This is a genomic window from Enterobacter genomosp. O (assembly GCF_001022965.1).
GTDB lineage: Bacteria > Pseudomonadota > Gammaproteobacteria > Enterobacterales > Enterobacteriaceae > Enterobacter > Enterobacter cloacae_L.
In genome coordinates, this window is the sequence record NZ_LECZ01000026.1 from 57399 (window position 1) to 113140 (window position 55742).

Below are 55742 nucleotides of genomic sequence, written 5' to 3' on the forward strand. Positions count from 1 at the left end.
TGCAGCCGGATCTCTCCCACGCGGGCGGCATCACCGAATGCTACAAAATTGCCGGGATGGCCGAAGCTTACGATGTGGCGCTGGCACCGCACTGTCCGCTCGGACCGATCGCGTTGGCTGCCTGTCTGCACGTCGACTTTGTTTCCCGCAACGCCGTGTTCCAGGAGCAAAGCATGGGCATTCACTATAACAAGGGCGCGGAACTGCTCGATTTTGTGAAAAACAAAGAAGACTTCAGCATGGAAGGCGGTTTCTTTAAACCGTTAACGAAGCCGGGCCTGGGCGTAGAAATTGACGAAGCCAAAGTCATTGAGCTCAGTAAAAACGCGCCGGACTGGCGTAACCCGCTGTGGCGTCATGAGGACGGCAGCGTAGCGGAATGGTAAATGCGCGTCATACTTCGCGCTGGTGATGCGTTGGCTGCGTTTTCTTACCCCGGTCACATACTTTTGTATGCTCCCGGGGATGCGAAAACTTGCCGCCTTCCCCCAGCACGAATTATTTAGCGCATTCCGTTTACGTTTTTAATTAAAAAAACCAAATACACCCTCTGTAAATTACAGGGCATGGTGAGCGGCTTCGCTATGCCCAAAATCTGGAGACAGATTGCGATGGATATTCCAGTTACTGCTGCAAAAACCGGGCGTCGCCGCTACCTGACGCTAATCATGATCTTTATTACCGTGGTCATTTGCTATGTCGACCGCGCCAACCTTGCCGTGGCATCGGCCCATATTCAGGAAGAGTTTGGCATCACCAAAGCGGAAATGGGTTACGTCTTCTCGGCGTTTGCCTGGCTTTATACGCTCTGTCAGATCCCCGGCGGCTGGTTCCTTGACCGCGTGGGGTCACGTCTGACTTACTTCATCGCCATTTTCGGCTGGTCCGTGGCGACCCTGTTCCAGGGCTTTGCGACCGGGCTGATGTCGCTGATTGGCCTACGCGCCATCACCGGTATTTTTGAAGCGCCGGCATTCCCCACCAACAACCGTATGGTGACCAGCTGGTTCCCGGAACACGAGCGTGCGTCTGCCGTCGGCTTTTACACCTCCGGGCAGTTCGTTGGCCTGGCGTTCCTGACGCCGCTGCTGATCTGGATCCAGGAGCTGCTGAGCTGGCACTGGGTGTTCATCGTCACCGGCGGGATTGGCATTATCTGGTCGCTGATCTGGTTCAAGGTTTACCAGCCGCCGCGTCTGACCAAAAGCATCACCAAAGCCGAGCTGGACTACATCCGCGACGGCGGTGGCCTGGTGGATGGCGATGCGCCGGTGAAAAAAGAGGCGCGTCAGCCGCTGAGCAAAGCGGACTGGAAGCTGGTCTTCCACCGTAAGCTGGTGGGCGTGTATCTGGGCCAGTTTGCGGTCACCTCGACGCTGTGGTTCTTCCTGACCTGGTTCCCGAACTACCTGACGCAGGAAAAGGGGATCACCGCGCTGAAGGCGGGCTTTATGACCACCGTACCGTTCCTGGCGGCCTTCTTCGGGGTACTGCTCTCCGGCTGGCTGGCCGATAAGCTGGTGAAAAAAGGCTACTCGCTGGGCGTGGCGCGTAAAACGCCGATTATCTGCGGGCTGCTGATTTCGACCTGCATTATGGGCGCCAACTACACTAACGATCCGGTGTGGATTATGACCCTGATGGCGGTGGCGTTCTTCGGGAATGGTTTCGCCTCGATCACCTGGTCGCTGGTGTCGTCTCTGGCACCGATGCGGCTGATTGGCCTGACCGGCGGCGTGTTCAACTTTGTCGGCGGGCTGGGCGGCATCACCGTGCCGCTGGTTATCGGCTACCTGGCGCAGGACTATGGCTTTGGTCCGGCGCTGGTCTATATCTCGGCGGTTGCGCTGATCGGTGCGCTCTCCTACATTCTGCTGGTGGGCGACGTTAAACGAGTAGGCTAAATCCCGCTGATGTTTTACCCTGATGCGAAAACCGCGCATCAGGGTATCCTCATGAAACAAATCACCTTCGCTTCCCGTAACCACCAGCTCACCAATATCAATACCTGGACGCCGGACGGCCAGTGGCTGGTCTACGACGTGCGCCCGTCAGGCGCGTCTTTTACCGGTGAAACCATTGAGCGGGTTAACGTTCATTCGGGCGAGGTAGAGGTGGTTTATCGCGCCACTGACGGCGCGCACGTCGGCGTGGTGACCGTTCATCCTGCCCAGGAGAAATACGTCTTTATCCATGGCCCGAAAAACCCGGATGCAGACTGGCACTATGATTTTCATCATCGCCAGGGGGTGGTTGCGCATCACGGCCAGGTGAGCAATCTGGATGCGATGGATATCACCGCGCCTTACACCGCAGGCGCGCTGCGCGGCGGCAGCCACGTCCACGTCTACAGCCCGAACGGGCAGTTCGTCAGCTTTACCTATAACGACCATGTCCTGCACGCGCGCGACCCTAAGCTTGATTTACGCAACGTCGGCGTGGCTGCGCCTTACGGCCCGGTGAACCCGCAGGGGAACCATCCCCGTGAGTATCCTGGCTCGTTCTGGAGCGTGCTGGTCAGCCGCACGACGCCTAACCCACAGCCGGGCAGCGATGAAATCAACCGTGCCTATGAAGAGGGCTGGGTGGGCAACGACAGGCTGGCGTTTATCGGCGATACCCTTTCTGCGCAGGGCGAAAAAGTGCCTGAACTGTTTATCGTCGACCTACCGGAAGACGAGCAGGGCTGGAAGCGTGCGGGCGATGCGCCGCTGCAGGGCACGGCAGAAACTCTGCCTGCGCCGCCCGCGGGGGTGATGCAGCGCCGGTTAACCTTTACTCACCAGAACCGCTATCCGGGTCTGATGAACGTGCCGCGCCACTGGGTTCGCAGCAACCCGCAGGGGACACAGATCGCGTTTCTGATGCGTGATGATAACGGCATTGTGCAGCTGTGGCTGATCTCTCCTGAGGGCGGTGAGCCACACCCGTTAACCCATACTGAGAGCGGCATCCAGTCTGCATTTAACTGGCATCCTTCCGGCAACGCTTTGGGGTTTGTGCTCGAAAATCGGATCGCCAGCTGCGACGCGCGGACCGGAGAGGTGACGTTTTTGACGTCAAGTCACGGCAATCCGCCGTCTGCAGATGCGGTAGTGTTTTCCCCGGACGGGCGCTTTATTGCGTGGATGGAGGAGACAGGCGGTTTCCGTCAGCTGTGGTTAACGGAAACCGCGCAGAACTAGCGTGGAGGCATTTCAGCGGGCGGGATGACGGCGTTTGTCGCCAGATTCTCTTGCTCGCTTTTTTCTACCCGTGAGCGCACGGAGTTGTCCTTACGAAATATATCCCACGGCAGCAGAAGCGTATCCGCCACAGCCGTAAACGGCATATCCAGGATAACCAGGGATTTGGTGCCCCAGTTTGTATCGTCATCGGAGATCATTTCCGCGCTGGCACGGGTCCCCGGATATGTTCCTTCTTTACCGCCGGTGTGAGACATCACGCTCGAACACCCGCAAAGTAAAACTACCCCGCTGAACGTCGTCAGCTTTATCAGAACATTTTTCATCATCACTCAGTCATCGTTAATGGCACTGCATAGACCTGCAACTCAGGGTTATAGCGAGCCTTATCCAAAATGGATAGCCCGACAACCCCGCACTGTGGCAGCCATCGCAATTTAACCCTTTGTGCTGTTGTCCCAGTCTATGCGAGATGTACAAAAGTGCAAAAAAAAGTGCAGCCCTGGCGCTTGAAAAGCCCGGTTGCAGACCCATTTTAAGAATGTGGCCCGATAACGAACACGCCTGATGGGTGTTCGGGGGCGCAAAGGCCTGTCCATGGTGGAAGGCTACATTTTCTCGCTGATTTCAGGAGTTTTATTTATGCGTAACTTCGATCTTTCTCCGCTATACCGTTCTGCAATTGGTTTTGACCGCCTGTTTAACCATTTAGAAAATAACCAAAGCCAGAGCAACGGCTACCCTCCATACAATGTTGAGCTGGTTGACGAAAACCACTACCGCATCGCCATTGCCGTCGCCGGTTTTGCAGAAAACGAACTGGAGATCACCGCGCAGGACAACCTGCTGGTGGTGAAAGGTTCCCATACGGCCGAGCAGAAAGAACGTACCTACCTTTATCAGGGCATCGCCGAGCGCAACTTTGAACGCAAGTTCCAGTTAGCCGAGAACATTCACGTGAAAGGCGCAAACCTGGTCAACGGCCTGCTGTTTATCGAACTGGAACGTGTGATTCCGGAAGAGAAAAAACCGCGCCGTATCGAAATTAACTAATTATGCGGGTCGCGCGAGCGGCCCACCCAGACTTGCTTGCCGTAATGGGAGCATATGCGAATCCTTCAGGATTCGCAGGAACAACTGCGCACAAAATTAAACTGTGCCGAACTCGCTTCTCAGAAGGAGATTTAGTATGCGTAACTATGATTTATCCCCCTTACTGCGTCAGTGGATTGGTTTTGACAAACTGGCTAACGCCCTGCAAAGCAGCAATGAACAACAGACGTTTCCGCCGTACAACATCGAAAAAAGTGACGATAACCACTATCGCATCACCCTGGCCCTGGCCGGTTTCCGCCAGGATGACCTGGATATCCAGCTTGAAGGCACCCTTCTGACCGTGAAAGGGACGCCGGAAAAACAAGAGACCGAAACCAAATGGCTGCATCAGGGGCTGGTTAATCAGCCGTTTAGCCTGAGCTTTACCCTGGCAGACCATATGGAAGTGTCCGGCGCAACGTTTACCAACGGGCTGCTGCATATCGACCTGCTCCGCAACGTGCCGGAAGCCATCGCGCCGCAGCGTATCGCCATTAGCGAGCGTCCGGCGTTGAATAGTTAATACCGTGCGGGCTAATGCCCTCACCCCGGCCCTCTCCCACGGGGAGAGGGTGAAAAGATAAAGCCCTGCTCCGGCAGGGCTTTTTTGTGCGCCATCGCCCATACAACCGCCTGCGGCTCTGAGAGAATCCTTATCATAACTAAGGTTATGCAAGGAAGTGGATCATGAGTGATATCGCGTTAACCGTCAGCGTGTTGGCCCTGGTCGCTGTTGTTGGATTATGGATCGGTAATATCAAAATCCGCGGCGTCGGGTTTGGGATCGGCGGGGTGCTGTTTGGCGGCATTTTTGTCGGGCACTTCGCCGACAAGCTCGGGCTGGTCCTCAGCGCCGATATGCTCCACTTTACTCAGGAGTTCGGCCTGATCCTGTTCGTCTATACCATTGGTATTCAGGTTGGGCCGGGCTTTTTCGCCTCACTTCGGGTCTCCGGACTACGACTCAACCTGTTTGCCCTCGGTATTGTGGTGATGGGCGGGCTGGTCACCGCGATCCTGCACAAAATCTTTGCTATCCCGCTGCCCGTGGTGTTGGGCATTTTCTCCGGGGCGGTCACCAACACGCCTGCGCTCGGTGCGGGGCAGCAAATCCTGCGCGATCTGGGTATCGAACCCGGCATTGTCGATCAGATGGGGATGAGCTACGCCATGGCCTATCCGTTTGGGATTTGCGGCATCCTGCTCACCATGTGGCTGGTACGCGTCCTGTTTCGCATTAACGTCGACAAAGAGGCGAAGGACCACGAAACGACGCTTACCAACGGCCATATGCCGATCAAAACCATCAACGTTCGCGTCGATAACCCCAACCTGAACAACATGGCGATTCAGGACGTACCGATCCTGAACAGTGCCAATATTATCTGCTCGCGCCTCAAGCGCGACGAGATGCTGATGGTGCCCGCGCCGGGCACCGTTATCCAGCAAGGCGATCTGCTGCACCTGGTCGGCCAGCCCGGCGATTTAAACAACGCGCGGCTGGTGATTGGGCAGGAAGTAGACACCTCGCTTTCCACCCGCGGCACCGATATGCGCGTGGAGCGCGTTGTGGTGACTAACGAACAGGTTCTGGGCAAGAAAATCCGCGATTTGCAGGTTAAAGAGCGCTATGACGTGGTCATCTCCCGGCTTAACCGCGCGGGCGTCGAGCTGGTTGCCAGCCCGGAGGCCAGCCTGCAGTTCGGGGATATTCTCAACCTGGTCGGGCGGCCGTCGTCCATTGACGCCGTCGCGGATATGGTGGGCAACGCCCAGCAAAAACTGCAGCAGGTGCAGATGCTGCCTGTGTTTATCGGCATCGGGCTTGGCGTGCTGCTGGGCTCCATTCCGGTTTACGTGCCGGGCTTCCCGGTCGCGCTCAAGCTGGGCCTGGCGGGCGGGCCGCTGATTATGGCGCTGATCCTCGGGCGTATTGGCTGTATCGGTAAGCTCTACTGGTTTATGCCGCCGAGCGCTAACCTCGCGCTGCGCGAGCTGGGCATTGTGCTGTTCCTGGCGGTGGTCGGGCTGAAGTCGGGTGGGGATTTTGTCGATACCCTGGTCAGAGGGGAAGGGATGAGCTGGGTCGGCTACGGCATATTCATCACGGCGATCCCGCTGCTGACGGTAGGCATAGTGGCGCGTATGTTCGCTAAGATGAACTACCTGACGCTGTGCGGCATGCTTGCCGGCTCGATGACGGACCCGCCCGCGCTGGCCTTTGCCAATAACCTGCACGCCACCAGCGGCGCGGCGGCGCTGTCCTATGCCACCGTCTACCCGCTGGTGATGTTCCTGCGCATTATCACCCCACAGCTACTGGCGGTGCTGTTCTGGGGGATGGGCTAGTAAATCTTCAGGGTGGATGCGCCGCAGATGGTAGTCCACCTGGTAATCGCTGGTATTTCGGAACATGACGGAATAGTTGAGGAACTCGCCGCTGTCGCTGTAGGAGAGAGAGGTAATGCGCAGCAGCGGCGTTTGTTCCGGTAGATTCATATAACCGGCCAGCTGTTTATCCGCCAGCACCGGCGTCAGGCTCTCGTAGTTGCCGCTGATGGTGATCCCGCACTCCTTCTCGATGTAATCAAACTTTGACCCTTCAAGATGCGCCAGAGAGAGGTTGCGGAACAGCTTCACCGGCATAAAGCTGTCCTCCAGCATCAGCGGTTTTCCGTCCACGTAGCGCACCCGTCGGGAAAAGTAGATCCGCTCATCCACCTGAATCCGCAGCTGGCTGGCGATGGCGGGCGGCGCGGGCATCACTTCAAACTGCAGCACCTTGCTCTGCACCTCTTTCCCCTGCTGGCGCAGCACCTCCACCAGCCCGGTCAGGTTGGTGGTTTCGTGGTGAACGTCCTTACGTGAGACAAACGTGCCGCTGCCGTGCCGCCGCTCAACCAGACCCCAGCTCACCAGCAGATCCAGCGCCTTGCGGATGGTCATTCGCGCCACGCCAAACTCCTGCGCCAGCGCTTTTTCACCCGGCAACGGGCTGCCGATGTTGTAGTCCGACGAATTCAGCCGCAGCCGCAATCTGTCGGCGATTGATTTGTAGATCACCAGTAGACCTCTCTGCCCTTATCAGGGCGTGGATAGCGTCCTGACATGTCCATATTTACAGCAAAAAGTAGACCTGATTGGTCAAAATAAAACCATGAATGCGATCACGAATCGCAGCGGCACGCCATGTTCGCGCATGAGTAAGTTCTTATGCTCACCTCAGGCCAGCAAAAAAACATAAAGGCCTCTACCCCCTACAGGTTGTTACGTGAGGATTTAAAAATGCTCAGTCAAATACAACGTTTTGGCGGTGCCATGTTTACCCCGGTGTTGCTGTTTCCGTTTGCCGGGATCGTGGTGGGAATCGCCATTATGCTTCGCAACCCGCTGTTTGTCGGCGAAGCCTTAACGGCCCCCGATCATCTTTTCGCGCAGATAGTTCACATCATTGAAGAGGGCGGCTGGGCGGTGTTTCGCAATATGCCGCTGATTTTTGCGGTCGGCCTGCCGATTGGCCTGGCGAAGCAGGCGCAGGGCCGCGCCTGTCTGGCGGTGCTGATTAGCTTCCTGACCTGGAACTACTTCATCAACGCGATGGGTATGACCTGGGGCCATTTCTTTGGCGTCGACTTCTCCGCCGAACCGACGGCGGGCAGCGGGCTGGCGATGATTGCCGGGATCAAAACGCTTGATACCAGCATCATTGGGGCCATCGTGATTTCAGGCATCGTTACCGCCATCCACAACCGCTATTTTGACAAGCCGCTGCCGGTCTTTCTGGGGATTTTCCAGGGCAGCTCGTTTGTCGTTATCCTCGCCTTCTTCGTCATGATCCCCTGCGCCTGGCTGACGCTGCTGGGCTGGCCGAAAGTGCAGATGGGCATTGAGTCCCTGCAGGCCTTCCTGCGTTCTGCCGGTGCGCTGGGCGTGTGGGTGTACACCTTCCTGGAGCGCATTCTGATCCCAACCGGGCTGCACCACTTCGTCTACGGTCCGTTCATCTTCGGTCCGGCGGCGGTGGAAGGGGGGATTCAGGTCTACTGGGCGCAGCACCTGCAGGAATTCAGCCAGAGCACCCTGCCGCTGAAAACCCTCTTCCCGGAAGGCGGGTTCGCGCTGCACGGCAATTCAAAAGTGTTTGGCTCGGTCGGAATTGCTTTCGCCATCTGGTACACCGCGTCGGCGGAAAACCGGGTCAAGGTGGCGGGGCTGCTGATCCCGGCCACGCTCACCGCCGTGCTGGTGGGCATTACTGAACCGCTGGAATTCACCTTCCTGTTTATCTCGCCGCTGCTGTTTGCCGTGCACGCCGTGCTGGCGGCCACCATGGCGACGGTGATGTACATCTTCGGCGTCGTCGGAAACATGGGCGGCGGCCTGCTGGACCAGTTCCTGCCGCAAAACTGGATCCCGATGTTCCACAACCACGCTGCAACGGTATTCACCCAGATCGGCATTGGCGTCTGCTTCACCGGGATCTACTTCGTGGTCTTCAAAACGCTGATTGAGCGTCTGAACCTGAAAACGCCTGGCCGGGAAGAGAGCGAAATCAAACTCTACAGCAAGGCCGACTATAAGGCGGCGCGCGGGCAAACCACCGCCCCGGCGGCGGCCAGCCAGCAGGTTGGGCAGGCCGCCGGATTCCTGCAGGCGCTCGGCGGTGCGGCCAACGTCGCAAGCATCAACAACTGCGCCACCCGCCTGCGCATTGCGCTGGTCGATATGGCGAAAACGCAAAGCGATGACGTCTTCAAAGCCCTCGGCGCCCACGGCGTGGTGCGGCGAGGCAACGGCATTCAGGTGATTGTCGGTCTGCACGTTCCTCAGGTGCGCGACCAGCTGGAGTCGCTGATGAAAACCCCTTTAACGAATGAACAAACCACCCTGACAGAGGCTATATCATGAAAAAATTCTCAGTTGTTATTGCAGGCGGCGGCAGCACCTTTACGCCTGGTATCGTCCTGATGCTGTTAGCCAACCGTGACCGTTTCCCGCTGCGCGCCCTGAAGTTTTATGACAACGACGGCGCGCGTCAGGAGACCATTGCCGAAGCGTGCAAAATCATCCTCAGGGAGCAGGCGCCGGAGATTGAATTCAGCTACACCACCGATCCGAAATCGGCGTTTACCGATGTGGACTTCGTGATGGCGCATATCCGCGTGGGCAAATACCCGATGCGTGAAAAAGATGAAAAAATCCCGCTGCGCCACGGCGTGCTGGGCCAGGAAACCTGCGGCCCTGGCGGGATCGCCTACGGCATGCGCTCTATCGGCGGCGTGCTGGAGCTGGTGGATTATATGGAGCAGTACTCTCCGAACGCGTGGATGCTGAACTACTCCAACCCGGCGGCGATTGTCGCGGAAGCCACGCGCCGCCTGCGTCCGAACGCTAAAATCCTCAACATCTGCGATATGCCGATCGGCATTGAAGGACGCATGGCGCAGATTGTCGGCCTGAAAGACCGCAAACAGATGCGCGTGCGCTACTACGGCCTGAACCACTTCGGCTGGTGGACGTCGATTGAAGATCTTAACGGCAACGATCTGCTGCCGAAACTGCGCGAATACGTCGCTAAAAACGGCTATGTTCCGCCTTCTGAAGACGCGCACACCGAGGCGAGCTGGAACGATACTTTCGCCAAAGCAAAAGACGTGCAGGCGCTGGACCCGGACACCATGCCGAACACCTATCTGAAATATTACCTGTTCCCGGACTACGTGGTGGCGCACGCCAACCCGGAACGTACCCGCGCCAATGAGGTGATGGATCACCGTGAGAAGCACGTGTTCAGCGCCTGCCGGGCGATTATCGAAGCCGGGAAATCCTCCGCCGGTGAGCTGGAAATCGACGAACATGCGTCGTACATCGTCGATCTGGCGACGGCCATTGCCTTCAACACCCAGGAGCGGATGCTGCTGATTGTGCCAAACAACGGGGCCATCCATAACTTTGACGCCGACGCGATGGTGGAAATTCCGTGCCTGGTCGGCCATAACGGTCCGGAGCCGCTCACGGTAGGGGATATTCCGCACTTCCAGAAAGGGCTTATGAGCCAGCAGGTGGCGGTGGAAAAACTGGTGGTCGATGCCTGGGAGCAGCGCTCGTACCAGAAACTCTGGCAGGCGATCACCCTGTCGAAAACCGTGCCGAGCGCGTCCGTTGCGAAAGCGATTCTGGATGATCTGCTCGAAGCCAATAAAGCGTACTGGCCAGAGCTGCATTAACCTTCCTGACCGGCATCGCCCGATGCCGGTCTCCTTGTCCTGGTCGATTTACGCTATGCTGAAGCCTGCCTGTAGCACGACAAGGAACCTTCATGAAAATTTCCCGCCTCGGCGAAGCGCCGGACTACCGCTTCTCTCTGGCTAATGAACGCACGTTCTTAGCGTGGATCCGCACGGCGCTCGGTTTTCTGGCGGCAGGCGTCGGCCTCGACCAGCTCGCGCCTGATTTCGCCACGCCGCTGATTCGCGAAGTGCTGGCGTTGCTGCTGTGCCTGTTTGCGGGCGTGCTGGCGATTTACGGCTACCTGCGCTGGCTGCGCAATGAGAAGGCGATGCGTCTGAAGCAGGATCTGCCCTATACGCGCGGGTTACTCATCATCAGCGCAATCCTGCTGGCGGTGGCGGGCGTGGTGATGGTGCTGGTGTTCTATGGCGGATAGCCGCAAAGCGCGACGCGAAGCGGACCCCGGCCTGCAGCCGGAGCGGACGTCGCTCGCGTGGCTGCGCACGCTGCTGGGGTATGGCGCGCTGATTGCCCTGGCGATTAAGCACAACTGGCACCGCACAGGGGGGCCATTCTGGATTTCCGTTGTTGTGCTGGCGCTGGTGGCCATCATCTTGTGGCGCTATACCCGTAGCCGTAACCTGATGGACGTGGCGCAGGACGATTTTGTGCAGCCGAAGGCGGTGCGGGATAAGTTCCTCATCGCCCTGGCCGTGCTGTCGCTGTCACTGCTGTTTGCGGTTACCCACATTCAACAAATTTTGCACCTGTAGGCCGGGTAAGGCGCAGCCGCCACCCGGCATAATTACTTCCCTTTAGCCAGATACTTCGCCATCTCGTCTTCCGGCACCATGCCGCCGCCGGTTGCCCACACCAGGTGGGTAACGTTCTCATCGGCATCGACGCGCACCGGCCCGGCCATGCCCGCCAGCGCCGACGGCTCGAGGCGAATCCCTTCCTCCTGCGCTAGCCAGCCGAGCATGTCGTACATGCTCTGGTCGGAAAGGGTGTAGAACCCGTCAAGCAGGCGCTCCATCGCGCGGCCCACGAAGCCGGACGCACGCCCTACCGCCAGCCCGTCCGCTGCCGTGACGTTATCAATGCCCAGATCCTGCACAGCAATTTCATCGTGCAGGCCGGTGTAAACGCCCAGCAGCATGCACGGAGAGTGCGTGGGCTCCGCGAAGAAGCAGTGGACGTTGTCGCCAAAGGCCAGCTTCAGGCCAAACGCCACGCCGCCGGGGCCGCCGCCGACGCCGCACGGCAGATAGACATACAGCGGATGCTCCGCATCCACCACGCGGCCCTGTTCGGCAAACTGTGCCTTCAGGCGCTCGCCCGCAACGGCGTAGCCCAGGAACAGGGTGCGGGAGTTTTCATCGTCGATAAAGAAGCAGTTCGGATCGCTTTCCGCCGCTTTGCGGCCCTGCTCCACCGCCACGCCGTAGTCCTGCTCGTATTCCACAACGATGACGCCGTGGCTGCGCAGTTTGGCCTTTTTCCACTCGCGGGCGTCGGCGGACATATGCACCGTCACCTTAAAGCCAATGCGTGCGCTCATGATGCCGATGGACATCCCCAGGTTGCCGGTTGAGCCCACGGCGATGCTGTACTGGCTGAAGAAGTCCTTAAAGCGCGGCTCCAGCAGGACGCTGTAGTCGTCTTCAGTGCTCAGCAACCCGGCTTCCAGCGCCAGTTTCTCCGCATGGGTTAGCACTTCATAGATGCCGCCGCGCGCTTTAATCGAGCCGGAGATCGGCAGATGGCTGTCTTTTTTCAGCAGCAGCGTGCCGGGAATGGATTTGCCAGACTCTTTCCCCAGCCGCGCCTGCATTGCCGGAATGGCGACCAGTTCGGATTCAATAATACCGCCCGTTGCCGCCGTTTCCGGGAAGGCTTTCGCCAGGTACGGCGCGAAGCGGTTGAGGCGCGCATGCGCGTCGTCCACGTCGGCTTTGGTCAGCCCGACATACGGCAACCCTTCTGCAAGCGTGGTGGCGTTCGGGTTGAGCCAGGTGGTTTCTTTCAGGGCAATCAGATCCTCAACCAGAGGAAATTGTGCGGTTAAAGTAGTGATAGTAGCGTTTTCCATAATACGTCTCTTCGCGCTCAGATAATGAAGGAAAGCAGGAATGTGCCGGCAAGTGCAAGCACCGAGGCGATAAACGTCGCCGTCGTATAGTATTTGAAGGTCTCATTCAGGGTCGCGCCGCAGTATTGCTTCACCAGCCAGAAGAGAGAATCGGTGACGATCGTGCAGCCAATAGCGCCGGAACCGATGGCAATGGTGATGATCTCCGGGCTTACGTTCGGGTAGAGCGGCAGCATCGGCGCGACGATCGCCGTCGCCCCCATCATCGCCACCGTGGCGGAACCGACGGCGGCATGCAGCACCAGCGCCACCAGCCAGGCGAGCAGGATAGGATGCATATGCAGGTTCGAGAGAATATGCGCCAGTGAGTCCGCCAGCCCGCTGGTTTTAAGAATGGCGTTGAACGCACCGCCCGCGCCGATAATCAGCAAAATGTTCGCGATAGAGCCAAAGCCGTGCTCCGTATGGGTCAGCATTGCGCCCATGCCCATGTGCTGGCGGATCCCCAGCAGGTAGTAGGCGACAAACACGGCGATAAACATGGCGGTGATCGGGTTGCCGATAAACTCCAGCAGGGTATACAGCGTGCCTTCTTTCGCCATATTCAGCTCGGCGATGGTCTTCACCAGCATCAGGGCAATCGGCAGCAGCACGGTGAACAGCGTGGCACCGAGCGATGGCAGGGTGTGCTCTTCACGCACCTTCAGGTCTGAAAATTCCGCCGGAACCGGCTTATACGGCAGACGGTTGCCGAGCAGTTTCAGGAACAGCGGACCACCGACCAGAGACGCCATCAGGCCCACCATCAGACCGTAGACAATCACCGTTCCGACGTCCGCCCCTAATTTGTTAGTGACAAACAGCGCAGCCGGATGCGGAGGCACCACGCAGTGCACCGCCATCAGTGCGGTACAGAGCGGAATGGCCAGCTTGAGCAGCGACGTGTTGGTCTTTTTGGCGATGGAGAACGCCAGCGGGATCAGCAGTACCACACCCACTTCCACGAACAGGGTAATGCCGCAGATAAGGCCCACCAGCACCATAATCACGTCTGCTGACAGCCAGCGGCAGCGCTGCAGCGTAATCCCGATGCGCTCTGCCGCGCCGGAGACTTCCATCATTTTGCCGAGAATAGTGCCAAGGCCGATAACCGCCGCCAGGAAGCCCAGCGTACCGCCAATGCCGCTCTCAATGGCGTTCACCATATCCAGCGGGCTCATCCCCATCATTGCGCCGACGAAAAAGCTCGCCAGCAGCAGCGCGAGGAACGGGTGAAACTTCAGTTTTACGATGGTTAAAACAATCAACACGATGCTGACAAGCAGCGTTGCCACAACCCAGACCTGAGATCCCATATCTCACCTCACCCTTTTGTTATCTGGGGGTATTGGACGAAAAAACGACGGGAGCTGACAAACGATATAAATTGGCGTTCAGGTGAGCCAGATTGGATCAAATGAGTGACTGAACTCTAAAAAGCGCACTTATTTTGCCGTTGGTTCACATAAATTCATGCTTGAGCGGTATGCTGAGCGCGGAAATAACGTGTGAGAATTGTGATGACCGATGCGAATGAAGCCAGAAACCGGCTGTTAAACGGCTGGCAGCTGTCGAAAATGTACACCTTTGAAGTGGCCGCGCGGCATGAGTCCTTCGCCCTGGCGGCGGAGGAGCTGTCGCTCAGCCCCAGCGCGGTGAGCCACCGCATCAACCTGCTGGAAGAAGAGCTGGGCATTCAGCTGTTTGTCCGCTCGCACCGTAAAGTCGAGCTGACGCAGGAGGGAAAGCGCGTTTACTGGACGCTGAAATCGTCCCTCGACACCCTGAATCAGGAGATCCTGGATATCAAAAACCAGGCGCTGTCCGGTACGCTAACGGTGTACTCTCGGCCGTCGATCGCCCAGTGCTGGCTGGTGCCGATGCTGGGGGATTTTACCCGTCGCTACCCGTCGATTTCACTCACCATTCTGACCGGCAATGATTACGTCAACATGCAGCGAACCGGCGTCGATCTGGCGCTCTATTTCGACGATACGCCGCCAAACCACCTTTCTCATCACTTTTTGATGGACGAGGAGATTTTGCCCGTCTGCTCGCCGGCGTATGCCCGGGAGCATGAGCTGCTGAAAAACCCCCATAACCTCAGCCACTGCACGCTGCTGCACGACCGTCAGGCCTGGAGCAATGATTCCGGCACGGACGAGTGGCTGAGCTGGGCGCAGCATTTTGCGGTGAATATGCCGCCATCCTCGGGCATCGGCTTCGATCGTTCAGACCTGGCCATTATCGCGGCCATCAATGATGTGGGGGTCGCGATGGGGCGTAAGCGGCTGGTGCAAAAACGTCTCGAGCGCGGCGAGCTGATCGCACCGTTTGGCGACAAAACCCTCAAGTGCCATCAGCATTATTACATCTCAACCCTTCCCGGCCGTCAGTGGCCGAAAATTGATGCCTTTATCGGCTGGCTAAGAGAACTGGCAAGGTGAAGAATTATTACGCTTTGACGCTACACCAAATGTGAAAAAGCGTGCTAAATACAGGTAATGCTTTTGATTTATCCAGGGTAAACCGTGTTAAAGCCTTTTATTGCCTCTGCGTTACTGATCTCTTCCGGCTGGGCGATTGCCGCTGAGCCGCCGCTGACGGCTGCCCATTATGCGCAGCAGCTGGGCGTCGGAATGGATGTGGACTGGGCGCGCACCGAGCGCGGTATTCGCGAGTTCGACCCGCTGGTGGTTCGCGATTTTCGTGCAAAAGGCATTACCCACGTGCGCATCCGCGTGGCCGATGAACCGACGGAAGCGCGGCTGATTCACCTGCGCAAGCTGGTGGAAGCCTGCGAGCAGTATGGCGTGATCCCGATAGTCGCTTATCAGGCCGATGAATATAAAAACGACCCGAAAGCCGATAACGAGAAAGAGACGATCAACTGGTGGATTGCCGTGGCGCACTATTTCGGCCAGAGCTACCCGCTGCTGGGTTTTGATCTCATCTATGAGCCAACCGACAAGCTCAACCACAACCTGGCGTCGTTAAACCGCGTCTATGAAAAAAGCATTAAAGCGATCCACGACATCAGCCCGCAGCGCATGATCTTCATCGCACCGCGCCTGCGCGCCGCGCCGGAGGATTTAACCAGCCTGAAGCTGCCCGCGCATAGCCAGAACTACCTGCTGGCGGAGTGGCATATTTTCCCGTGGGGGCCGCTGAAAAACAGCGGTAAATACCCGTGGACGTCCGGTACGGCGGCGGAGAAAGCGGCTATCCATAACCGCATCAATACCGCGCTGCGCTGGCAGCAAAAAACCGGTCACGTTAGCTGGGTCGGGGGCTGGGGCGTGGGGGAATCAAGCCGCTTAACGCCTACCGCCTCGCAGCTGGCGTTTGCCACGCTTATGGCCTGCGAGCTGCAAAAGGCGAAAATTCCGTATGCGCTTAACGCGGACTTCCAGTTTTACGACGGAGAAGAGGGCGCCTGGCGGCCTGCGCCAGAGCCGTTATTACAGGCGATGATTGCGCCCGTCTGTGAAAAGCCCGGCGAGAAGCCGGGCCATCATGCGGTTAAACCGGCTGCTCGTGATGCGGGACACGCGACGCCAGCGGCAGCCAGCACAGTAAAATCAGCAGCCCCATCAGCGTCATCAGCAAACCCAGACTAGCCTGCCCGGTCTGCGGCATCATCGCGGAGAGCCAGGCCAGCGCGCCGGAACCGATGTTCTGCAAACCGCCCACAAGCGCCCCCGCCGTGCCTGCAAGGAACGGGAACGGCTCCATCGCGCCGCTGGTGGCGAGCGGGAACAGCATGCCCGCGCCAAAGAAGAACAGCGCCGCCGGGATCAGCAGCGTCCAGACGGTCATTACGCCGAACAGCCCCGGGATCCACATCATTACGCCAGCCAGCAGGCAGCTGATCACCGACTGCCACATCAGGGTTGAGAAACGCTTGTTCTGACGTCCGGCAAACCACGCGCCGAAGAACGCCGCCGGGATCGGCAGAATAAACAGAATACTCACCACCATGCTGCTCAGGCCAAGACCTGCGCCCAGCAGCACGCCGGAGCAGGCTTCGAACACCGCAATGCCCGCCAGACCGCCGATCAGCATCAGCAGATAACAGGTAAACGACCCGTTACCGAACAGCGTTTTATAGCTGGCGATGAGCTTCGTGCGCGGCGCGTCCTGGGGACGGGTTTCCGGCATCCAGCGCGCCATGCTGAAGGTGACAATCACGCACAGCACCAGCAGGAAGGCGTAGCAGGCGCGCCAGGACCACATCGTGTCCAGCAGGCCGCCAATCAGCGGGGCCAGCAGCGGGCTGACCAGAATACCCATATTCAACAGGCTGTTGGCGTGACGCAGCTGGGTGCCCTGATACATATCGCGCGGTAAGGTTCGCGCCATCACCCCGCCGACGCCGGTCCCGACGCCCTGTAGGGCGCTGGCGGCAATCAGAACGGTCAGGCTGTGCGTGGTAATGGCAATCACCGTCGCCACCATGAAAATGCTCATGCCCACCAGGATCACCGGGCGGCGCCCGACGCGGTCAGACAGCGGGCCATAGAACAGCTGCGAAACGCCATAGGTCAGCAGGTAGGCTGCCATCACGCTCTGTACTGCGCCCTCGCGGACGTTAAGTTCCTTTGCCATGTCGGCAATCGCCGGAATGTAGATGGTTTGCGCCATCTGACCGACGGCCACCAGTAACACCAGCATCAACAATAAGTTAACGTTCCTTTGTTTTTTCATGTCGCTGAATACTTTTGCCAAAAGAGAAAAATGAAGAATAAGTGACTACGCATTCCCATAAATGCGCGAGGAATCTACCACAGTGAGATGACAAATTAAGCATTGCAGTGATGAATGAAGAAACCGGACAAGGCAGGATTTATAAACAAGATCGGCAACTAATGTTGCCAGTGATTTACGCCAGGCGCAGCAGAATCGCTCCGCCTGCAATACCCAGCGCCGCAGCAATACGCAGGCCCGCAACCCGCTCTTTTAAAAGCACAAATGCGATAAGCGCCCCAAAGAGAATGGAGGTTTCGCGCAGCGCCGCGACCACCGCCAGCGGTGCCTGCGTCATTGCCCAGAGCGCCAGGCCATAAGAGCCCATGGTTCCCACGCCGCCGAGCAGCCCCTTTTTCCAGTGCAGACGGAGATAGCTGGACGCTTCGCGCCGACGCGCCACCATCGCCCAGCTCAGCAGGCAGAAGCCGTTCATAAAGAAGGTCCACAGCGTGTAGCCCAGCGCGGTGTCCGAGAGCCGCACGCCGGTGCCGTCTACCAGCGTATAGCCCGCGATAAAACAGGCATTCAGCAGCGCCAGCCGGATCCCTTTTCGGGACTGCATGCGTCCGTTCATCGCCATGGCCAGTATCGACAGGCAAATCACCCCGATACCGGACCAGGCGAGCCACGAGAGGCTATCGCCGAGCGCCAGCACGCTTACCAGCGCCACCAGCAGCGGCGCGGTGCCGCGCATCAGCGGGTAGGTCTGGCTCATATCGGAGACCTGATAGGTCTTCGCGACCAAAACCGTATACACCACCTGTAACGCGCAGGAGACAATCAAAAACGGCCAGCTTGCGGCAGAAGGCTGCGGAGAGAAAGGCAGTAAAACCAGGGCAATCAGCGTGGCGGAGCCGCTGACGCTGATTGCAGAATAGAGCTTGTCCGTTCCGGCTTTGACGATGGCGTTCCAGCTGGCATGCAGCAGCGCGGCGAAGAGTAAAATGCAGAAAACGGTGATGGTCATGGCGCGTCGGGTGGTGAGTTGTCACTTAACTGTAACATTCACAACCCGATGCTGCCAGCCGCTCAGATTGCGCAAAACAGACGGTGCGTCACCCGCGGTTCGTCAGATACCAGCGTAAAACCCGCCTGGCGATAGAAGCCGTACGCGGCGTCCGGCGCATGGGTATTGAGAAAATCAAACCAGATGCTGGCATCGGCCATTACCACGGTCAAAAGCTGTTTGCCAATGCCCAACCCGCGGCACTTCTCGCTGACGTAGAGATGGCGAATGCGCCCGGCGCGCGGCTGCTGGCTGAAAGGATCGCGGTTGAGGCCGCACACGCCCACCAGCCTGCCGTTGAGAAACGCACCCAGCAGCTTTTCGCCCGGCGCGTTAAAGCGGTTTTCGCCCCGCAGCCAGTTTTCCTCCAGCCTGTGCAGCATGTTGAAATTCAATGCGATACTTTCCGCCTTCAGGGCGATATACCCGGGCTCTTCTGGGGTAACAGGCTCAATTAACAGACGCGACATAGCATTCCCTCGTTATTAAAGAGGGGCGGTTGCCCGCCCCTCTCAGGTGCGACTTGAACCTGAATCAGCGAATGAATTTCAGGACAGCATCAAGCAGTTGCAGTACAGCAACAATGAGTTTGAGGATAAGTATCACCATATCCACTACGCTCATACGCGTCTCCTTTTGGTTAAAAGGAGCACGATGCTGGCGTACCTTTCCGCCGCCTGTTGCCAGCACCTGGATTGACGTAACACAGTGTGCTCACTTCAGGGGTTAAGGCACTGACGGCACCACCCGTTTCAGCCAGGACTTCGTTGCGCCGGAAAACTGCGGCCCCCTCGCTCACTGCGAACACCCTCAGTATAGATAAATACTGTATGCATGAACAGTATTTTTTGGACAAAAACCGAAACCCCATCCATACTCAAAAACGTCAAAATCCGTGCCTGAATTGCGCGTTCGTCTTCGATCGCGTATACTTTTTTGCGTTGACGTAACACAGTGTGTTCTGCGGCGACCAACCGCAAAACCCTGATAAAAACCTCGCTCCGGCGGGGTTTTTTGTTTTCTGGTCTGCTCAAAAAAGATGTCTGTTGACTTATTGGCAATGGACGCGGCTGACATGCGTTTTACTATGAATATATATTTTGTAAATCCAAATGATATATTATATATATTGATCATGATTATAAGTTAACACGAATAATTGTGTGGATTAATATAATTACTAATGTCCTGTGGGAAATTAAATTGTCTCGCATATAATTGACATAAATATAAGTTGGATAAATTATTTCTCACGTAAATATTTATGTGGGTTAATCTTTCTAGTTTGAAATCCAGAATTTTTCAATGTATGTTTTTCTAGCCAAAAATATCGTATGGATACTTATGCAAGCATCTGATTATTTAAAGATGAAGTTCCTGAGTGACAGGCAGTTAGCTCTTTATGGACAGCAAGGCGTTACAGGTACGTGGAAAGCATTAAAGGGGATCGGTTCTGATATTTACTCAGGAATGGAGCGAGTAAGTTGGTACTCTTCATGCTTAATCCCCAGCTATCACGATGTGTGTGATGAGCTTCTCTCAGAAGAAAAGAGAATGTACCTCTCAATTCTCTCGCTTTATCGTTATCGCGATGTAATAGCACACATGCTATTCCTTTATTTTGAAAGTGTTATTACAGATTCTGAAAATGGAAATGAACAAAATCGCGTTCGTAAGATGGATTCAAAAGTAACGGGGCTTGTTAACAACATACCGACAAGCAAGGCCGCGCGTTTGGCGATAGCATGGGGGCTGGCCAAATTCCTTTCCGAATCTGGCATACTCTCTGAAATCGTCGTCGAACGGCTTGCACGCCGCGTACCTAACGTTGTCATGGCGCTTCAACTGATTGGAACGGAACAGAAGTGCGCTCTTGCTGCTCGTCGCCTGAAAACATTGGACCCTAAATATTACGCCACCCTCTATGCCGCACAACTGGAGATGCTTTACTACTTTTTTGAGCCTTTCCTGTCTGAACTCATTAAGAAGGTGCAGATGGGATTTTATAAGGATTTCGATGCAATTTATAACGACTTAAAGGGTAAGGGGAATGTTTAAGAGCTTACTATCAATTCTATTCACGGATATTTTATTTCCCATATATATTTTTGCGTGCGCCTCTTTGTTCCTGTGGTTGGTGCCTGACCACTGGGTATTACTCACCTTCATTGCTATCGTAGTATTTATTATTGTCCATCCGATAATTTTCGGTCGCTTTGATAAGTACAATTGAATTTTATAAAAAGGAGTTTTTATGTCAAACCCGGCTTATTTATTTCTGACAGATGAGAATGGCTCTCCCATGGTTGGTCCCTGCCTTGTGTCAGGGCGTGAAGGTGCAATTGAACTCAAATCGTTTACTCATAATGTCAACATTCCTGTCGACGGGAACACCGGGAAATTGACGGGCACACGCATACATATGCCCATCATGTTCCAGAAGGAATTTGATCGTGTAACCCCGTTTTTATTTCGGGCGTTGAGTACGGGGAGAACGCTCCAGTCAGCCATCATAAAAATGTATCAGATTAATGAGGCTGGTTTAGAGAAGGAGTATTTTAATATCATTCTGGAGGAGGTGAAAATAACTTCAATCACACCAGATATGTATCCAGGCGCAAACACTGGAACACACCTTGAAACGGTTCTCATACGCTACGAGAAAATCACCTGGAAGTATTGTGACGGAAATGTCATCTATAGTGATTCCTGGAATGAGCGAGCTACGTACTGAAACGTGATCCCTGACGCATTTTTGCGCAGATGAAAATATTTCCATTGTCACGCCGAAAAACCTGTGTTTGTATAAATTCAATCAATGATTCCAAACACAGGTCCCCAATGACTTCATCCATGAACACCGCGACCCTACTAAAAACTGCGCAACCAGCCGCAGTGGTCGTCGTGCGTGTGGTGGTGGTCGTCGGCAATGCGCCGTAGGGACTGGATCAACACACGAATCCAAAACCCCGCCGGCGCAAACCGGGCGGGGTTTTTAGTTTAAACGCCTCCCGGAAAGTCGGCCCATAAAAGGACTGGAGCATGGCAATTTCGGGCACAACATCCACCAAGACGCGTTTCACCGGCGCGCAGCTGATTGTTCATTTACTGGAACGGCAGGGTATCACCACCGTTGCGGGCATCCCTGGCGGCACGGTGCTGCCGCTGTACGATGCGTTAAGCCAAAGCACGCAGATCCGCCACGTGCTGGCGCGCCACGAGCAGGGGGCAGGCTTTATCGCTCAGGGCATGGCGCGTACACAGGGCAAACCGGCGGTCTGCATGGCCTGCAGCGGTCCCGGGGCGACCAACCTGGTGACTGCCATCGCCGACGCGCGCCTCGACTCCATTCCGCTGATCTGCATTACCGGCCAGGTGCCGTCTTCGATGATCGGTACCGATGCGTTCCAGGAAGTGGATACCTACGGCATCTCTATCCCCATCACCAAGCATAACTATTTAGTTCGCGACATCGCCGAGCTTCCTCAGGTTATCAGCGATGCGTTCCGCATCGCGCAGTCCGGCCGCCCGGGCCCGGTGTGGATAGACATTCCTAAGGATGTCCAGACCGCAGAAATTGAGATCGACGTCCTGCCGGAGCCGGGTGACCGTGCGCCCGCGCCCGAATTCAGCGCTGAGAGCGTGCGCGATGCCGCCGCCATGATTAACGCTGCCAAACGCCCGGTGCTCTATCTGGGCGGCGGGGCAATTAACGCCGCGGATGAAATCCGTCAGTTCGCTGAAAAAGCCAACCTGCCGACCACCATGACCCTGATGGCGCTCGGCATGCTGCCCAAAGCGCACCCGCTCTCACTCGGTATGCTGGGCATGCACGGCGCGCGCAGCACCAACTACATTCTGCAAGAGGCTGATTTGCTGATCGTTATGGGCGCGCGTTTTGATGACCGGGCGATTGGTAAAACCGAGCAGTTTTGTCCGAATGCCAAAATCATTCACGTGGATATCGACCGCGCGGAGCTGGGCAAAATCAAGCAGCCTCACGTGGCCATTCAGGGGGACGTGGCGGAAGTGCTGGCGCAGCTGATCCCGCAGACGGACGCAGCCGACCGCGCCGACTGGCGTCAGCTGGTGGCCGATCTGCAGCGCGAGTTCCCGGGCGCCATCCCAACCGAAGGCGACCCGCTGAGCCACTACGGGCTGATTAACGCCGTTGCCGCCTGCGTGGACGACAGCGCGATTATCACCACCGACGTTGGCCAGCACCAGATGTGGACCGCGCAGGCGTACCCGCTGAACCGTCCGCGCCAGTGGCTGACCTCCGGCGGCCTGGGAACCATGGGCTTTGGCCTGCCCGCCGCCGTGGGTGCGGCGCTGGCGAATCCAGACCGTAAGGTGATCTGCTTCTCCGGCGACGGTAGCCTGATGATGAACATTCAGGAAATGGCGACCGCGGCCGAAAACCAGCTGGACGTAAAAATCATCCTGATGAACAACGAAGCGCTGGGGCTGGTGCACCAGCAGCAAAGTCTGTTCTACAAGCAGGGCGTATTTGCGGCGACCTATCCGGGGATGATTAACTTTATGCAGATTGCCGCCGGTTTTGGCCTGCACACCTGCGATCTGAACGCGGAAGAGGATGCCCACGCGGCGCTGCAGGAGGCGATCTCACGTCCTGGCCCGGCGCTGATCCACGTGCGTATCGACCCTGAACAAAAAGTGTATCCGATGGTGCCGCCGGGTGCGGCAAATACTGAGATGGTGGGGGAATAAGCCATGCAGAAACAACACGAAAACGTCATTCTGGAACTCACCGTCCGCAACCACCCTGGCGTCATGACTCACGTCTGCGGGCTGTTTGCCCGCCGCGCGTTTAACGTGGAAGGCATTCTCTGTCTGCCGATTCAGGGCAGCGAGCACAGCCGCATCTGGCTGCTGGTCAACGATGACCAGCGTCTCGAGCAGATGATGGCGCAGATCGACAAGCTGGAAGACGTCACTAAAGTGGCGCGCAACCAGTCCGATCCCACCATGTTTAACAAAATTGCGGTGTTTTTCGAATAGATCGCTTAAGGTAAGCGTCTTTCGCTCTTGTAGGCCGGATAAGCGCAGCGCCATCCGGCGTTTTCAGACCGCAGGAAGACACATGACCACCATCGCTCTTATCGACGACCACCTTATCGTCCGCTCCGGCTTTGCCCAGCTTCTGAACCTCGAACCGGATTTTCAGGTCGTGGCCGAGTTTGGCTCCGGTCGCGAGGCGCTGGCGGGCCTGCCGGGGCGCGGGGTGCAGGTCTGTATCTGCGACATCTCGATGCCGGATCTCTCCGGGCTGGAGCTGTTAAGCCAGCTGCCGAAAGGGATGGCGACCATCATGCTCTCGGTTCACGACAGCCCGGCGCTGGTGGAGCAGGCGCTCAACGCGGGTGCGCGCGGGTTTTTGTCCAAACGCTGTAGCCCCGACGAACTGATCGCCGCGGTGCGCACCGTCTCCACCGGCGGCTGCTATCTGACGCCGGATATCGCCATCAAGCTGGCGGCCGGACGCCAGGATCCGCTTACCCGGCGCGAGCGTCAGGTGGCAGAGAAGCTTGCCCAGGGCATGTCGGTAAAAGAGATTGCCGCGGAGCTGGATTTGTCACCGAAAACCGTGCACGTTCATCGCGCCAACCTGATGGAAAAACTCAACGTCAGCAACGACGTTGAGCTGGCGCGCCGCATGTTTGACAGCTGGCAATGAGTCCCGTCTTTTCGCGGCTGATCGCCGTCGCCGCCAGCTTCTTTATCTTCTCCGCCGCCTGGTTCTGCCTGTGGAGCATCAGCCTGCACCTGGTGGAGCGCCCGGAGCTGGCGGTGCTGTTGTTCCCCTTCGGCCTGCGCCTGGGGCTGATGCTGCAATGCCCGCGCGGCTACTGGCCCGTTTTGCTCGGTGCTGAATGGCTGATGCTGGTCTGGCTGTCGCAGGAAGTTGCCCTCGCGCATCTGCCCTTATTGATGACCGGAAGCGTGCTCACGCTCCTCCCGGTTGCGTTGATTTCCCGCTATCGTCACCAGCGCGACTGGCGCACCCTGCTGCGCCAGGGGGCGGCGCTGATTGCCGCCGCGCTGCTGCAGTCCCTGCCGTGGGCGGGCGATAAGGAGATGCTTAACGCGCTGCTGCTGACCCTGACCGGTGGCCTGACCCTGGCCCCGACCTGCCTCGTCATCTGGCATTACCTCACCAGCACCGTCTGGCAGCCGCTTGGCCCGGCGCTGGTTTCGCAGCCGGTGAACTGGCGCGCCCGGCACCTCATCTGGTATCTGTTGCTGTTTGTGGTGAGCCTGTGGCTGCAGCTTGGCCTGCCCGCCGAGCTTTCGCGCTTTACGCCGTTTTGCCTGGCGCTGCCGATCATCGCCCTGGCCTGGCACTACGGCTGGCAGGGGGCGCTGATTGCGACGCTGATGAACGCCATCGCGCTGATTGCCAGCCAGACCTGGCACGATCACCCGGTGGATTTACTGCTCTCCCTGCTGGCCCAGAGCCTGACCGGGCTGCTGCTCGGCGCGGGCATTCAGCGCCTGCGCGAGCTGAACCAGTCCCTGCAGACCGAGCTGGCGCGCAACCGGCGTCTGGCGGAGCGCCTGCTGGAGACCGAAGAGAGCGTGCGGCAGGAGGTCGCCCGCGAGCTGCACGACGATATCGGACAGACCATCACCGCCATTCGCACCCAGGCGGGTATCGTCCAGCGTCTGGCGGCAGAAAATGCGGGCGTGAAGCAGGGCGGGGCGCATATCGAACAGCTTTCACTGGGGGTCTATGACTCCGTTCGCCGCCTGCTGGGACGGCTGCGTCCGCGCCAGCTTGATGACCTGACGCTGGAGCAGGCGGTGCGTTCCCTGATGCGCGAGATGGAGCTGGAAAGCCGCGGGATAGTCAGCCATCTCGACTGGCGCATCAATGAAGCCACCCTGAGCGAAGGCCAGCGCGTGACGCTGTTCCGCGTCTGTCAGGAGGGGCTGAACAATATCGTCAAGCACGCTAGCGCCAGCGCGGTCACGATCCAGGGCTGGCAGCAGGATGAAAGCCTCAAGCTGGTGATTGAAGACGACGGCTGCGGCCTGCCGCCGGGCTCCGGGCAGCAGGGCTTTGGCCTGGCGGGCATGCGCGAGCGCGTGAAGGCGCTGGGCGGCACGCTGAACATCTCCTGCACCCACGGGACGCGCGTCAGCGTCAGTCTGCCGCTAAGGAGCCACCATGTTTAAAACTCCCGCGAACGCCGCGCCGATAGGCAACAAAGCGGAAATCGACGCCCGCTACCGCTACTGGCGTCGCCATATCCTGATTACCATCTGGCTCGGCTACGCGCTGTTCTACTTTACCCGCAAAAGCTTCAACGCCGCCGCGCCGGAGATCCTCGCCAGCGGCGTGATGACCCGCACCGATATCGGCCTGCTGGCGACCCTGTTTTACATCACCTACGGCCTGTCGAAGTTCTTCTCCGGCATCGTCAGCGACCGCTCCAACGCCCGCTACTTCATGGGCGTTGGGCTGATTGCGACCGGGGTAGTGAATATCTTGTTTGGCTTTTCCACCTCGCTATGGGCCTTTGCCCTGCTGTGGGCGCTGAACGCCTTTTTCCAGGGCTGGGGCGCGCCGGTCTGCGCCCGCCTGCTCACGGCGTGGTACTCGCGCAACGAGCGCGGCGGCTGGTGGGCCGTCTGGAACACCGCGCATAACGTCGGCGGAGCGCTGATCCCGATGGTGGTCGGCGCGGCGGCGCTGCACTACGGCTGGCGCGCGGGGATGATGATTGCCGGCGGGCTTGCCATTCTCGCCGGGCTGTTCCTCTGCTGGCGCCTGCGCGACAGGCCGCAAACCGTGGGCCTGCCCGCGGTGGGCGACTGGCGGCACGACGAGATGGAAATGGCGCAACAGCAGGAGGGGGCGGGGCTGACGCGCAAAGAGATCCTCACCAAATACGTGCTGTTAAACCCCTATATCTGGCTTCTCTCGCTCTGCTACGTGCTGGTTTACGTGGTGCGTGCGGCCATCAACGACTGGGGCAATCTGTACATGTCCGAGACGCTCGGCGTAGACCTGGTGACCGCCAACTCGGCGGTGACGATGTTCGAGCTGGGCGGGTTTATCGGCGCGCTGGTGGCGGGCTGGGGCTCGGATAAGCTGTTCAACGGCAACCGCGGCCCGATGAACCTGATCTTCGCCGCCGGGATTTTGCTCTCCGTCGGCTCGCTGTGGCTGATGCCGTTCGCCAGCTACGTGATGCAGGCGGCGTGCTTCTTCACCACCGGCTTCTTCGTGTTCGGCCCGCAGATGCTGATCGGCATGGCGGCGGCGGAGTGTTCGCACAAAGAGGCGGCCGGCGCGGCGACGGGCTTTGTCGGCCTATTTGCCTACCTCGGCGCATCGCTCTCCGGCTGGCCGCTGGCGCGGGTGATCGACATCTGGCACTGGAGCGGTTTCTTCGCGGTGATCGCCATCGCGGCGGGGATTTCCGCGCTGTTGCTGCTGCCGTTTTTGAACGCGCAGGCGCCGCGCGAGGCCAGCGAAGCGTGATGCGCCTCACCTTTTCGCCTCGAATGGCGCAAAACTAGGAAATTTTCCCGGTTTTACCTGGACGCTGTCTCAGGCTTCTCTCCTGGCTGATTTTTACAATGCCTGCCATTCGCAGGTAAAAATCAGCTCAGGAGCAAACCATGCTGGCCTTCCTCAATCAGGTGCGCAAGCCGACCCTGGATCTGCCGCTCGATGTGCGGCGCAAAATGTGGTTCAAACCGTTCATGCAGTCCTACCTGGTGGTCTTTATCGGCTACCTGACCATGTACCTGATCCGCAAAAACTTTAACATCGCGCAGAACGACATGATCTCCACCTACGGGCTGAGCATGACGCAGCTGGGGATGATTGGCCTGGGCTTCTCCATCACCTACGGCGTGGGGAAAACCGTTGTGTCCTACTACGCGGACGGCAAAAACACCAAGCAGTTCCTGCCGTTTATGCTGATCCTCTCCGCTATCTGTATGCTTGGCTTCAGCGCCAGCATGGGCACCGGCTCCGTTAGCCTGTTCCTGATGATCGCCTTCTACGCCCTGAGCGGTTTCTTCCAGAGCACCGGCGGGTCGTGCAGCTACTCCACCATCACCAAATGGACTCCGCGCCGCAAGCGGGGTTCGTACCTCGGTATGTGGAACATCTCCCACAACCTCGGCGGGGCGGGTGCGGCAGGCGTGGCGCTGTTCGGCGCGAACTATCTGTTCGACGGCCACGTGATCGGCATGTTTATCTTCCCGTCGATTATCGCCCTGATTGTCGGCTTTATCGGCCTGCGCTTCGGCAGCGACTCCCCGGAATCCTACGGCCTCGGCAAAGCTGAAGAGCTGTTCGGCGAGGAGATCAGCGAAGAGGACAAAGAGACCGAAGAGAACGAGATGACCAAATGGCAGATCTTTGTTGAGTACGTGCTGAAAAACAAAGTGATCTGGCTGCTCTGCTTCTCCAACATCTTCCTGTACGTGGTGCGCATCGGTATCGACCAGTGGTCGACCGTGTATGCCTTCCAGGAGTTGAAGCTTTCTAAAGAAGTGGCTATTCAGGGCTTCACCCTGTTCGAAGTGGGCGCGCTGGTTGGCACCCTGCTGTGGGGCTGGCTCTCTGACCTCGCCAACGGCCGTCGTGCGCTGGTAGCCTGCGTCGCGCTGGCGCTGATTATCGCCACCCTCGGCGTGTACCAGCATGCCAGCAACCAGTACGTTTACCTGGCGTCCCTGTTCGCGCTCGGCTTCCTGGTGTTTGGTCCACAGTTGCTGATCGGCGTGGCGGCAGTCGGCTTCGTACCGAAAAAAGCGATCGGCGCCGCTGACGGGATTAAAGGCACCTTCGCCTACCTGATCGGCGACAGCTTCGCCAAGCTGGGTCTGGGGATGATTGCCGACGGCACGCCAATTTTCGGCCTCACCGGCTGGGCGGGCACCTTTGCCGCGCTGGATGCGGCAGCCATCGGCTGTATCGTCCTGATGGCGATGGTAGCGGTGCTGGAAGAACGTAAAATTCGCCGTGAGAATCGTGCGCAGAAATTAAAAACAGCCTGAGTGTGCAGGTAACTTCTTTGCCCGGTGTGTGATGCCGGGCTTTTTTTTATACCTTGTCGCGTTAACCCCGTTTATCCTCGTCTTCAACTTCTTTTCAGCACAGTATTATGGTTCTGCCCGCTGTTGACGCCCTGCGTTTCCCGCTATGATGAGCGGCTATTCTAAGGAGAACGCATGGTCTGGATAATGCTGGCAACGCTTGCCGTGGTGTTTGTGGTGGGATTTCGCGTCCTGACCTCGGATTCCCGCCGTGCGATCAAACGCCTGAGCGAACGTCTGGGGATGACCCCAATGCCGGTCGAGTCGATGATCGACCAGTTCGGTAAAACGCCCGGCAATGAGTTTATCCGTTATCTTGAACGCCCTGACGAGGCGCATCTGCAAAACGCCGCGCAGGTGCTGCTGATCTGGCAGGTCTGCATTGTCGACGGCAGCGAAGAGAACCTGCACGCCTGGCACCGTATGTTGCGAAAAGCCCGCCTGGCGGCGCCCATCACCGATGCGCAAATTCGTCTGGCGCTTGGCTTTATGCGCGAGATGGAGCCCGATCCGCAGGAGCTGAATGCCTTCCAGCTACGCTATAACCAGCTCTTCCTGCCGGAAGAGGGCGTGTTTTATCTGCATTAAGCCGTTTTTCCGCACAAGATATTTTGAGCGTTAAGAATTTCTTCTCTGTTTTCATTGAGGCGGGTGGCGGCATAGATATCTATGTTTAACCTTTTTGCCTCCGCGTCCGTGAGTTCACGGTAGCAAAGTCCTTCCTGATTAAAGGTGCATTTCGACTGAGGCAGCAGCGCAAATCCTTTCCCTCTTGCGATACGGCTTAGCATCACGAGGGTATCATCCGGCTCTTTTATCCGCTTCAGCGGCGTTTTCAGCGTATCAAAGTAGCTTTCGCATTTGTCGTAGAATGACGGGTTGGCACTTCTTGAAAACCAGAAAATGGGAAGGTCGCTAATATCCTCCAGCGCGACTTTCTCTTTCAGGCTGGCAGGATGTAAAGAGGGCATTGCGATGAGCAACGGTTCCTGGCAGACCCAGCGGTATTGAACAATGTCTTCATGACCCGTTCCTTTTTCACCGGTCAGCACCAGATCCAGCATATTTTTAGACAAGCTTTGCAGCAGTTGGGCTGACGTCAGGTCCGGCGTTTCGACATCATCTCCCGCGTTCATTTTTTGAAGCTGGGTATTCACGGGTTCAATATATTCAAAATTAAGCGTCCGCGTGAGTCCGATACGCAGGCTCGTTTCAGAAGAGAGAGGATCTTCTTTTAGATTACTGATGTCTTTAAGTATTTTTTCTGCCTGAACAACCAGCGCACGACCTGCTTCAGTGAGGCTAACGTCATGCGTGCTGCGGCTGAACAGCTGACGTTTCAGAACCGCTTCAAGGCACTTTATCTGACGCGTCAATGGCGGTTGAGTCATGCGTAGACGTTCGGCAGCCTTACGAAAATTCAGTTCATGTGCAACAGCGAGAAAGCATTGTAATTGTTTGATACTGGGTAGGTTATTGCTGATTAAATGTTCTGCTGTGGCCATACGTGCGTCCTGAATGCGAAAAGGTATTTAGGCTTTTTTCGATTTTGATATTACACGCTAAATGCAGGCAGCAAAACCCGTTTTAACAGTAATACAAAAAATATATTACAAATTTAACAATTCCAATTGTTTCCTGTATTGATAAATTTCTATACGAATCCTCACTCAATCAATATTCGGAGTAATTATGTCGTCTAAATATGTACTGGTATCACGCTTCCCATTAAAAAATGCTTTTTCTGAAAAAGAATTCACTTCATTAAAAAGCAATGAAAACGTTCGCTACTATTCCTGTGAAGAAAACGGTGTAAATGAATTGCTGGAACTGCGTGCATTCAACGATATTAAAGAAATTGCGTGGGCTGAGAGTGAAATGGAATCCATGTTCCATCGTTTCTCTGATGTTCTTTCTGCCGATATTCGTCGCGAATTACTTAAGTTTGTTGAATCCCCGATTGATAATAAAAAGAACTTACCAGAATCAAATTATATCCAGCTTCGTCACGTTGAAGTGCCTGCGCATAACTATCAGCAGTACCGTCAGTGGCGCGATGAAACCATTTTTAATGTGGTAAGAGATAACAAAGATAAGATTGAAAGTTTCGAAGCGTTTCATTCTCTGATCAGTGGCGTACCGGGTGTAATGTTTATCTCCTCATTCAACGGCGATAAAGCAGCATATAAAGAAGCATTTACCAATGCGCGTTACCAGGAAATCATTCAGCAGGCCGGCGACAATTTTATCACTGGCGGCAATGACGGTCTTTATACGCGCATCTACCGTGCTTGCTGTTGTTGAGGAACAATGAATGAACTGTAAAAAGTTGGTTGTTGTTGGCGATAAATTTAATGAATTTGCCAACGGTAAAGATGTACTGACTATATCTCAGCTTGAATTATTGACTCAGATCCCTGCGAATATCATTGATAAAGAACATGAAATTATTGTTGGGCAGGGCGTGCGCAAGGATTTTGCCGGAAAAGTAATTTCAAACCAGGCAAGAAACGCAATTCATGGTAATAAACTAAAAATGTGCTCTCTGGAAAAACTGGTTAGCGACAAAAAAAATGCACATTGCCATAAAAAACTGGAACAGAACGTACTTATAGGACCTGCGGAACAGGCTGAGCATAATCCCGACCTTTATGCGATGCCTCTGTTAATCGACGAGCGTTGCGAATTGATGGCGGATCACCAGACGGGTCAGCATATTCAGGGAATGCTACTGGTTGAAGCCTGCCGACAGGCCTTTATCGGCGTCACCGAAGAGTTTATTTACCAGCAGGAAAGTGGGCGCTATTACGTCATTAATAGCATGGCAATCAATTTTGCCAGTTTCTTGTTCCCTTTACCGGCGCTGGTCCATTTTGAATTTCTTGAAAAAGATATTAACGACCGCCGGGGGCGTTTCAAGGCTCAGGTACGCGTCACTCAGCACCAAACGCTTTGCGCGACAATGGATGTGTCGTTCACCGTCTATCCTTCCGCCCTGATTACAGAGAAAGAAAAATCTCTGGCTGAGGTTGCCATGCAGGCGGCCATCGTTCAGCAGCAAGGGGTGGTTCAGGGGGTAACGCATGCCTGAATTACGTAGCCAGAAATACCGTCTGGCTGCGACCACGCAGGGGCCGCTTTACCCCCCTGCGGAGGTCATGGACGGGAAGGGTAATTTTGTCGTAGTTGGTATGGTGCCTGGGGATAACGGCTTGCAGTGGCGAAGCGTCATTGTCTCACCGAACAGCGCGCTTCCGGCTTTTGGGGAAATCGCACCCTATAACATTCTGTGTGATATAGAAAAGATGCCCCAGGACGCGTTGAAGGACATTATTCTTCATACTCTTCCTTTACCCATTCCGATGAACAACTATCGGATGATTTTCGCACCGGAACAGCGGCCGCACGCCAACAAAGAAAAGAGGCCGAGCGTGCCGCTTCATGACGGCTATATCGCGGACTATCGCAGCAGCGATGGAAAGCGAGACATCCAGCCTGTTACCCTCGCTGCCTGGCTTGAGGCAGAGGGAACTTTTGACGTCACGTTGTCCGAAGATAAAAAACGAGCACGGTTCACGTTTTCGTTCCGGAGTCTTGTTCCGGATAGCGTTTATACCGTGATGAGTCTCAGGGAAAACGATTTAGCCTCTGAGGCGCCGAGCAGGCCTGGCCCGCTCGGCATACCCAACGTATTTATAACCGATAGCGAAGGCAATGCCGAATATTGGGCTGAGTTAACCGATCCTTTTCCGGCACCGGAGAGGAAAGGAAACAGAATTATTAACGTAGTCGTACTTTATATGAGCTCGCGTCAGAGCTACGGCGGTGCAATTGGTTTTTACGGTCTTGGAGGCGATATCCATGCCCATTTAAAACTCAAAGGCCGTTCCTTCGATGAATTTACAACTATAGAGTGAGAAAAGCATGCCGTTTGTTCATGTGATGACCTGGCCGACGAAAGATGAAAATCAAATCATCAGGCTTCAGGAAGATATTACGTTTGCCGTTCACAAAAATACAGGTGCACCGCTGGATAAAATTTCCGTGGTGGTTTCTGAAATTCCGCCTTCCCGCTGGGCGGATGCAGGCGTGCCTGGTACGGATAAAGATTTCCCGGTTAAGAGTCGAAGAAAAAACTACGAGGAATAGGCTTTGCGTAAACACGCCGCATTTTTTGACGTTGATGAGACGCTTATAAATATTAAAAGTATGTTTGATTTTTATGATTTCTGGTGCAGGGAAAATAATCAACACGATCGTCTTCAACGCTTTATGTCTCGCTTTCGAGCCGACGTAAAAAACGGTGTGCCAAGGGAGACGCTGAACCGAGAGTATTATCGCCAGTTTAAAGGTGTATCTTGTCGTTATCTGGACGAAATGGGTGAGGAATGGTTCAGGCATAAGCTGGAAAATGAGTTTTTTATTGATAGCGCCGTTGCAGCACTTAAAAAACATCAGAGCCAAAATATGTACACCGTATTTATATCTGGCTCTATGCTTCCGATTCTTTCACCCATTGCGAAATACCTTGGGGTAACGGATGTACTCTGTGCGCCGGTCATAATAAATGCAGCAGGTGAGTTAACGGGTGAAATCGGCCTGCCGCAAACCATTGGAGCGGGTAAAAAAGACGCGCTTATGACGTTTTGCCGGGATAAGGAAATTAACCCGGCGGATTGTTATGCCTACGGTGACGATCTTTCGGATATTCCAATGCTCGAAGCCATCGGGCATCCCGTGTGTGTGGGAGAGCATTCCGCGCTTACCAGATATGCAACAGAAAAAAATTGGCAAATTATTTAAACTATCATTGAGGTAAGTAGTATGACTTCAGAACTCTCTTTGCAAAATATGACGTTAAGGTCATGGCTTGCTTTATTCATTCTGGCTATTTCAACGTTTACTATTGTCACTACCGAACTGGCGCCGGTCGGATTATTAACGCCAATCGCAGAGGGGCTACAGTCTTCGGAATCCGCGGTGGGCATGACCGTGTCGCTTTATGCCTGGGTGGGGGCGTTGAGTGCGCTGTTTGCATCCGTCTTTTTAGGCAATGTGGCCAAGAAACGCCTTTTACTCGTGCTCACCGTGGTGCTTCTGATCTCCAACATCATGGCCGCGACGGTAAACACCTACAGCATGCTGCTTAGCGCCCGAGTGCTGGGTGCGCTTGCTCACGGTGCATTCTGGGCGATGATCGGCGCAACGGCGGTTGCTATCGTTCCTGCCCGATATATTGGGGCGGCAACGTCTATCGTATTTGGTGGCGTCTCCGCAGCAAGCGTTTTTGGCGTGCCGGTATCCAACTACATTGGTATTCACTTCGGCTGGCGGCAGGCATTTTGGCTGATGGCCGCGCTGAGCGTAATTGCCTTTGTGGGTATTAGCGTGCTTGTTCCCCAGATCACCAGCAAAAGTGCGCTTGGCCTGGATGCGCTTAAAGGCGTGCTGAAATCGTCTACCTTGTGGAAAATTTACTCCGCTACCCTGCTGGCCGTTACGGCCCACTTTGCCGCCTTTACGTACATTGAACCCTGGCTGCACACGCAGAGTTTACTGTCCACCGCCTTTATTCCCGCTGTGCTTTTTGTTTACGGCATCGCGGGTCTGGCCGGTAACTTTCTGACCGGCGTGTTGATTGATAAGTATCTCAAGCTGACAGTCTCTTTGTCTGTACTGCTGATCTGTGCAGTGCTGCTGTTCCTGGGCCTGTCTGGGTCCTCGCTCTCTGCTGCGTTGATATTCATCAGCATGATTGTCTGGGGCGTTGCCGTGTCAGGAATATTTGTCGGCTTCCAGACCTGGGTTTTACGTATGGCTGAAGATAAAGCTTTCCCGGCCTCCGCAATCTACGTTTCGTTTTTCAATACCGCCATTGGTATCGGCGCGTCGGTCGGTGCCTGGATGGTTTCAGCATTTTCAATGCCGCTCCTGTATATCGTCGCCGGCACGGCCATCGGCCTGTCCGTTCTGCTTGTCGCGGTTATTCCTGCAACGTTGACCGCAAAACAGTCCCCACTGGAGAAATCTTATGAGTCAAATTAATGACCGCACGCGCTATGGCAGAGAGATTATGGACCGTCTTGAAGCGGGACTCGCGGATAAAGTCACCCGCCGCCTGAGCGAGCTGGACCCGGGGCTGCCCGCCCTGATTACCGACTATGCGTTCGGGGATGTGGTGGGGCGTCCGGGACTGGATCTCAAAACGCGCGAAATGCTGACCGTCGCCTCGCTTGTGACGCTGGGTAATGCCATGCCGCAACTGGAACTGCATATGAGAGGCGCGCTCAACACAGGCGTGACGCCGGAAGAGCTGCTTGAAATCGTGATACAGATGGCGGTGTATGCTGGCGTTCCCGCCTGTATGAATGGTCTTACTGCATACCGGGCGGCAATGGCCGCGACGGGTCATACCTTGCCAGGACTGAAAGGGGAAGGCGCATGAGCGAGGTTGTCATTATTGCAGCCCGGCGCACGGCGACGGGCGCATTTCAGGGCGCGCTTGCGGAGCATTCCGCCTCTGACCTGGGAAGCCGGGTCATTCAGGCGCTCCTGAAAGAATCGGGCGTTGAGGCCAGTGATATCTCTCAGGTCATTATGGGGCAGGTTCTTACTGCGGGCTGCGGTCAGAATCCGGCCCGTCAGTCGGCCCTGAATGCCGGATTACCGGTAGAAACGCAATGTCTGACAATCAATAAAGTGTGTGGTTCTGGGCTTAAGGCGGTCCATCTAGGTATGCAGGCGCTCCGGACGGGTGAGGCTGAGTTTGTTATCGCCGGCGGTCAGGAGAGTATGTCCAACGCGCCGCATATCGCCATGACGTCGCGTAGCGGAACGCGGCTGGGTGATATCACTCTCAAAGATAGCCTGGTTTCTGACGGGCTCTGGGATGCCTTCAATGATTATCATATGGGTATCACCGCTGAGAATGTTGCAACGGAGTTTGGTATCAGCCGCGAAATGCAGGATGAGTATGCCCTTGTCTCTCATCACAATGCGCTTGAAGCGCAGGCGCGCGGCATTTTTGAGCGCGAAATTGTTCCGGTTGAGTGGCTGACGCGAAAAGGCGAAACGATTAGCGTAGAGAGGGATGAAGGGCCGCGTGCAACCAGTATTGAAAAATTGACGAAGCTGAGGCCTGTCTTCCGAAAAGAGGGAACGGTGACGGCGGGAAATGCGTCATCGCTGAATGACGGTGCCGCTGCGGTGTTGCTTTGTACGCGTGATACCGCCGAAGCGCGTGGCTTGCCGGTTCTGGCTTCGTTGGGCGTGTTTACCAATTCCGGTATCCAGCCGGCATTAATGGGGGCAGCCCCGATTCAAGCCATTGCCGACTGTCTTTCCCGCTCGGGATGGAAGCCTGAGGATGTCGATCACCTTGAATCCAACGAAGCGTTTGCCGCCCAGGCGCTGGCGGTGATTCAGCAGGCTGGGATTTCCCCGGATCGTATCAATCCTTACGGCGGGGCCATCGCGCTTGGGCATGCGATAGGCGCATCTGGCTGCCGGATTTTGGTGACGCTGGTTCATTCCCTGGTCCGTAACGACGGCAAGCGTGGCGTCGCCGCACTGTGCGTAGGTGGTGGGGAAGGCGTCGCGTTGAGCGTTTATCGCTAACAGGCGCGGCGTATCCGTAGACATAAAAAAACCGGGGAAGCCCGGTTTTTTTATTTCATGATGAGGTATCAGGCGTTCACGCCCTTCATACCCTCGGCGGAATAGCGATCGCCTTTGATCGCTATCCGGCGATGAAGGTTATTCAATGATTCAATGTCATTCATATCAAGCACAATATCGGCTGCTTGCGCATTCTCGGTCAGATAGTTGAGGTGCTTAGTGCCAGGAATGGGAACAAGCTTATCGTATTGCGCTAACAGCCAGGCAAGGGCAATCTGACCTGCGGTACAGCCGTACTTCGCCGCCAGCGGGTGGATGACATCGAGCAGCTGGCGATTATGATCGAGGCTGGACTGAACAAAGCGTTCGTTATTTCTACGGAAATCACCTTCTGCAAACTCGCTATTGTTCAGGTATTTTCCCGTCAGGAAGCCTCTGCCAAGAGGCGAGTAGGGCACCAGACCAATACCTAGCTCTTTAACGACCGGCAGAATGCTTTCCTCGATATCGCGTGTCCACAAAGAATATTCCGTTTGCAGCGCGGTGACCGGATGTACCGCATGGGCCCGTTGCAGCGTTGCAGCAGACACTTCGCAAAGGCCGATGTGGTTGATCTTGCCCTCTTTCACCAGGGTGCGCAGACAATCCATACTCTCTTCGACTGGGGTGGCGTTACTCAATCTGTGAAGATAAAAGAGGTCGATTCGCTCCACGCCAAGCCGCTTGAGGGACTCATTACAGCAGCGGATGATATAGTCAGGCGTATTGTTGATGGTGCGGGCGTAAGACTCGTCAGGCGAGCGGTCGATGCCGCACTTCGTGGCTATTTTGAACTGCTCGCGAGTGCTTTTATCCAGCCCGGCAAGGAAATGACCGATTAGTCTTTCATTATGACCTCGGCCATATAAATTTGCGGTATCAATAAACGTCACGTTCAGATCGATGAGGCTATGCAATACCTGCAGTGAGGCTTTGTCATTAGTCTGGCCGTAAAATTCACTCAGACCCATGGCACCATAGCCGACAGCACTGACGGTAAGATTTTGAGATAAAGTACGTGTTTTCATAGTTTCTCCTTTTCAGACGCTATGATTGTTTCACCTCAAATGTGGATACTGAATTTTCATTTTCGTTATGCTGAAAAGGTATCAGTCGACGACGCTCTCCCTCCTGGCTCATTAAAAACGACAAAAGTTGTCTAAACGTTAAATTCGTCACACTTTTGATGATAAACTGCGCGACTTTTCCGCACGTTTTTATCTTCAGGTGACGCCATGACAGAACATATCCAGCCCTCGACCAAACCGCAGACCAAAGAGGTTACTCGCCCCAACTGGTCGGCGGTTTTTTCCGTGGCGTTCTGCGTCGCCTGCCTGATTACCGTTGAGTTTCTGCCGGTGAGCCTGCTGACGCCGATGGCGCAGGACTTGGGCATTTCCGAAGGCGTGGCGGGGCAGTCCGTTACCGTCACCGCCTTTGTGGCGATGTTCGCCAGCCTGTTTATCACGCAGGTGATTGGCGCGATTGACCGCCGTAAAGTGGTCATTCTTTTCAGCGTGCTGCTGACGCTCTCCTGCCTGCTGGTCTCTTTCGCTGAAAGCTTCACCCTGCTGCTGCTGGGCCGCGCCTGTCTTGGCTTGGGGCTTGGCGGCTTCTGGGCGATGTCGGCCTCGCTCACTATGCGCCTGGTGCCGGCTCGTACGGTGCCAAAAGCCCTGTCCGTTATCTTTGGCGCGGTCTCCATCGCGCTGGTGATCGCTGCGCCGCTCGGCAGTTTTCTCGGCGGGATTATCGGCTGGCGTAACGTCTTCAATGCGGCGGCGGTGATGGGGCTGCTGTGCATTATCTGGGTGTGGAAAGCGCTGCCGTCGCTGCCGGGCGAAGCGGCGCACCATAAGCAGAACATGTTCGCGCTGCTGAAGCGTCCCGGCGTGCTGGCGGGGATGACCGCCATCTTTATGGCCTTTGCCGGGCAGTTTGCCTTCTTCACCTATATCCGCCCGGTGTTTATGACCATGGCCGGTTTTGACGTGGACGGCCTGACGCTGGTGCTCCTGAGCTTCGGTATCGCCAGCTTTGTCGGCACCTCGCTGTCGTCCCAGTTCCTGAAACGCTCCCTGAAAGTGGCGCTGGCGGGAGCACCGCTGGTGCTGGCTGTCAGTGCAGCGGTGCTGGTACTGTGGGGCAGCGATAAGTGGGTGGCGTCTGCGATTGCGATTATCTGGGGCTTTGCCTTTGCGCTGATCCCGGTCGGCTGGTCGACGTGGATCACCCGAACGCTGGCCGATCAGGCGGAGAAAGCCGGGTCGATTCAGGTGGCGGTGATCCAGCTGGCAAACACCTGCGGCGCGGCGGTGGGCGGCGTTGCGCTTGACCATCTGGGGCTGACGTCACCGCTGGTGATTTCCGGCACGCTGATGCTGCTGACGGCGCTGCTGGTGGCGGGGAAGGTTAAGGCGAAGTAGTAAATTCCCCCCCTCACCCTAACCCTCTCCCCCAGGGGAGAGGGGACTGCTCGATGCTGTCTTTTCACCCTCGCCCCTTTGGGGAGAGGGCCGGGGTGAGGGGACATCAGGCTACGCCGATGCCTTAACCCTTCTACGCGAATCCATCGAAATCAACACCACCGACGATACGATCAGCAGCGTCCCAAGCCAGTCCGGCAGGGTGAACGCCACGCCCAGCAAAATCACCGACAGCAGCGCGCTGCTCAGCGGCTCGGCGCAGCTCAGAATGCTCGCCTTCGGCCCGCCGATCATCTGCGCGCCTTTCAGATACAGGCTGAACGTTAGCGCCGTGCCGATCACCACCAGGTAGAAGAACGCCAGCAACAGGCTGCCGTCGATCACGAACGTGGTTCCGCGTCCGGCGTAAAACGGCGTCAGCATCAATCCGGCAATCAACATACTCCAGCCGACAATCGGCAGCGTGCCGTAGCGGGCAATAAGCGTTGACGGATACGTTGTGTAAAACGCCGCGGCAAAGGCCGAGGCAATGCCGAAGAACAGCGCGGCAGGGGAGATGGAGAGCGATGTCGGATCGCCGTGGGTGACCAGCAGGAAGGTGCCGACAAGCGACGTCATGATGGCGGACAGGACAAACACGCCGGGGCGCTTTTTCCGCGCCAGCGCGAACCACGCCACGATAATCGTCGGCGACAGAAACTGCAGCACGGTGGCGGTCGCAGCGTTGGATTTTTCAATCGTCAGCAGGAAGGTAAGCTGCACGGTAAGCGCGCCGACCAGCGAGAAAATCAGCAGGCTGATGGCGTCTTTGCGATGTTTGATGACCGAGAAAATCTTGTCGCCGTGAACGAAGGATAAGGTCAGCAGGATCACGCCGGTAAACAGCAGGCGAACCATGGTCAGGTAAGGCGAAGAAATGTGGCTTTTCTCCATGATGTACTGCGCGCAAACGCCTGAACTTCCCCATAAAACGGCGGCGATCAGGACGTTTAGCATCCCTTTACGTGTGGAACCCATGTTCTCCCCTGCGATGTTGTCGTTAATTCGGTCAACAGCATAGCATGGTTGTGTGCGGCCTGATGCCCTCAACCCGGCCCTCTCCCACGGGGCTGAGGGTTCCCCACAAAATAATGCCTGCACGGACGACCCCCTCTCCCTTGAGGGAGAGGGCTGGGGTGAGGGGGAACATACGGCTCTGGTGGTCATTCCGTTCACTTCATGTTCCTTGCTACTCTGTAACGACATGGCCGGTGAACGTGCCAGGGTGGCTCAATCGCCACCACCCTGGCGACCCGGGCTCCCGGCGGTAAATCGCCGCTTTGCGGTACCCTCAGCTTATTCCTTCAGGCTATCGGGTCGGGCATGAGCCTGCATCCCTGCAGGCCACGCCCTCTCGGCGCATCCCTGCGCCTCGCCCCGGCCTTACGGAAACGCCTCGGCGATTTACAGCCGGACCAGGGCATCGCTGTAATCCATTCATTTTCCTGAAACAACATTCACCGCTTCCGGTTAAAAAAATTACTGGGGATCCCTCAGCCCACAGGGAGAGGGAGCAAACACTAAAAACGGCAACGTTGCGTTGCCGTTTTGCTTTTATCTTAGAACCACGCCTCCCACATCGCGCCGACGTTGAAGTCGTCGAGCGTTTCGTCTTTGGTGCCGTTCACGCGCGCGGTGCGTTCGTTATCCACTTTGCCGCCGGTCACGTAGAAGCGCAGCATCGGACGGAACTCCGGCCCCATGGCGATAGACATGTTCTGCGAGAGGGTCAGCTTCCAGCCCTTGTTGTCGCCGCCGTTATCGTAATCCACATGCTGCCAGCCCGCTTCCAGCCAGGTGGAGTGAACGTCGTTCCACCAGTGCATCGGACGCACGATGGCATTGTAGTTCTTGCGGTTGTCGGTTTTATCGCGGCTGTTGTCGTAGTCGTGGAAGGCGAGGATGTACTCTACCTGCGTGGCCTGGGTGAATTTGTACAGCCCTTCGAAGCTGGCGTAGACCGTGGTCAGGTCCTCGGTTTTGTTGAACACGCTGTTGTCCGCGTTATCAGAGTAGCGGGCAATCACCTTGTTCACGCCGCTGTCGTTGGTGTGGCTCAGCACCACGCCGCCCTGCCAGGCGTTCAGACGCTCGTCGCTCTCCACCGCCTTGGAGTCAAAGCCGTAGTTGGCATACAGCTCCATGTCGATCGGGCCGAGCTTCATGCCGTGGATTTTTGAGGTCGCTGCGTAGTTGCCTTTATCGCCCGTGCCGGAACCGCCGGTACAGGTGATGCGCGACGGGTTCGCTTCATCTTCCATCACTTCCGGGCTACAGGATTCCACCGCCGCCACGGCTGCGACGTCAAACTGCACGCCGCCGATATCGAAGTTCTTCACCCCGGCGCCCTGGCCGTCGTGGTTCATCCAGAAGTAATCGTTAATGCCCTGCTGCGGACGCTGGTGGAAGTCGCGGCCGGCCCAGAAGTAGGCGTTCGGGTTAGACGCCATAATATTGGTCACCCCGGCGTAGGCCTTTTTCAGGTTAACTTCATCGCCCCAGTGATCGATCATCACGTTGATGTCCCAGATGGCGCCGTTTTCACCCTTAAAGGCTTTGGAGAGCTGGAATTCCCCGCCGTTGCCTTCGTTACCCAGACGACCAATCGCGGACGCGCCGTTATAGGAGCCGTCTACCGCCACGTATTTCTGATCGGCGGCCTGGAAGTGCGCGCCGTAGCGGGCGTAGCCGGTAAACTTAATGCCGAACGGAATCGCCATGTCCGGGGACTGCGCCGCGCTTTGCGGCTCGGTCACCACGTCCGCTTTTTTCGCGACGGCAGCGTCCATTTTGGCCTGACGCTCGGCCAGGGCTTTGTCCACCGCTTTTGCCACAATGGCGTCAATTTGCTCCTGCGTGAATTCCTGTGCGAGCACGGAAATTGGGCAAAGCGCGGCGATAACCGCCATGGTTAATGGAAGTTTTTTAATCGTATTCATGGTTATCTCAATATAGTTTAATTTTATTCAGACAATAACCATCCCGCTCCGATCTGACAGAGTATGTCGCTATCATCAGAACAAGTGGAATTCTATTTAAGGTCCAGAGGTATTACAGTAATTTATTTCGCCATAGATTATCTCTGATATAAATGAATAATTTCTTCAGACAGTTCACGCGCTAATAGCGAATTCATTAAATGATCCTGCGCGTGCACCATAATTAAGGTCATCGGCTGGCGGGCTTCACCTGCATCCTGCTCGATCAGTTTGGTCTGCATCTTGTGCGCCTGGCGCGCGTAGCCATCGGCTTCGCGCAGCAGGCTTTTGGCTTCGTCAATGTTGCCCTGACGCGCCGCGTGCAGTGCCTCAAAGCATAGGCTGCGGGACTGGCCGGCATTGACGATAATTTCCATTACGGCTTCTTCTAATACGATCATCACAATTACTCTCTGTCAAAGCTGTTATTTAAGGCGGTGGCGGCAAACCACTCCCCGCTTTTCTTAATGGTGCGCTGCTGCGTCTTTAAATCGAGCTGGATAAATCCGTAGCGATTTTTATACGCATTGCACCACGACCAGTTATCAATAAATGTCCACATATGGTAGCCAAGACAATTGCACCCTTCGCTAATGCCTTTGTGCAGCCAGGTTAAATGCCCGGATATAAAATCAATGCGGTATTGATCGTTAATCTGGCCATTTTCAATAAAACGCTGCTCGTTTTCGACGCCCATGCCGTTTTCAGAAATAAAGCAGCGAGGGTTGCCGTAATTGTCGCGCAGGTTAACCAGAATATCGTAAATACCCGGCTCGTAGATTTCCCAGCCGCGGTACGGGTTCATCTTGCGGCCCGGCATCTCGTAACTATCAAAGAACCATTCCGGCATAAACGGCGCCTGCGGGTTCACCGCGCTGTCGCGACACTTCACGCGACGCGGCTGATAGTAGTTAACGCCGAGCAGGTCGATTTTCCCTTCCGCAATCAGGAAACCATCTTCCGGCTTGCAGGCGGGCAGCTGATCGTAGGATTTCAACAACGCCACCAGATCGGCCGGATACTCCCCGCGCAGCACCGGGTCGAGGAAGCTGCGGTTAAACATCAGGTCCGCCACGTGCGCCGCTTTGACGTCGGCCGGGTTTTGCGAGCGCGGGTAGGACGGCGTCAGGTTCAACACGATGCCGATTTCCCCCGCGTAATGCCCGGCTCGGTATGCGCGCACCGCCAGCGAATGGGCCAGCACGGTGTGATACGCCACGGTAGCCGCCCGGCGGAAATCGACCACGTTGGGATAGTGGAAGTCGTACAGATAACCGCCCTCCACCGGGACGATGGGCTCGTTGAAGGTAAACCAGTGCAGCACGCGGTCGCCAAACAGATCGAAGCAAATCTGCGCATAGCGGGCGTAAGCGTGCACCACGTCGCGGTTTTCCCAGCCTCCGATCTCCTGCATCGCCATCGGCATGTCGAAATGGAACAGGGTGATAAACGGCGTGATGCCCTGTTCATTCAGCTCATCAATGACCTGATTATAAAAATCGACCGCCTCCGGGTTCACTTCACCGATGCCGTCGGGGATCAGGCGCGCCCAGCTAATCGACGTGCGAAAGCTGTTGTGGTTCAGCTGCTTTAACAGCTGAATGTCCGTTTTCCAGTGCTGATAAAACGTGGAGGTCTGCTGCGGCCCCACGCCGTTGTGAAAACGGTTCGGCTCGCGGGCAAACCAGTAATCCCACGTGGTTTCCCCCTCTCTTGCCCCTTCGGTCTGGAGAGCGGAGCTTGCGCTGCCCCACCAGAAGTTATCGGGAAATGCGTATTTCATGACTCTTCCTCTTTGACTTAATGGCTTGCGGTCTCGGCGGCACCGACGGTCGCCTGAGCTTTCTGCTCTTCGTTTTTCATCAGCGTACGCTCATAGGCGCGCAGGAACGGCAGGTACATCAGCGCGGACATCACCATACAGACCAGGCACATCACCACCGGGCTCAGCGCCCAGTTCGCCGCCCACGAGGCGCCAATCGGTGCAGGGGTGGTCCACGGGGTTAACGATACAACCTGCGCCAGCCAGCCGAGCTTGGTTGCGCCGTACGCCAGGCAGGCGTTCACCAGCGGAACGAACACGAACGGAATAAACAGCATCGGGTTCATGATGATCGGCGCGCCGAACAGAATCGGCTCGTTGATGTTAAAGAAGCTTGGCACCACGCCCATTTTGCCGATGGTGCGCAGGTGCGTGACGCGGCTGCGCAGCAGCAGGAACGCCAGCGGCAGCGTGGAGCCTACGCCGCCAATCAGCAGGTAGTGGTCCCAGAAGCCCTGCAGGTAGACGTGCGGCAGCGCCGCGCCGGCCGCCAGCGCCGCCTGGTTTGCCGAGAGGTTTGCCATCCAGAACGGGTTCATGATGCCGGTGACGATAAGCGAGCCGTGAATACCGGCAAACCAGAAGATCTGGCACAGCAGCACGGAGAGCAGAATCGCCGGCAGCGAGTCAGACGCGGACACCAGCGGCTCCAGCAGATGCATAATCGCCTGCGGGATAATCATGCCGGTCTGCGCTTCGATGAACAGGTTCAGCGGGTGCAGCGTGCCGATCACCACCATCACCGGGATCAGGATCTCAAACGAACGCGCCACGCCGGTCGGGACTTCCTTCGGCAGGCGAATGGTCACGTTGTTCTGCTTCAGCCACGCGTAAACGCGGGTGGCGTAAATCGCGGTGATCAGCGCGGTAAAGATGCCCTGACCAGAAAGGTACTGCGTGGAGATCTTACCGTCGGCATACGGCGCGGCGACCAGCAGGAAGGCCATAAAGGCCAGCAGGCCGGACATCACCGGGTCGAGGTTAAACTGACGACCCAGGCTCGCCCCAATCCCCACCGAAATGAAGAAGGTCATCACGCCCATGCTGAGGTTAAACGGCAGCATCAGCTGCTCGCGGTAGGTTTGGGAGAAATCCAGCCAACCGCGGGCGAAGCTGTTGGTGGTATCCGCCGAGAACGGCGGGAAGATGAACACCAGCATAAACGAGCCGATGATCATGAACGGCAGCGCGGCGGTAAAGCCGTCGCGGATGGCAATCACATACTTTTGCTGACCGAGCTTCGCGGCCAGCGGGGTAATTGACTGCTCAATCACCGCGACCATGGATTGATATAACGAACTCATGTGAACACCTTTTAGTGTGCCGCTTCGATGAGCGACAGAGCATAGTCCAGTACTTTATCGCCACGCTGCATGCCGTAGTCCATCATGTCGATGGGCTGTACCGGAATGCCTTGCGTCGCCGCCTTGTCTGAGAGTGTCTTTAACATGTATTTCACCTGCGGTCCGAGAAGGACAACCTGATATTGCGGAAACTGCGTATCAAATTCGGAAACGCCGTACGCATCAATCTTCACCGGCAAACCACGTTCTTTCGCGACATCGACCATTTTGCTGACCAGCAGGCTGGTGGACATCCCTGCAGAGCAGCACAGCATTATCTTGAACATCGACAACCATCCTCTAAATGTAAAAAGTTATTGCGCTGATGATTGGATATCATATGGAAACCGGTTTCCATTTATAAAAGACAGAAGTGTGACAACCATCAAGAACCCTGATTTATGAGGCTAATTAACCCGATGTACGTCACAGAATTTGGCTGTTTTGACATCATTTTGAGTGGAAACGGAAAATCGGTTTCCATGGAAAACGGAAACGGATATACTCCGTTCTGGCTATAATGTGAGCCGAAGCGGTCATGGAATTTGCAGGCACGAGGTAAGCCTGTCAGGGGAAAGAGATGTCGACAATCAATGATGTATCACGTCTTGCCGGGGTGTCTAAAGCCACGGTATCGCGAGTGTTGAGTGGGTCGCGTGGCGTAAAGGAAGCCAGCCGTCAGGCCGTTCTGAAGGCCGTGGATGAACTTAACTACCGCCCTAATGTGATTGCGCAGTCGCTGCTGAGCCAGTCGACGGGCTGTATCGGGGTCATTTGCGCCCAGGAAAACATTAACCAGACCACCGGTTATCTCTACGCGCTGGAAAAACAGCTCAGTCAGCATCAAAAACACCTGCTGCTGCGCTTCGCGCATAGCAAAGCGGAAGTGATGCACGCCCTGGAAGAGCTCTCCTGCGGGCTCTGCGATGACATCCTGGTGATTGGCGCGCGTTTCCCGCTGGACGTCGATATGGACAACGTTATCCTGGTTGACTGTATGGAGTCTGATAATTCCAACAGCATTCAGTTCGATCACGCCTTTGCCGCCGAAACCGCCTGTAACTACCTGACCAGCCAGGGGCGTCGCCAGATTGCGCTGATCCACCCGCACGGCAGCGGTTTTGCTGACCAGGTGCTGCTTGGCTACAAACACGCGCTTGAGAAAAATTTCCTGCCCTTTAATCGCAACCTTGTTTTTATGGACGCCACCTCTTCGTCCGTTGCGCTACAGGAGCTGCTGAATAACGCTAGCACGCTGAATTTCAACGCGCTGCTGGTGGCGGACGAACAGGAAGCCCAGCGGGTGATCCCGCAGCTGCAGGCGTTTAATAAATCCGTGCCGGACGACATTATGGTCTTCAGCCTGGCCGGATCGCTGCACCTGCCGGGTATTCCGGTGATCCCGGCGATTGAATATTCAATGGATGCGATGGCGGCGCGTATCGTGAGCTGGCTGACGGAGAAAACGCAGATGCTCGGGTCCTACGTTCTGCGCGGGGATTTGATCATTCCGGATGTACGTAAGCGTTAAAAATATTGTGTAGGCCGGGTAAGGCGCAGCCGCCACCCGGCGAGAAGCACGTTTCCAGCCCTCAATAATCTTCCATACAATCCACCTGGCCAATCGCGGCCCAGTAGGCGTCCAGGTTGTCGCGCTTGACGGCGGTAATGGCGTTTTTGATCAGCAGCTGATTGGCCTCGGACGACAAAATCATCTCCTGCCAGGCCTTATCGCTCTGTTTTTTCTGTGGCGTACAGGTTTTCTTCACATCTCTAAGAACCTGTTGCTTGATCTGAGCCTCTTTCGCCGGGTCGTCCTTTTCCTGAGCATGGACAAACGCAGCGAAGAGCAGACAAACCAGCAGGCAGACCAGGTGCGCAGCTTTCATCGAAACCCCCTTTAAGAGACACATGCTTCCCATGAAATATATCGTTACATTCAGTGTAGCGACGCCAGCCGAAAGTATGAATTTTCTCTTCACCGCGTTTCAGGATTGGCCCGCAAGCGCTACTGAATACCGCCCCCGAGCGACTGCCACAGGGTGATGCGGTTTTCCAGGTCGGTTTGTTGTAACGCGATTAGCGACGACTGCGCCGACCACAGCGACCGCTGCGCGGTCAGTACCGTCAGATAATCCCCCGCGCCTGCCTGATAGCTGCGCGTTGCCACATCCAGCGTTTTTTGCTCGGCCGCCACGTATTCTCGCTGGGCATCCAGCTGCTCGCTGAGCGTTTCACGGCGCGCCAGCGCGTCGGCCACGTCCTTAAACGCGCTCTGGATGGCTTTTTCGTAGGTCGCAATTAACCCTTTTTTCTCGGCTTCTGCATAGCGCAGCTGCGCCAGATTGTTGCCACCGCTAAACAGCGGCAGGGTGATGGACGGCGCAAACGACCAGACCTTCATCCCGTGGCTGAACAGGGACGACAGCGAATCGCTGCCGACGCCCGCGCTGGCGGTGAGCGAGATGGTCGGGAAGAAATTGGCGCGCGCCGCGCCGATGTTGGCGTTGGCGCTCAGCAGGTTATGCTCGGCTTCCTGAATGTCCGGGCGACGCAGCAGCGCGCTGGAGCTGACGCCCGCCGGGATCAGCGTGATGGCGTTATCGCTCAGGCTCTCCAGCGTGCCCGGCAGCAGGTTGTCCGGCACCGTATCGCCCGCCAGCAGATTAAGAGCGTTTTTGTCCTGCATCACCTGCGTCTGGTAGCTCGCCACGCTGGCGCGCGCCTGCTGGTAAACCGCCATCGCAGAGCTGACGTCCGTAGCCGCCGCCACGCCGACCTCACGCTGGCGCTTCACAATCTTGAGCGAGTTCGCCGCGCTCTCCATCGTCGATTTCGCCAGCGCCAGGTTGCTGTTATCCGCCGCCAGCGTCACCCAGGCGGTGGTCAGCTCGCTGACCATCGTCAGGCGCGTGTTCTGCGCGGTGAATTCGCTGGCAAGCCAGGTTTCACGCGCGGCGCGGGAGAGGCTCTGGTTGCGGCCAAACAGATCCAGCTCGAAGCTGGAGACCGCGCCGTTGGCCTCATCGCTTGTCGCGACGCCGCTTGCCAGCGTGCGGCTGCGAGTGTGGCTCAGCTCGGCGTCTACCGTCGGGAACAGGGACGAGCGCGTTTCACCGTACTGGGCGCGGGCGGCGTCGATATCCGCAATCGCTTTTTGCACGTCGCGGTTGCTGTTAAGCGCCATCGTCACCACGCTTTTCAGGCGCGAGTCGTTCATTACCTGCTGCCACTGGCTCACCACGGCGGTGGCTTCGCCGTGCGCGCCGGGTAAGGTTGCCGGGACGGGGGCGTCCGGGCGCTGATACGTTGGGTCTAACGACACGCAGCCCGCGCTCAGCAGCGCTAACGTTAATACGGTTACACGAAACATTATGACCTCCGGTTGGAGTGCTTACCGGAGAACAGACGTTTCACCAGTACAAAGAATAAGGGGACGAAGAAGATCGCCAGCAGCGTGGCGGCGAGCGTTCCTCCGATAATGCCGGTACCGATCGCCACGCGGCTGTTAGCACCTGCCCCGGTGGCGATTGCCAGCGGCGTCACGCCTGCGATAAACGCCAGCGAGGTCATGATGATGGGGCGCAGACGCGTCTGAGCGGCACGCAGCGCGGCGCGCGTCAGGGAATAGCCTTCGGCGACTTTTGCCTCGGCAAATTCAACAATCAAAATGGCGTTCTTCGACGACAGGCCGATGGTGGTCAGCAGCGCCACCTGGAAGTAGACATCGTTGCTCAGGCCGCGCAGGGAGGCGGCAAGCGCCGCACCCAGCACCCCAAGCGGGATCACCAGAATGACGGAAATCGGCACCGACCAGCTCTCATACAGCGCCGCCAGACACAGGAACACCACCAGGATCGAGAGGGCATAGAGGCTCATCGCCTGACCGCTCGCCAGTTTTTCCTGCAACGACAAACCGCTCCACGCCCAGGTGCTGCCGGACGGCAGGTTATTCGCCAGCTGCTCCATTGTGCTCATCGCCGTACCGGAGCTGGCGCCGCTGGCGTTCTCGCCCTGAATTTCATACGCCGCCGAGCCGTTATAGCGCACCAGGCTTTCCGGGCCGTACTCCCAGCGGGTGGTGGCGAAGGCGGAGAACGGCGTCATGGTGCTGTCGCTGCCGCGCACATACCATTTGTTGAGATCGGACGGCACGGCGCGAGCGTCGCTGTCGCCCTGGATGTAGACCTTCTTCACGCGACCGCGATCGATAAAGTCGTTCACGTAGGTGCCGCCCCAGGCGCTGGAGAGGGTGTCGGTGACGTCGCTCAGGGTGAGCCCCAGCGACACTGCTTTGTTGTTATCGATATCCACCTGAAGCTGCGGCATCTGCGGCAGATCGTTGGCGCGCACCGCGTGCAGCGAGGCATCCTGGTTAGCTTTGCCAATCAGCTGATTACGCAACTTCAGCAGCGCGTCGCGGTCGGTGCCGCCGCTGGCCATCAGCTCAAAGGTAAAACCGTTGCTCTGGCCCAGGCCGTCCACCGCCGGCGGTGTCATGGCGAAGATGGTGGCATCGCGTATGGTGCTCAGCTCCTGCGTGGCGCGCAGGGCAATGGCCTGCGCGGTATTCTCATCGCCTTTACGCTCTGACCAGTTTTTCAGGGAGACAAACGCCATCCCGGCGTTCTGGCCGCTGCCGCTAAAGCTGAAACCCTCAATGGTGAAGATAACGTTGGTGTTGGCTTTCTCTTTGGTGAGGAACCACTCGCGCACCTGGCGGCTGACTTCGGCGGTACGTACCGTCGTCGCGCCGGCTGGCAGGGTGTACTGCACCATGATTTCGCCCTGGTCTTCCGTTGGCAGGAAGCTGCCCGGCAGCTTAAGCATGGCGAAGCCCATCGCACCACAGAGCAGGGCGTAGATGACCAGCATGCCGCCGGAGCGGCGCAGGGCCCGCAGCACCTTGTTCTGATAGCCATGCTCGGTCCTGCTGTAGAAGCGGTTAAACGCGCCGAAGAAGCCCTTTTTGTGCGGAGCCGTGTGGCTCAGAATGGAGCCGCAGAGCGCCGGCGTCAGGGTCAACGCCACCACCACGGAGAGGAACATCGCCGAAATGATGGTGACCGAGAACTGACGGTAAATCACCCCGGTGGAGCCGCCGAAGAAGGCCATCGGCAGGAATACCGCAGAGAGCACCAGCGCAATGGCGATCAGCGCACCGGAGATTTCGCCCATCGATTTTTCGGTGGCTTCGCGGGCGGGCAGGCCTTCGTCGCGCATAATACGCTCAACGTTTTCCACCACCACGATGGCGTCATCCACCAAAAGCCCAATCGCCAGCACCATCGCAAACAGCGTCAGGGTGTTAATGGAATAGCCGAACAGCGCCAGCACGCCGAAGGTGCCCAGCAGAACAACAGGTACCGCCAGCGCTGGGATCAGCGTCGCGCGGATGTTTTGCAGGAACAGGTACATCACCACCACCACGAGGATAATGGCTTCGAACAGGGTCTGAATCACGTCCTCAACCGAGATCTTGATGAACTCGGTGCTGTCTTTCGGGTAGGCCACGTCGTAGCCTTCCGGCATCGACTTTTTGAACTCAGCAATCTTGTCTTTTACCGCCGTCGCGGTGTTGAGCGCGTTCGCACCCGGTGAGAGCATGACCGCCATACCCGCCGCCGGGTGGCCGTTCAGCTTCGCGGTGGCGGTGTAATCTTCGCTGCCCATCTCCACGCGGGCGACGTCGCTGATGTGCACGACCGCGCCGCTGGACTGGCTCTTCACGATGATGTTTTTAAACTGATCCACCGTCTGCAGGCGCGACTGGGCGCGCACGGTCGCGGTCAGCTGCTGGGCGTTCGACGAGGGCAGTGCGCCGATTTTACCGGCGGAAACCTGCACGTTCTGGGCCTCGATCGCGCTCTGCACGTCGGACGGCATCAGCGAGTAAGAGGCCAGCTTCGCCGGGTCGAGCCAGATGCGCATCGCGTATTCCGCCCCGAACACCTGCAGGCTGCCGACGCCTTCCACGCGCGCCAGCGGGTCCTGCATATTACTCACCAGCCAGTCGGCAATATCCGAGCTGCTGGCGGTGTCGGTTTTATCGTACACGCCCATGATCAGCAGGAAGTTGCTCTGCGATTTCTCGACGGTGATCCCGGTCTGCTGCACCTCGGTGGGCAGGCGTGATTCCGCCTGCTGGACTTTGTTCTGCACCTGCACCTGAGCGGTGTCCGGGTCGGTTCCCTGCTCGAAGGTGACGTTGATGCTTACCGACCCGTCCGAGCTGCTGGTGGAGGTGAAGTAGAGCAGGTTATCCAGCCCGGTGAGCTGCTGCTCGATCACCTGCGTCACGCTGTTTTCCAGCGTCTGCGCGGAGGCACCGGTATAGGTGGCGGAGATTTTGATCGACGGCGGCGCGACGTCCGGGTACTGCGCGACGGGCAGCGAGCGGATGGCCAGCATCCCGGCGAGCATGATAAGAATGGCGATCACCCAGGCAAACACCGGGCGACGCACGAAGAAGCGGGAAAACATCAGGCGTTCCCTCCGCTGGTTTTCATCTCTTCGGCTTTCACTTCCTGCCCGGCGGTGACTTTGTCAGTGCCTTCCACAATCAGCTTATCGCCCGCTTTCAGGCCGCTCAGCACCAGCCATTTGTCGCCGTAGGTGTCGCCCGTCTCCAGCTGACGCTGCTCGACCTTATTGCTGGCGTTCACCACCAGCGCGGTAGCGGTGCCTTTGGCGTCGCGGGTGATGCCCTGCTGCGGTGCCAGGATCGCGTCGTTCATGATGCCTTCATCCACTCTGGCGCGGACAAACATGCCGGGCAGAAGCTGATGCTGCGGGTTCGGGAAGACGGCGCGCAGCGTGACGGAGCCGGTCGATTCATCGACCGCGACTTCGGTTAATGCCAGGCGGCCTTTTTCACCGTAGGTGCTGCCGTCTTCGAGAATTAACGACACGCTTAGCGTATCGCTATTCGCGGCAAGGGTTTGCTTACGTAACCGCAGCAGATCGGCGCTGGAACGGGTTAAATCAACGTACATTTGGTCGAGCCCGCGAATGGTGGCGAGCGCGGTGTCCTGCTGGGCGGTCACCAGCGCGCCGGGGGTGACGGAGGAGATGCCGATGCGTCCGGCAATCGGTGCGGTCACGGTGGTCCAGTTGAGGTTAATGCGCGCGCTCTCCTGCGCGGCCTTCTTTGATTCGACGCTGGCCTTGTCCTGTGAACAGGTGGATTTTGCGTCTTCCGCATCCTGGCGCGACACGCCGTCATCTTTCACCAGCTGCGCATAGCGCCGGGCCTTCTGGCAATCGGCCTCGACCAGCGCCTGAGCCTGCTTTAGCGCCGCGGCGGCTTCATCAAACGCGGCGCGGTAGCTGGAGGGATCGATTTGATACAGCGCCTGTCCGGCTTTCACCGTATCGCCTTCGGTGAAGAGCCGCTTCTGGATAATGCCGCCCACCTGCGGGCGCACTTCGGCGCTCATCGTGGCGGTGGTGCGGCCAGTCAGTTCACTGACGACGGAAACCGGCTGGCTCATGAGCGTGACAATCCCCACTTCCGGAAGGGGATGCTGGGGAGCAGATGTTTGCGCATTATCGCACCCTGTCAGGAGGAATAATGCTGCGATGGAGGTTGTTATGGTTTTCATAATCTTTTTCCAGGGTGAACGATGCCTGCCCTGTTAATGGCTTAACGGGGAGGAGGGCTAATTAAAGGCACAGCGATACCGCATCTCTGGCTGAGCCAGAAATGTAAAAATGGGGAATGACTTATTCCCGCTAATTATTCATATGCGATTACTTCGCACTGAAAAGCATATTTAAAATATCCTGATAAATGGGCTCTAATTTTTCTGAGGGTACTTTTAATGGCGTAAGTCGACGGTAAATGGTGCCTTCAATCATCACGGCGGTAATCTCCACGCAGCAGCGAATATGCTCATCGCTCAGGTGGGGAAACTGTTTTTTCAGGTGCGCACAGGCGTTGGCGAACATACGTGATTCGGCTTCTATCAGCATGGCGGCAACCTGAGGATTACGCGTGGCCTCGGCGGACATTTCGAGCATCAGCGCATCGTCATCTTCGTTGAGCGTCTGTCGCCAGGCGAGGGCCTGCGGCATCCCCTCCACCAGCGTTTTGCCCTGCATCTCCTCGATGCGCGAGTCGATGATGCGGCGGATCATCTCTTCAATAATCGCGTCTTTGTTGCTGAAATAACGGTAAATTTGCCCGACGCTGAGCTTCGCCTCGCTGGCGATCTGCGACATGCTGGCAGCATGAAATCCGCTGGCGCGAAAGCAGCGGCGCGCGGCGGTGACGATCTCGTCCTGGCGCAGTTTTTGTCGTTCTTCCAGCTTTGTGCTCATCGTCGGCTATCGTTTAAAAGTGAGAATGATCGTTCTCATTATACGTTTTGGGTGCCTTTTGGAAAGGCTTTTTTTATTTACATATTGAATGAATATTTCCTCGTTTAAACAATGGAGGAAATAAGGAGTTTTTATGAAGGTTAAGCTGTGAGATATTCAGATTGCGTGGAAAATAAGGAGAGAAATATGCACCTGAGCATAACAGAAAATGTTACACCCGCAGAAAAAGAAGAGTTATTAACGGGGCTGAGAGCGTATAACGCGCGGTTTTTAGATCTGGCGACCTTTAGCGGCGATATGGGTGTGTACGTACGAGACGAAAAAGGCGTCATGCTGGGCGGCTTGATCGGCGTGCGAAAAGGCGACTGGCTGAATATTGATTTTCTCTGGGTGAGCGACACCGTGCGGGGCACCGGCGTGGGCAGCCAGCTCATCAAAGCGGCAGAAGAGGAAGCCAGACGTAAAGGGTGCAAGCACGCGCTGGTGGATACCGCCAGCTTCCAGGCGCGTCCGTTCTACGAAAAACAGGGATATCAGCTGCAGATGTCTTTGCAGGATTATCCTTATGCGGGCATGCAGCGCCATTATCTGGCGAAGGCGCTATAAGCCCGGTAGGCATCGAGGTTCATCGCCCGGTGGCGCTACGCTTACCGGGCCTACACTTCCCCCGTCATGTAGGCCGGGTAAGCGCAGCGCCACCCGGCAACAGACCGCATATAACTTATCCTTCTTATTGATTCTTTTTCGGTTTTTATTTCAGCGTCTCGTTGTCGATATAGTCACTACACCATTTATCAAAAGGAACTGTCTTGTGAAACGTCGATTGGGTGCTCTGGTTCTCGCGGGTCTGCTGCTGGCAGGATGCGATCAAAGTGGCAGCGATGCCAAACACATTAAAGTCGGCGTCATCAATGGCGCTGAACAGGACGTGGCGGAAGTTGCTAAAAAAGTGGCAAAAGAGAAATATGGCCTCGACGTGGAGCTGGTGGGGTTCAGCGGTTCGCTGCTGCCCAACGATGCCACCAACCAGGGAGAACTGGATGCCAACGTCTTCCAGCATCGCCCGTTCCTCGCAGAAGATAACAAGGCGCATAACTATAAGCTGGTGGCCGTGGCGAACACCTTCGTCTTTCCGATGGCCGGCTATTCCCGCAAAATCAAATCCGTATCCGACCTGAAGGACGGGGCGACTATCGCCATTCCAAACGATCCGACCAACCTGGGGCGCGCGCTGTTGCTGCTGCAAAAAGAGAAGCTGATTACCCTGAAGCCGGACGTCGGACTGCTGCCGACGGCGCTGGATATTACCGCAAACCCTAAAAATCTTAAGATTATGGAGCTGGAAGGGGCGCAGCTACCGCGCGTGCTGGATGACCCGAAAGTGGATGTTGCCATCATCAGCACCACCTATATCCAGCAAACCGGGCTGTCGCCGGTGCATGACAGCGTCTTTATTGAAGATAAAAACTCGCCGTACGTGAACATCGTGGTGACGCGTGAAGACAATAAAGACGCAGAGAACGTAAAGGAATTTATCCAGTCCTATCAGTCGCCTGAAGTGGCAAAAGCGGCTGAAACGATCTTTAACGGCGGGGCGGTGCCGGGCTGGTAAAACCGTAAAAATGTCAACCTGACGCCACCGGCCTTTACGCCGTCACGCTGGCGTCTATCCGGCTTTCTGGCCAGAGAAAACCCTGGCCAAACCGGGCTCCCGACGCGCGGGCTCGCTGCAGATCCTGCGCGGTTTCAATCCCTTCAACGACGACAGCTCTGGCAATGTTACCTCTGACAAAGTGAACGAATGCGTCAAACCGGGCAGCGGCATTGAGCTCTGATCGGTCAAGCTTGATGCCGTCAACCGGCAGGGCAAGTCGCGCATAGTCGTCGGCGAGCTCGTACGTCAGGTCGTCCAGCCAGATTTTCCAGCCTGCCGCCTTAAGTCGGTGCAGGTTTTTATGGATGTAGCGTTGCTCCGCGGTACTCATGCGGGTCAGGGTTAGCGGGTCCTGAATCTCAATCGTTAAGCGCTGCTGGTGGCGTAGGGCTAGCAACAGTTCGATAGCTTTGGGGTCAAGCAGCCGATCTGCCGGAAAATTTAGCCAGTACTGGCCTTTGTCCTGCCTCCGTAACAGCGTGTTTGCCTGCCAGAAAAAGATTTGCAGCGCACAGCGGGCGGGCAGCGAAGCGAAGAACACCTCCAGATTGACGTTGTGGATCTCCACAAGAACCTCATGCGCTACGGCCTGGCCGGAATGAAAATCCACTAAAGGCTGAAACCGCAGCCCCGTAATGGTATGCAGCATGGGAGAGGGAAGAACGGTGTACATGACGAGACCCTGAGAAAAAAAGGTTCCCGCGGACACGGGAACAAAGGCAAACGACACACGGTCGGGAAGTTAATTCAAGATCCAGCGAATGCTCTGATAGAACGAGGGGCCCCGGACGGCCTTGAGCTTATTCATGGCGTTGTTTTTGTAGAAATAGACCAGCCTGACGTTGCAGCCCAGCTGGCGGGCAATTTGCTTGGTTTTCAGGTTACATGAGTAGCCCCGAAGCACGCTGGCTTCCTCATTAGAGAGCCTTGCAGGGCGCTGTCGCGTCGTAATGCTTACGTTGTAATGGTTTAACGCCTTTGGCGTCTGGCTCATCAGGATCTGCCACATCGCCTTGATATCC

General features: G+C 56.6%; 57 protein-coding genes and 1 other annotated feature (2 of these 58 cut by a window edge). Of the genes, 34 read left to right on the plus strand and 23 right to left on the minus strand.

All coding sequences use genetic code 11. The annotated features are described in order from the left end of the window. The 3 genes from dgoD to ABR39_RS14055 all read left to right on the plus strand — a co-directional run. A protein-coding gene (gene dgoD, locus ABR39_RS14045; RefSeq protein WP_047347430.1) for a galactonate dehydratase crosses the window boundary here: on the plus strand, positions 1-386 show its 3' end. 763 nt of this gene lie to the left of the window's left edge; 386 of the gene's 1149 nt are visible here — the last part of the coding sequence; its start codon lies off the left edge, out of view; its stop codon occupies positions 384-386. A 180-nt stretch (positions 387-566) separates the two neighbouring features. Beyond that, positions 567-1904 carry an MFS transporter gene (locus ABR39_RS14050; RefSeq protein WP_047347431.1) on the plus strand — a complete coding sequence of 446 codons (1338 nt, stop codon included), beginning with the start codon at positions 567-569 and terminating at the stop codon, positions 1902-1904. A gap of 51 nt (positions 1905-1955) precedes the next feature. Beyond that, the gene (locus ABR39_RS14055; protein ID WP_205626273.1) at positions 1956-3185 is read left to right on the plus strand and encodes a DUF3748 domain-containing protein; all 1230 of its coding nucleotides are present in this window, start codon (positions 1956-1958) and stop codon (positions 3183-3185) included. Here the strand turns inward: ABR39_RS14055 and ABR39_RS14060 are convergent. Further along, positions 3182-3514, minus strand: a complete 333-nt coding sequence (locus ABR39_RS14060) for a YceK/YidQ family lipoprotein (protein ID WP_047347433.1) — start codon at positions 3512-3514, stop codon at positions 3182-3184. The genes ABR39_RS14055 and ABR39_RS14060 overlap by 4 nt on opposite strands. Positions 3515-3762: 248 nt before the next feature. Beyond that, positions 3763-3834, plus strand: a sequence feature (ROSE (Repression Of Heat Shock gene Expression) occurs in the 5'-region of heat shock genes and acts as an RNA thermometer to modulate expression.). Here ABR39_RS14060 and ibpA point away from each other — a divergent pair. From ibpA to ABR39_RS14075, 3 genes are all read left to right on the plus strand, one after another. Further along, positions 3828-4238 carry a small heat shock chaperone IbpA gene (ibpA, locus tag ABR39_RS14065; protein WP_008500162.1) on the plus strand — a complete coding sequence of 137 codons (411 nt, stop codon included), beginning with the start codon at positions 3828-3830 and terminating at the stop codon, positions 4236-4238. Its footprint overlaps the feature before it by 7 nt. Positions 4239-4374: 136 nt before the next feature. Continuing rightward, positions 4375-4803, plus strand: a complete 429-nt coding sequence (gene ibpB / locus ABR39_RS14070; protein ID WP_047347434.1) for a small heat shock chaperone IbpB — start codon at positions 4375-4377, stop codon at positions 4801-4803. 164 nt (positions 4804-4967) lie between these two features. Then, positions 4968-6629 carry a putative transporter gene (locus ABR39_RS14075; RefSeq protein ID WP_047347435.1) on the plus strand — a complete coding sequence of 554 codons (1662 nt, stop codon included), beginning with the start codon at positions 4968-4970 and terminating at the stop codon, positions 6627-6629. Here the strand turns inward: ABR39_RS14075 and ABR39_RS14080 are convergent. Continuing rightward, positions 6597-7343, minus strand: coding sequence for a GntR family transcriptional regulator (locus ABR39_RS14080; protein ID WP_008500159.1), 747 nt, complete (start codon positions 7341-7343; stop codon positions 6597-6599). The two genes, ABR39_RS14075 and ABR39_RS14080, sit on opposite strands and share 33 nt — an antisense overlap. A 222-nt stretch (positions 7344-7565) precedes the next feature. Here ABR39_RS14080 and ABR39_RS14085 point away from each other — a divergent pair, with 222 nt between their 5' ends. From ABR39_RS14085 to ABR39_RS14100, 4 genes are all read left to right on the plus strand, one after another. After that, positions 7566-9188 (plus strand): alpha-glucoside-specific PTS transporter subunit IIBC, encoded by a 1623-nt coding sequence (locus ABR39_RS14085; RefSeq protein ID WP_047347436.1) that lies wholly within the window; start codon positions 7566-7568, stop codon positions 9186-9188. Then, positions 9185-10507 carry a 6-phospho-alpha-glucosidase gene (locus ABR39_RS14090; RefSeq protein WP_047347437.1) on the plus strand — a complete coding sequence of 441 codons (1323 nt, stop codon included), beginning with the start codon at positions 9185-9187 and terminating at the stop codon, positions 10505-10507. The genes ABR39_RS14085 and ABR39_RS14090 overlap by 4 nt, the downstream gene beginning before the upstream one ends. Before the next feature lie 92 nt (positions 10508-10599). Then, positions 10600-10947 carry a YidH family protein gene (locus ABR39_RS14095; protein ID WP_024907384.1) on the plus strand — a complete coding sequence of 116 codons (348 nt, stop codon included), beginning with the start codon at positions 10600-10602 and terminating at the stop codon, positions 10945-10947. Beyond that, complete coding sequence (locus tag ABR39_RS14100; RefSeq protein WP_047347438.1) at positions 10937-11284, plus strand: DUF202 domain-containing protein; 348 nt, start codon at positions 10937-10939, stop codon at positions 11282-11284. The genes ABR39_RS14095 and ABR39_RS14100 overlap by 11 nt, the downstream gene beginning before the upstream one ends. A 32-nt stretch (positions 11285-11316) precedes the next feature. On the opposite strand, the gene dsdA is transcribed toward ABR39_RS14100, so the two are convergent. Next, positions 11317-12603, minus strand: coding sequence for a D-serine ammonia-lyase (dsdA, locus tag ABR39_RS14105; RefSeq protein ID WP_047347439.1), 1287 nt, complete (start codon positions 12601-12603; stop codon positions 11317-11319). A 17-nt stretch (positions 12604-12620) separates the two neighbouring features. Next, complete coding sequence (gene dsdX / locus ABR39_RS14110; protein WP_047347440.1) at positions 12621-13958, minus strand: D-serine transporter DsdX; 1338 nt, start codon at positions 13956-13958, stop codon at positions 12621-12623. A 204-nt stretch (positions 13959-14162) separates the two neighbouring features. On the opposite strand from dsdX, the gene dsdC reads away from it, so the two are divergent. Both dsdC and ABR39_RS24180 read left to right on the plus strand, forming a co-directional pair. After that, positions 14163-15089 (plus strand): DNA-binding transcriptional regulator DsdC, encoded by a 927-nt coding sequence (gene dsdC / locus ABR39_RS14115; protein ID WP_047347441.1) that lies wholly within the window; start codon positions 14163-14165, stop codon positions 15087-15089. Positions 15090-15173: 84 nt separating this feature from the next. Continuing rightward, on the plus strand, positions 15174-16262 hold the full coding sequence (locus ABR39_RS24180) for a cellulase family glycosylhydrolase (RefSeq protein WP_048339048.1): 1089 nt from the start codon (positions 15174-15176) through the stop codon (positions 16260-16262). Here ABR39_RS24180 and emrD read toward each other — a convergent pair. The 4 genes from emrD to tisB form a co-directional block, all read right to left on the minus strand. After that, positions 16165-17349, minus strand: a complete 1185-nt coding sequence (gene emrD, locus ABR39_RS14130; protein ID WP_047347443.1) for a multidrug efflux MFS transporter EmrD — start codon at positions 17347-17349, stop codon at positions 16165-16167. The genes ABR39_RS24180 and emrD overlap by 98 nt on opposite strands. Before the next feature lie 175 nt (positions 17350-17524). Then, the gene (locus ABR39_RS14135) at positions 17525-18358 is read right to left on the minus strand and encodes an EamA family transporter (RefSeq protein WP_047347444.1); all 834 of its coding nucleotides are present in this window, start codon (positions 18356-18358) and stop codon (positions 17525-17527) included. Positions 18359-18420: 62 nt separating this feature from the next. Next, positions 18421-18867: a GNAT family N-acetyltransferase gene (locus ABR39_RS14140; RefSeq protein ID WP_047347445.1), complete on the minus strand. Its 447-nt coding sequence runs from the start codon at positions 18865-18867 to the stop codon at positions 18421-18423. A 64-nt stretch (positions 18868-18931) separates the two neighbouring features. Further along, positions 18932-19021, minus strand: a complete 90-nt coding sequence (gene tisB, locus ABR39_RS26345) for a type I toxin-antitoxin system toxin TisB (RefSeq protein WP_047347446.1) — start codon at positions 19019-19021, stop codon at positions 18932-18934. A gap of 720 nt (positions 19022-19741) precedes the next feature. Here tisB and ABR39_RS14150 point away from each other — a divergent pair. The 10 genes from ABR39_RS14150 (at position 19742) to ABR39_RS14195 (ending at position 29068) form a co-directional block, all read left to right on the plus strand. Then, positions 19742-20455, plus strand: coding sequence for a hypothetical protein (locus tag ABR39_RS14150; protein WP_047348155.1), 714 nt, complete (start codon positions 19742-19744; stop codon positions 20453-20455). A gap of 196 nt (positions 20456-20651) precedes the next feature. After that, positions 20652-21131: an Hcp family type VI secretion system effector gene (locus ABR39_RS14160; RefSeq protein ID WP_047347448.1), complete on the plus strand. Its 480-nt coding sequence runs from the start codon at positions 20652-20654 to the stop codon at positions 21129-21131. Positions 21132-21238: 107 nt separating this feature from the next. Continuing rightward, the gene (ivbL, locus tag ABR39_RS24895; protein ID WP_072059244.1) at positions 21239-21337 is read left to right on the plus strand and encodes an ilvB operon leader peptide IvbL; all 99 of its coding nucleotides are present in this window, start codon (positions 21239-21241) and stop codon (positions 21335-21337) included. A 102-nt stretch (positions 21338-21439) separates the two neighbouring features. Further along, positions 21440-23128, plus strand: a complete 1689-nt coding sequence (gene ilvB / locus ABR39_RS14165) for an acetolactate synthase large subunit (protein ID WP_047347449.1) — start codon at positions 21440-21442, stop codon at positions 23126-23128. A gap of 3 nt (positions 23129-23131) precedes the next feature. Then, a complete protein-coding gene (ilvN, locus tag ABR39_RS14170) occupies positions 23132-23419 on the plus strand; it encodes an acetolactate synthase small subunit (RefSeq protein WP_006808802.1) in 288 nt (95 codons plus the stop codon). Between the two features lie 82 nt (positions 23420-23501). Further along, complete coding sequence (gene uhpA, locus ABR39_RS14175) at positions 23502-24095, plus strand: transcriptional regulator UhpA (protein WP_022646555.1); 594 nt, start codon at positions 23502-23504, stop codon at positions 24093-24095. Continuing rightward, the gene (gene uhpB, locus ABR39_RS14180; protein WP_047347450.1) at positions 24092-25597 is read left to right on the plus strand and encodes a signal transduction histidine-protein kinase/phosphatase UhpB; all 1506 of its coding nucleotides are present in this window, start codon (positions 24092-24094) and stop codon (positions 25595-25597) included. Before uhpA ends, uhpB begins: the two co-directional genes overlap by 4 nt. After that, positions 25590-26909, plus strand: coding sequence for an MFS transporter (locus ABR39_RS14185; RefSeq protein WP_047347451.1), 1320 nt, complete (start codon positions 25590-25592; stop codon positions 26907-26909). The genes uhpB and ABR39_RS14185 overlap by 8 nt, the downstream gene beginning before the upstream one ends. A gap of 140 nt (positions 26910-27049) precedes the next feature. Then, positions 27050-28441, plus strand: a complete 1392-nt coding sequence (gene uhpT / locus ABR39_RS14190) for a hexose-6-phosphate:phosphate antiporter (protein ID WP_047347452.1) — start codon at positions 27050-27052, stop codon at positions 28439-28441. Between the two features lie 174 nt (positions 28442-28615). Continuing rightward, positions 28616-29068, plus strand: a complete 453-nt coding sequence (locus ABR39_RS14195) for a DUF1198 domain-containing protein (protein WP_047347453.1) — start codon at positions 28616-28618, stop codon at positions 29066-29068. Here ABR39_RS14195 and ABR39_RS14200 read toward each other — a convergent pair. Continuing rightward, complete coding sequence (locus ABR39_RS14200; RefSeq protein ID WP_045285316.1) at positions 29065-29985, minus strand: LysR family transcriptional regulator; 921 nt, start codon at positions 29983-29985, stop codon at positions 29065-29067. The two genes, ABR39_RS14195 and ABR39_RS14200, sit on opposite strands and share 4 nt — an antisense overlap. 187 nt (positions 29986-30172) lie before the next feature. Between ABR39_RS14200 and ABR39_RS14205 the strand changes: the two genes are divergently transcribed. The 8 genes from ABR39_RS14205 to ABR39_RS14240 are packed head-to-tail and all read left to right on the plus strand — an operon-like array spanning position 30173 to position 36097. Continuing rightward, complete coding sequence (locus ABR39_RS14205; protein ID WP_047347454.1) at positions 30173-30784, plus strand: hypothetical protein; 612 nt, start codon at positions 30173-30175, stop codon at positions 30782-30784. 10 nt (positions 30785-30794) lie between these two features. Further along, positions 30795-31571 (plus strand): AfsA-related hotdog domain-containing protein, encoded by a 777-nt coding sequence (locus tag ABR39_RS14210; RefSeq protein WP_047347455.1) that lies wholly within the window; start codon positions 30795-30797, stop codon positions 31569-31571. Further along, entirely contained in the window at positions 31564-32397 is an 834-nt protein-coding gene (locus tag ABR39_RS14215; RefSeq protein WP_047347456.1) for a hypothetical protein, read from the plus strand. Before ABR39_RS14210 ends, ABR39_RS14215 begins: the two co-directional genes overlap by 8 nt. A gap of 7 nt (positions 32398-32404) precedes the next feature. Beyond that, positions 32405-32629: a tautomerase family protein gene (locus tag ABR39_RS14220; protein ID WP_047347457.1), complete on the plus strand. Its 225-nt coding sequence runs from the start codon at positions 32405-32407 to the stop codon at positions 32627-32629. A 3-nt stretch (positions 32630-32632) separates the two neighbouring features. Next, complete coding sequence (locus ABR39_RS14225; RefSeq protein WP_047347458.1) at positions 32633-33283, plus strand: HAD family hydrolase; 651 nt, start codon at positions 32633-32635, stop codon at positions 33281-33283. A 21-nt stretch (positions 33284-33304) separates the two neighbouring features. Then, complete coding sequence (locus ABR39_RS14230; RefSeq protein WP_045285310.1) at positions 33305-34525, plus strand: MFS transporter; 1221 nt, start codon at positions 33305-33307, stop codon at positions 34523-34525. Next, a complete protein-coding gene (locus tag ABR39_RS14235; protein ID WP_047347459.1) occupies positions 34512-34925 on the plus strand; it encodes a carboxymuconolactone decarboxylase family protein in 414 nt (137 codons plus the stop codon). The genes ABR39_RS14230 and ABR39_RS14235 overlap by 14 nt, the downstream gene beginning before the upstream one ends. Next, positions 34922-36097 carry an acetyl-CoA C-acetyltransferase gene (locus ABR39_RS14240; RefSeq protein ID WP_047347460.1) on the plus strand — a complete coding sequence of 392 codons (1176 nt, stop codon included), beginning with the start codon at positions 34922-34924 and terminating at the stop codon, positions 36095-36097. The genes ABR39_RS14235 and ABR39_RS14240 overlap by 4 nt, the downstream gene beginning before the upstream one ends. Positions 36098-36165: 68 nt before the next feature. On the opposite strand, the gene ABR39_RS14245 is transcribed toward ABR39_RS14240, so the two are convergent. Continuing rightward, complete coding sequence (locus ABR39_RS14245; RefSeq protein ID WP_047347461.1) at positions 36166-37164, minus strand: aldo/keto reductase; 999 nt, start codon at positions 37162-37164, stop codon at positions 36166-36168. Positions 37165-37371: 207 nt separating this feature from the next. Here ABR39_RS14245 and nepI point away from each other — a divergent pair, with 207 nt between their 5' ends. Continuing rightward, positions 37372-38562 (plus strand): purine ribonucleoside efflux pump NepI, encoded by a 1191-nt coding sequence (gene nepI / locus ABR39_RS14250; protein WP_047347462.1) that lies wholly within the window; start codon positions 37372-37374, stop codon positions 38560-38562. Positions 38563-38673: 111 nt separating this feature from the next. Here nepI and ABR39_RS14255 read toward each other — a convergent pair whose 3' ends face one another. From ABR39_RS14255 to ABR39_RS14280, 6 genes are all read right to left on the minus strand, one after another. Then, positions 38674-39579, minus strand: a complete 906-nt coding sequence (locus ABR39_RS14255; protein WP_047347463.1) for a DMT family transporter — start codon at positions 39577-39579, stop codon at positions 38674-38676. Positions 39580-40160: 581 nt separating this feature from the next. After that, the gene (locus ABR39_RS14260; RefSeq protein ID WP_047347464.1) at positions 40161-41540 is read right to left on the minus strand and encodes a carbohydrate porin; all 1380 of its coding nucleotides are present in this window, start codon (positions 41538-41540) and stop codon (positions 40161-40163) included. A 137-nt stretch (positions 41541-41677) separates the two neighbouring features. Beyond that, entirely contained in the window at positions 41678-41980 is a 303-nt protein-coding gene (locus ABR39_RS14265) for a PTS lactose/cellobiose transporter subunit IIA (RefSeq protein WP_028015653.1), read from the minus strand. Positions 41981-41985: 5 nt separating this feature from the next. Continuing rightward, positions 41986-43362, minus strand: coding sequence for a glycoside hydrolase family 1 protein (locus ABR39_RS14270; protein WP_047347465.1), 1377 nt, complete (start codon positions 43360-43362; stop codon positions 41986-41988). A gap of 17 nt (positions 43363-43379) precedes the next feature. Further along, complete coding sequence (locus ABR39_RS14275; protein ID WP_047347466.1) at positions 43380-44705, minus strand: PTS sugar transporter subunit IIC; 1326 nt, start codon at positions 44703-44705, stop codon at positions 43380-43382. An 11-nt stretch (positions 44706-44716) separates the two neighbouring features. Continuing rightward, a complete protein-coding gene (locus tag ABR39_RS14280) occupies positions 44717-45031 on the minus strand; it encodes a PTS sugar transporter subunit IIB (protein ID WP_010426508.1) in 315 nt (104 codons plus the stop codon). Positions 45032-45324: 293 nt separating this feature from the next. Between ABR39_RS14280 and ABR39_RS14285 the strand changes: the two genes are divergently transcribed. Then, positions 45325-46275, plus strand: coding sequence for a LacI family DNA-binding transcriptional regulator (locus tag ABR39_RS14285; protein ID WP_023293714.1), 951 nt, complete (start codon positions 45325-45327; stop codon positions 46273-46275). A gap of 61 nt (positions 46276-46336) precedes the next feature. Here the strand turns inward: ABR39_RS14285 and ABR39_RS14290 are convergent, their stop codons facing one another. The 5 genes from ABR39_RS14290 to ABR39_RS14310 form a co-directional block, all read right to left on the minus strand. Next, positions 46337-46687, minus strand: a complete 351-nt coding sequence (locus tag ABR39_RS14290; protein WP_346417722.1) for a YicS family protein — start codon at positions 46685-46687, stop codon at positions 46337-46339. A 65-nt stretch (positions 46688-46752) separates the two neighbouring features. Continuing rightward, a complete protein-coding gene (locus ABR39_RS14295; RefSeq protein WP_047347468.1) occupies positions 46753-48117 on the minus strand; it encodes an efflux transporter outer membrane subunit in 1365 nt (454 codons plus the stop codon). After that, positions 48117-51227 carry an efflux RND transporter permease subunit gene (locus ABR39_RS14300; RefSeq protein ID WP_047347469.1) on the minus strand — a complete coding sequence of 1037 codons (3111 nt, stop codon included), beginning with the start codon at positions 51225-51227 and terminating at the stop codon, positions 48117-48119. The genes ABR39_RS14295 and ABR39_RS14300 overlap by 1 nt, the downstream gene beginning before the upstream one ends. Then, the gene (locus tag ABR39_RS14305; protein ID WP_047347470.1) at positions 51227-52348 is read right to left on the minus strand and encodes an efflux RND transporter periplasmic adaptor subunit; all 1122 of its coding nucleotides are present in this window, start codon (positions 52346-52348) and stop codon (positions 51227-51229) included. Before ABR39_RS14305 ends, ABR39_RS14300 begins: the two co-directional genes overlap by 1 nt. Positions 52349-52496: 148 nt before the next feature. Then, complete coding sequence (locus tag ABR39_RS14310) at positions 52497-53066, minus strand: TetR/AcrR family transcriptional regulator (RefSeq protein WP_047347471.1); 570 nt, start codon at positions 53064-53066, stop codon at positions 52497-52499. Positions 53067-53252: 186 nt separating this feature from the next. On the opposite strand from ABR39_RS14310, the gene ABR39_RS14315 reads away from it, so the two are divergent. Together ABR39_RS14315 and nlpA are read left to right on the plus strand one after the other, a co-directional pair. Further along, positions 53253-53672 carry a GNAT family N-acetyltransferase gene (locus tag ABR39_RS14315; protein WP_047347472.1) on the plus strand — a complete coding sequence of 140 codons (420 nt, stop codon included), beginning with the start codon at positions 53253-53255 and terminating at the stop codon, positions 53670-53672. Between the two features lie 187 nt (positions 53673-53859). Continuing rightward, positions 53860-54678, plus strand: coding sequence for a lipoprotein NlpA (gene nlpA / locus ABR39_RS14320; protein WP_205626276.1), 819 nt, complete (start codon positions 53860-53862; stop codon positions 54676-54678). Positions 54679-54712: 34 nt separating this feature from the next. Here the strand turns inward: nlpA and ABR39_RS14325 are convergent, their stop codons facing one another. After that, positions 54713-55393: an EAL domain-containing protein gene (locus tag ABR39_RS14325; protein WP_047347474.1), complete on the minus strand. Its 681-nt coding sequence runs from the start codon at positions 55391-55393 to the stop codon at positions 54713-54715. Positions 55394-55462: 69 nt separating this feature from the next. Next, positions 55463-55742, minus strand: partial view of a helix-turn-helix transcriptional regulator gene (locus ABR39_RS14330; protein WP_082132650.1) — the end only. It continues 332 nt past the right edge of the window; only the last 280 of its 612 coding nucleotides appear in the window; its start codon lies off the right edge, out of view; it ends in the stop codon at positions 55463-55465.

What these genes read in the sequence shown, in the direction of transcription:
- ABR39_RS14275 (WP_047347466.1), bottom strand. Translation starts at nt 44,705, where the DNA reads ATGAGTTCGTTATATCAATCCATGGTCGCGGTGATTGAGCAGTCAATT.
- ABR39_RS14210 (WP_047347455.1), top strand. Translation starts at nt 30,795, where the DNA reads ATGAACTGTAAAAAGTTGGTTGTTGTTGGCGATAAATTTAATGAATTT.
- ABR39_RS14160 (WP_047347448.1), top strand. Translation starts at nt 20,652, where the DNA reads ATGTCAAACCCGGCTTATTTATTTCTGACAGATGAGAATGGCTCTCCC.
- ABR39_RS14055 (WP_205626273.1), top strand. Translation starts at nt 1,956, where the DNA reads ATGAAACAAATCACCTTCGCTTCCCGTAACCACCAGCTCACCAATATC.
- ABR39_RS14325 (WP_047347474.1), bottom strand. Translation starts at nt 55,393, where the DNA reads ATGTACACCGTTCTTCCCTCTCCCATGCTGCATACCATTACGGGGCTG.
- dsdA (WP_047347439.1), bottom strand. Translation starts at nt 12,603, where the DNA reads ATGGAAAACGCTACTATCACTACTTTAACCGCACAATTTCCTCTGGTT.
- ABR39_RS14050 (WP_047347431.1), top strand. Translation starts at nt 567, where the DNA reads ATGGTGAGCGGCTTCGCTATGCCCAAAATCTGGAGACAGATTGCGATG.
- ABR39_RS14255 (WP_047347463.1), bottom strand. Translation starts at nt 39,579, where the DNA reads ATGGGTTCCACACGTAAAGGGATGCTAAACGTCCTGATCGCCGCCGTT.
- ibpB (WP_047347434.1), top strand. Translation starts at nt 4,375, where the DNA reads ATGCGTAACTATGATTTATCCCCCTTACTGCGTCAGTGGATTGGTTTT.
- ABR39_RS14090 (WP_047347437.1), top strand. Translation starts at nt 9,185, where the DNA reads ATGAAAAAATTCTCAGTTGTTATTGCAGGCGGCGGCAGCACCTTTACG.
- ilvB (WP_047347449.1), top strand. Translation starts at nt 21,440, where the DNA reads ATGGCAATTTCGGGCACAACATCCACCAAGACGCGTTTCACCGGCGCG.
- ABR39_RS14140 (WP_047347445.1), bottom strand. Translation starts at nt 18,867, where the DNA reads ATGTCGCGTCTGTTAATTGAGCCTGTTACCCCAGAAGAGCCCGGGTAT.
- uhpB (WP_047347450.1), top strand. Translation starts at nt 24,092, where the DNA reads ATGAGTCCCGTCTTTTCGCGGCTGATCGCCGTCGCCGCCAGCTTCTTT.
- emrD (WP_047347443.1), bottom strand. Translation starts at nt 17,349, where the DNA reads ATGAAAAAACAAAGGAACGTTAACTTATTGTTGATGCTGGTGTTACTG.
- ivbL (WP_072059244.1), top strand. Translation starts at nt 21,239, where the DNA reads ATGACTTCATCCATGAACACCGCGACCCTACTAAAAACTGCGCAACCA.
- ABR39_RS14300 (WP_047347469.1), bottom strand. Translation starts at nt 51,227, where the DNA reads ATGTTTTCCCGCTTCTTCGTGCGTCGCCCGGTGTTTGCCTGGGTGATC.
- ABR39_RS14315 (WP_047347472.1), top strand. Translation starts at nt 53,253, where the DNA reads ATGCACCTGAGCATAACAGAAAATGTTACACCCGCAGAAAAAGAAGAG.
- ABR39_RS14270 (WP_047347465.1), bottom strand. Translation starts at nt 43,362, where the DNA reads ATGAAATACGCATTTCCCGATAACTTCTGGTGGGGCAGCGCAAGCTCC.
- ABR39_RS14295 (WP_047347468.1), bottom strand. Translation starts at nt 48,117, where the DNA reads ATGTTTCGTGTAACCGTATTAACGTTAGCGCTGCTGAGCGCGGGCTGC.
- ABR39_RS14135 (WP_047347444.1), bottom strand. Translation starts at nt 18,358, where the DNA reads ATGACCATCACCGTTTTCTGCATTTTACTCTTCGCCGCGCTGCTGCAT.
- ABR39_RS14085 (WP_047347436.1), top strand. Translation starts at nt 7,566, where the DNA reads ATGCTCAGTCAAATACAACGTTTTGGCGGTGCCATGTTTACCCCGGTG.
- dsdC (WP_047347441.1), top strand. Translation starts at nt 14,163, where the DNA reads ATGACCGATGCGAATGAAGCCAGAAACCGGCTGTTAAACGGCTGGCAG.
- ABR39_RS14230 (WP_045285310.1), top strand. Translation starts at nt 33,305, where the DNA reads ATGACTTCAGAACTCTCTTTGCAAAATATGACGTTAAGGTCATGGCTT.
- nepI (WP_047347462.1), top strand. Translation starts at nt 37,372, where the DNA reads ATGACAGAACATATCCAGCCCTCGACCAAACCGCAGACCAAAGAGGTT.
- ABR39_RS14205 (WP_047347454.1), top strand. Translation starts at nt 30,173, where the DNA reads ATGTCGTCTAAATATGTACTGGTATCACGCTTCCCATTAAAAAATGCT.
- ABR39_RS14100 (WP_047347438.1), top strand. Translation starts at nt 10,937, where the DNA reads ATGGCGGATAGCCGCAAAGCGCGACGCGAAGCGGACCCCGGCCTGCAG.
- ABR39_RS14215 (WP_047347456.1), top strand. Translation starts at nt 31,564, where the DNA reads ATGCCTGAATTACGTAGCCAGAAATACCGTCTGGCTGCGACCACGCAG.
- ibpA (WP_008500162.1), top strand. Translation starts at nt 3,828, where the DNA reads ATGCGTAACTTCGATCTTTCTCCGCTATACCGTTCTGCAATTGGTTTT.
- ABR39_RS14220 (WP_047347457.1), top strand. Translation starts at nt 32,405, where the DNA reads ATGCCGTTTGTTCATGTGATGACCTGGCCGACGAAAGATGAAAATCAA.
- tisB (WP_047347446.1), bottom strand. Translation starts at nt 19,021, where the DNA reads ATGAGCGTAGTGGATATGGTGATACTTATCCTCAAACTCATTGTTGCT.
- ABR39_RS14285 (WP_023293714.1), top strand. Translation starts at nt 45,325, where the DNA reads ATGTCGACAATCAATGATGTATCACGTCTTGCCGGGGTGTCTAAAGCC.
- ABR39_RS14150 (WP_047348155.1), top strand. Translation starts at nt 19,742, where the DNA reads ATGCAAGCATCTGATTATTTAAAGATGAAGTTCCTGAGTGACAGGCAG.
- ABR39_RS14265 (WP_028015653.1), bottom strand. Translation starts at nt 41,980, where the DNA reads ATGATCGTATTAGAAGAAGCCGTAATGGAAATTATCGTCAATGCCGGC.
- ABR39_RS14075 (WP_047347435.1), top strand. Translation starts at nt 4,968, where the DNA reads ATGAGTGATATCGCGTTAACCGTCAGCGTGTTGGCCCTGGTCGCTGTT.
- ABR39_RS14280 (WP_010426508.1), bottom strand. Translation starts at nt 45,031, where the DNA reads ATGTTCAAGATAATGCTGTGCTGCTCTGCAGGGATGTCCACCAGCCTG.
- ABR39_RS14235 (WP_047347459.1), top strand. Translation starts at nt 34,512, where the DNA reads ATGAGTCAAATTAATGACCGCACGCGCTATGGCAGAGAGATTATGGAC.
- dsdX (WP_047347440.1), bottom strand. Translation starts at nt 13,958, where the DNA reads ATGGGATCTCAGGTCTGGGTTGTGGCAACGCTGCTTGTCAGCATCGTG.
- ABR39_RS14245 (WP_047347461.1), bottom strand. Translation starts at nt 37,164, where the DNA reads ATGAAAACACGTACTTTATCTCAAAATCTTACCGTCAGTGCTGTCGGC.
- ABR39_RS14260 (WP_047347464.1), bottom strand. Translation starts at nt 41,540, where the DNA reads ATGAATACGATTAAAAAACTTCCATTAACCATGGCGGTTATCGCCGCG.
- ABR39_RS14305 (WP_047347470.1), bottom strand. Translation starts at nt 52,348, where the DNA reads ATGAAAACCATAACAACCTCCATCGCAGCATTATTCCTCCTGACAGGG.
- ABR39_RS14195 (WP_047347453.1), top strand. Translation starts at nt 28,616, where the DNA reads ATGGTCTGGATAATGCTGGCAACGCTTGCCGTGGTGTTTGTGGTGGGA.
- ilvN (WP_006808802.1), top strand. Translation starts at nt 23,132, where the DNA reads ATGCAGAAACAACACGAAAACGTCATTCTGGAACTCACCGTCCGCAAC.
- ABR39_RS14310 (WP_047347471.1), bottom strand. Translation starts at nt 53,066, where the DNA reads ATGAGCACAAAGCTGGAAGAACGACAAAAACTGCGCCAGGACGAGATC.
- ABR39_RS14185 (WP_047347451.1), top strand. Translation starts at nt 25,590, where the DNA reads ATGTTTAAAACTCCCGCGAACGCCGCGCCGATAGGCAACAAAGCGGAA.
- uhpA (WP_022646555.1), top strand. Translation starts at nt 23,502, where the DNA reads ATGACCACCATCGCTCTTATCGACGACCACCTTATCGTCCGCTCCGGC.
- ABR39_RS14240 (WP_047347460.1), top strand. Translation starts at nt 34,922, where the DNA reads ATGAGCGAGGTTGTCATTATTGCAGCCCGGCGCACGGCGACGGGCGCA.
- ABR39_RS14095 (WP_024907384.1), top strand. Translation starts at nt 10,600, where the DNA reads ATGAAAATTTCCCGCCTCGGCGAAGCGCCGGACTACCGCTTCTCTCTG.
- uhpT (WP_047347452.1), top strand. Translation starts at nt 27,050, where the DNA reads ATGCTGGCCTTCCTCAATCAGGTGCGCAAGCCGACCCTGGATCTGCCG.
- ABR39_RS14060 (WP_047347433.1), bottom strand. Translation starts at nt 3,514, where the DNA reads ATGATGAAAAATGTTCTGATAAAGCTGACGACGTTCAGCGGGGTAGTT.
- ABR39_RS14200 (WP_045285316.1), bottom strand. Translation starts at nt 29,985, where the DNA reads ATGGCCACAGCAGAACATTTAATCAGCAATAACCTACCCAGTATCAAA.